Origin of the sequence: Dechloromonas denitrificans (genome assembly GCF_020510685.1) — a bacterium.
Lineage (GTDB): Bacteria > Pseudomonadota > Gammaproteobacteria > Burkholderiales > Rhodocyclaceae > Azonexus > Azonexus denitrificans_A.
Genome location: NZ_CP075185.1, coordinates 964,592 through 1,022,262, shown reverse-complemented (window position 1 = coordinate 1,022,262; position 57,671 = coordinate 964,592). Strand labels below are relative to the sequence as shown.

At 61.0% G+C, this 57,671-nt stretch carries 45 protein-coding genes and 4 tRNA genes (2 of these 49 running past the window's edge); 31 read left to right on the top strand and 18 right to left on the bottom strand.

Going from position 1 to position 57,671, the window contains the following annotated elements; all coding sequences use genetic code 11:
* The 3 genes from KI611_RS05010 to KI611_RS05000 all read left to right on the top strand — a co-directional run.
* A protein-coding gene (locus KI611_RS05010; RefSeq protein ID WP_226418727.1) for a diguanylate cyclase crosses the window boundary here: on the top strand, positions 1 to 1,805 show its 3' portion. Its footprint begins 829 nt before the window's first position; 1,805 of the gene's 2,634 nt are visible here — the last part of the coding sequence; its start codon lies beyond the left edge, outside the window; the stop codon is at positions 1,803 to 1,805.
* Positions 1,806 to 2,069: 264 nt separating this feature from the next.
* Positions 2,070 to 2,864, top strand: coding sequence for a gamma-glutamyl-gamma-aminobutyrate hydrolase family protein (locus tag KI611_RS05005; protein ID WP_226418726.1), 795 nt, complete (start codon positions 2,070 to 2,072; stop codon positions 2,862 to 2,864).
* A gap of 160 nt (positions 2,865 to 3,024) precedes the next feature.
* A complete protein-coding gene (locus tag KI611_RS05000; protein ID WP_226418725.1) occupies positions 3,025 to 3,369 on the top strand; it encodes an amine oxidase in 345 nt (114 codons plus the stop codon).
* Positions 3,370 to 3,473: 104 nt separating this feature from the next.
* Here KI611_RS05000 and KI611_RS04995 read toward each other — a convergent pair whose 3' ends face one another.
* From KI611_RS04995 to KI611_RS04970, 6 genes are all read right to left on the bottom strand, one after another.
* Positions 3,474 to 3,854, bottom strand: coding sequence for a hypothetical protein (locus tag KI611_RS04995; protein WP_226418724.1), 381 nt, complete (start codon positions 3,852 to 3,854; stop codon positions 3,474 to 3,476).
* Between the two features lie 313 nt (positions 3,855 to 4,167).
* Positions 4,168 to 5,433, bottom strand: coding sequence for a serine hydroxymethyltransferase (glyA, locus tag KI611_RS04990; protein WP_226418723.1), 1,266 nt, complete (start codon positions 5,431 to 5,433; stop codon positions 4,168 to 4,170).
* A complete protein-coding gene (locus KI611_RS04985; protein WP_226418722.1) occupies positions 5,415 to 6,635 on the bottom strand; it encodes an aspartate aminotransferase family protein in 1,221 nt (406 codons plus the stop codon). The genes glyA and KI611_RS04985 overlap by 19 nt, the downstream gene beginning before the upstream one ends.
* Positions 6,636 to 6,740: 105 nt before the next feature.
* The gene (locus tag KI611_RS04980) at positions 6,741 to 7,460 is read right to left on the bottom strand and encodes a glutamine amidotransferase (protein ID WP_226418721.1); all 720 of its coding nucleotides are present in this window, start codon (positions 7,458 to 7,460) and stop codon (positions 6,741 to 6,743) included.
* Complete coding sequence (locus KI611_RS04975) at positions 7,460 to 8,305, bottom strand: YggS family pyridoxal phosphate-dependent enzyme (protein WP_226418720.1); 846 nt, start codon at positions 8,303 to 8,305, stop codon at positions 7,460 to 7,462. Before KI611_RS04975 ends, KI611_RS04980 begins: the two co-directional genes overlap by 1 nt.
* A complete protein-coding gene (locus tag KI611_RS04970) occupies positions 8,305 to 9,498 on the bottom strand; it encodes a benzoate/H(+) symporter BenE family transporter (protein ID WP_226418719.1) in 1,194 nt (397 codons plus the stop codon). Before KI611_RS04970 ends, KI611_RS04975 begins: the two co-directional genes overlap by 1 nt.
* Before the next feature lie 273 nt (positions 9,499 to 9,771).
* On the opposite strand from KI611_RS04970, the gene KI611_RS04965 reads away from it, so the two are divergent.
* Positions 9,772 to 11,313, top strand: coding sequence for a PLP-dependent aminotransferase family protein (locus KI611_RS04965; protein WP_226418718.1), 1,542 nt, complete (start codon positions 9,772 to 9,774; stop codon positions 11,311 to 11,313).
* A 55-nt stretch (positions 11,314 to 11,368) separates the two neighbouring features.
* On the opposite strand, the gene KI611_RS04960 is transcribed toward KI611_RS04965, so the two are convergent.
* A tRNA-Met gene (locus KI611_RS04960) sits at positions 11,369 to 11,444 on the bottom strand.
* 64 nt (positions 11,445 to 11,508) lie between these two features.
* The gene (locus KI611_RS04955; protein WP_226418717.1) at positions 11,509 to 12,129 is read right to left on the bottom strand and encodes a ParA family protein; all 621 of its coding nucleotides are present in this window, start codon (positions 12,127 to 12,129) and stop codon (positions 11,509 to 11,511) included.
* Between the two features lie 95 nt (positions 12,130 to 12,224).
* Here KI611_RS04955 and KI611_RS04950 point away from each other — a divergent pair, with 95 nt between their 5' ends.
* On the top strand, positions 12,225 to 13,019 hold the full coding sequence (locus tag KI611_RS04950; protein ID WP_226418716.1) for an IclR family transcriptional regulator: 795 nt from the start codon (positions 12,225 to 12,227) through the stop codon (positions 13,017 to 13,019).
* Between the two features lie 100 nt (positions 13,020 to 13,119).
* Positions 13,120 to 14,754: a phosphoglucomutase (alpha-D-glucose-1,6-bisphosphate-dependent) gene (gene pgm, locus KI611_RS04945; protein WP_226418715.1), complete on the top strand. Its 1,635-nt coding sequence runs from the start codon at positions 13,120 to 13,122 to the stop codon at positions 14,752 to 14,754.
* Between the two features lie 271 nt (positions 14,755 to 15,025).
* Here pgm and KI611_RS04940 read toward each other — a convergent pair whose 3' ends face one another.
* Entirely contained in the window at positions 15,026 to 15,562 is a 537-nt protein-coding gene (locus KI611_RS04940) for a phasin family protein (RefSeq protein ID WP_226418714.1), read from the bottom strand.
* Positions 15,563 to 15,770: 208 nt separating this feature from the next.
* Here KI611_RS04940 and KI611_RS04935 point away from each other — a divergent pair, with 208 nt between their 5' ends.
* Positions 15,771 to 15,983 (top strand): hypothetical protein, encoded by a 213-nt coding sequence (locus KI611_RS04935; RefSeq protein ID WP_226418713.1) that lies wholly within the window; start codon positions 15,771 to 15,773, stop codon positions 15,981 to 15,983.
* A gap of 42 nt (positions 15,984 to 16,025) precedes the next feature.
* Here KI611_RS04935 and KI611_RS04930 read toward each other — a convergent pair.
* From KI611_RS04930 to KI611_RS04895, 8 genes are all read right to left on the bottom strand, one after another.
* Positions 16,026 to 16,101, bottom strand: a tRNA-Gly gene (locus tag KI611_RS04930).
* 20 nt (positions 16,102 to 16,121) lie between these two features.
* Positions 16,122 to 16,197: transfer RNA gene (locus KI611_RS04925), tRNA-Asn, on the bottom strand.
* A 412-nt stretch (positions 16,198 to 16,609) separates the two neighbouring features.
* On the bottom strand, positions 16,610 to 17,020 hold the full coding sequence (locus KI611_RS04920) for a Rieske (2Fe-2S) protein (RefSeq protein WP_226418712.1): 411 nt from the start codon (positions 17,018 to 17,020) through the stop codon (positions 16,610 to 16,612).
* 71 nt (positions 17,021 to 17,091) lie between these two features.
* The gene (locus KI611_RS04915) at positions 17,092 to 18,090 is read right to left on the bottom strand and encodes a patatin-like phospholipase family protein (protein ID WP_226418711.1); all 999 of its coding nucleotides are present in this window, start codon (positions 18,088 to 18,090) and stop codon (positions 17,092 to 17,094) included.
* Between the two features lie 5 nt (positions 18,091 to 18,095).
* A complete protein-coding gene (locus tag KI611_RS04910) occupies positions 18,096 to 19,829 on the bottom strand; it encodes an ABC1 kinase family protein (protein ID WP_226418710.1) in 1,734 nt (577 codons plus the stop codon).
* A complete protein-coding gene (locus tag KI611_RS04905; RefSeq protein ID WP_226418709.1) occupies positions 19,829 to 20,530 on the bottom strand; it encodes a DUF6781 family protein in 702 nt (233 codons plus the stop codon). Before KI611_RS04905 ends, KI611_RS04910 begins: the two co-directional genes overlap by 1 nt.
* Positions 20,531 to 20,683: 153 nt before the next feature.
* Entirely contained in the window at positions 20,684 to 20,884 is a 201-nt protein-coding gene (locus KI611_RS04900; protein ID WP_226418708.1) for a hypothetical protein, read from the bottom strand.
* Positions 20,885 to 21,125: 241 nt separating this feature from the next.
* Positions 21,126 to 21,199 (bottom strand) — tRNA-Thr (locus KI611_RS04895).
* Positions 21,200 to 21,244: 45 nt separating this feature from the next.
* Between KI611_RS04895 and KI611_RS04890 the strand changes: the two genes are divergently transcribed.
* The 24 genes from KI611_RS04890 to KI611_RS04775 all read left to right on the top strand — a co-directional run bounded on the left by KI611_RS04890 (position 21,245) and on the right by KI611_RS04775 (position 53,643).
* Positions 21,245 to 23,002, top strand: coding sequence for a sensor domain-containing diguanylate cyclase (locus KI611_RS04890; RefSeq protein ID WP_226418707.1), 1,758 nt, complete (start codon positions 21,245 to 21,247; stop codon positions 23,000 to 23,002).
* Complete coding sequence (gene rfbF / locus KI611_RS04885) at positions 22,999 to 23,769, top strand: glucose-1-phosphate cytidylyltransferase (protein WP_226418706.1); 771 nt, start codon at positions 22,999 to 23,001, stop codon at positions 23,767 to 23,769. The genes KI611_RS04890 and rfbF overlap by 4 nt, the downstream gene beginning before the upstream one ends.
* Complete coding sequence (rfbG, locus tag KI611_RS04880; protein ID WP_226418705.1) at positions 23,754 to 24,842, top strand: CDP-glucose 4,6-dehydratase; 1,089 nt, start codon at positions 23,754 to 23,756, stop codon at positions 24,840 to 24,842. Before rfbF ends, rfbG begins: the two co-directional genes overlap by 16 nt.
* On the top strand, positions 24,829 to 26,142 hold the full coding sequence (rfbH, locus tag KI611_RS04875; protein WP_226418704.1) for a lipopolysaccharide biosynthesis protein RfbH: 1,314 nt from the start codon (positions 24,829 to 24,831) through the stop codon (positions 26,140 to 26,142). The genes rfbG and rfbH overlap by 14 nt, the downstream gene beginning before the upstream one ends.
* A gap of 10 nt (positions 26,143 to 26,152) precedes the next feature.
* Entirely contained in the window at positions 26,153 to 27,640 is a 1,488-nt protein-coding gene (locus tag KI611_RS04870) for an N-acetylneuraminate synthase family protein (protein WP_226418703.1), read from the top strand.
* Positions 27,641 to 27,642: 2 nt separating this feature from the next.
* On the top strand, positions 27,643 to 29,463 hold the full coding sequence (locus KI611_RS04865) for a thiamine pyrophosphate-binding protein (RefSeq protein ID WP_226418702.1): 1,821 nt from the start codon (positions 27,643 to 27,645) through the stop codon (positions 29,461 to 29,463).
* A gap of 22 nt (positions 29,464 to 29,485) precedes the next feature.
* Positions 29,486 to 30,559, top strand: coding sequence for a glycosyltransferase family 2 protein (locus KI611_RS04860; protein WP_226418701.1), 1,074 nt, complete (start codon positions 29,486 to 29,488; stop codon positions 30,557 to 30,559).
* Positions 30,556 to 31,725: an SDR family NAD(P)-dependent oxidoreductase gene (locus KI611_RS04855; protein ID WP_226418700.1), complete on the top strand. Its 1,170-nt coding sequence runs from the start codon at positions 30,556 to 30,558 to the stop codon at positions 31,723 to 31,725. Before KI611_RS04860 ends, KI611_RS04855 begins: the two co-directional genes overlap by 4 nt.
* Complete coding sequence (locus KI611_RS04850) at positions 31,722 to 33,209, top strand: radical SAM protein (RefSeq protein WP_226418699.1); 1,488 nt, start codon at positions 31,722 to 31,724, stop codon at positions 33,207 to 33,209. The genes KI611_RS04855 and KI611_RS04850 overlap by 4 nt, the downstream gene beginning before the upstream one ends.
* Positions 33,210 to 33,287: 78 nt before the next feature.
* Entirely contained in the window at positions 33,288 to 34,553 is a 1,266-nt protein-coding gene (locus KI611_RS04845; RefSeq protein ID WP_226418698.1) for an FkbM family methyltransferase, read from the top strand.
* A gap of 31 nt (positions 34,554 to 34,584) precedes the next feature.
* A complete protein-coding gene (locus KI611_RS04840) occupies positions 34,585 to 35,868 on the top strand; it encodes a radical SAM protein (RefSeq protein ID WP_226418697.1) in 1,284 nt (427 codons plus the stop codon).
* The gene (locus tag KI611_RS04835) at positions 35,865 to 37,127 is read left to right on the top strand and encodes a radical SAM protein (protein ID WP_226418696.1); all 1,263 of its coding nucleotides are present in this window, start codon (positions 35,865 to 35,867) and stop codon (positions 37,125 to 37,127) included. Before KI611_RS04840 ends, KI611_RS04835 begins: the two co-directional genes overlap by 4 nt.
* Positions 37,128 to 37,210: 83 nt before the next feature.
* A complete protein-coding gene (locus tag KI611_RS04830; protein ID WP_226418695.1) occupies positions 37,211 to 38,449 on the top strand; it encodes a class I SAM-dependent methyltransferase in 1,239 nt (412 codons plus the stop codon).
* Positions 38,450 to 38,530: 81 nt separating this feature from the next.
* Positions 38,531 to 40,210, top strand: coding sequence for a B12-binding domain-containing radical SAM protein (locus KI611_RS04825; protein ID WP_226418694.1), 1,680 nt, complete (start codon positions 38,531 to 38,533; stop codon positions 40,208 to 40,210).
* A 1-nt stretch (position 40,211) separates the two neighbouring features.
* Entirely contained in the window at positions 40,212 to 41,369 is a 1,158-nt protein-coding gene (locus KI611_RS04820; protein WP_226418693.1) for an FkbM family methyltransferase, read from the top strand.
* Positions 41,356 to 42,483, top strand: a complete 1,128-nt coding sequence (locus KI611_RS04815) for a glycosyltransferase family 2 protein (RefSeq protein WP_319002337.1) — start codon at positions 41,356 to 41,358, stop codon at positions 42,481 to 42,483. Before KI611_RS04820 ends, KI611_RS04815 begins: the two co-directional genes overlap by 14 nt.
* The gene (locus KI611_RS04810) at positions 42,480 to 43,703 is read left to right on the top strand and encodes a radical SAM protein (RefSeq protein ID WP_226418692.1); all 1,224 of its coding nucleotides are present in this window, start codon (positions 42,480 to 42,482) and stop codon (positions 43,701 to 43,703) included. The genes KI611_RS04815 and KI611_RS04810 overlap by 4 nt, the downstream gene beginning before the upstream one ends.
* Positions 43,696 to 44,196, top strand: a complete 501-nt coding sequence (locus KI611_RS04805) for an NUDIX hydrolase (RefSeq protein WP_226418691.1) — start codon at positions 43,696 to 43,698, stop codon at positions 44,194 to 44,196. Before KI611_RS04810 ends, KI611_RS04805 begins: the two co-directional genes overlap by 8 nt.
* 13 nt (positions 44,197 to 44,209) lie before the next feature.
* Positions 44,210 to 45,235: a radical SAM protein gene (locus tag KI611_RS04800; RefSeq protein WP_226418690.1), complete on the top strand. Its 1,026-nt coding sequence runs from the start codon at positions 44,210 to 44,212 to the stop codon at positions 45,233 to 45,235.
* A gap of 94 nt (positions 45,236 to 45,329) precedes the next feature.
* Entirely contained in the window at positions 45,330 to 46,451 is a 1,122-nt protein-coding gene (locus KI611_RS04795) for a radical SAM/SPASM domain-containing protein (RefSeq protein ID WP_226418689.1), read from the top strand.
* A 14-nt stretch (positions 46,452 to 46,465) separates the two neighbouring features.
* Positions 46,466 to 47,260, top strand: coding sequence for a hypothetical protein (locus KI611_RS04790; protein ID WP_226418688.1), 795 nt, complete (start codon positions 46,466 to 46,468; stop codon positions 47,258 to 47,260).
* Between the two features lie 189 nt (positions 47,261 to 47,449).
* Positions 47,450 to 48,502: an NAD-dependent epimerase/dehydratase family protein gene (locus KI611_RS04785; RefSeq protein WP_226418687.1), complete on the top strand. Its 1,053-nt coding sequence runs from the start codon at positions 47,450 to 47,452 to the stop codon at positions 48,500 to 48,502.
* Complete coding sequence (locus KI611_RS04780; RefSeq protein ID WP_226418686.1) at positions 48,499 to 52,149, top strand: glycosyltransferase; 3,651 nt, start codon at positions 48,499 to 48,501, stop codon at positions 52,147 to 52,149. Before KI611_RS04785 ends, KI611_RS04780 begins: the two co-directional genes overlap by 4 nt.
* An 81-nt stretch (positions 52,150 to 52,230) precedes the next feature.
* Entirely contained in the window at positions 52,231 to 53,643 is a 1,413-nt protein-coding gene (locus tag KI611_RS04775; protein ID WP_226418685.1) for an FkbM family methyltransferase, read from the top strand.
* A 2-nt stretch (positions 53,644 to 53,645) separates the two neighbouring features.
* Here the strand turns inward: KI611_RS04775 and KI611_RS04770 are convergent, their stop codons facing one another.
* Positions 53,646 to 57,671: the 3' portion of a tetratricopeptide repeat protein gene (locus tag KI611_RS04770; protein ID WP_226419874.1), read on the bottom strand. It continues 648 nt past the right edge of the window; the window shows 4,026 of its 4,674 coding nt (coding positions 649-4,674); the start codon falls outside the window, past its right edge — the gene reads right to left on this strand; its stop codon occupies positions 53,646 to 53,648.

Here is a 57,671-nt window from a genome sequence, read left to right as displayed (position 1 = left end):
AGCAGAACCGTGACCTGCAAACCGCCTGTGCCGAAGCCGAGGCACTGCGCAGCCGATACGCCGACATCTACGACTTCGCCCCGGTCGGCCATTTCACCCTCGATCCGACGGGGGGCATCCGCGAACTGAATCTGGCGGGCGCCATTCTGCTTGGCATCAAGCGCTCCGAGAAAAAACGACAGCACTTCCCGGCCCACGTAAAGCCCGCCTACCAGCCGGCCTTCAGCCAGTTTGTCGAAGAAGTGCTCAGTACGAATCAGAAAAAGACGTGTGAAACGGTTCTTGTCAAAACGGCTCAGCGTCCCGAAACCAAGGTAAGAATAGAAGCCGTGCCGGACGAAAACGGGCGCGAGTGCCGAATCGTGGTTATCGACCAATCGCTTGAAAGCATCGCCGAAAAACATCTGCGCAAGCGCGAACGCTATCAGCGCACCCTGCTCGACAATTCGCCGTTCATGGCCTGGCTGACCGATGAGCAGGGTCGATTCCTGGCGGTTAACACGCCATTCGCCGCCAATTTCGGCTGGCCTTCGACGGAAACCCTGCTCGGCAAGACCATGCTTGAAGTGGCCCCCGGCGAATGGGCCGAGCCGGCGTGGCGGGATGACCGCTTGGCCGGGAAGCGCGGCAAAAGGATAGACGCCGTGGCACCGCTGGAAAGCGGCGGCAAAAAGCTGTGGTTCGACACCAGCAAGTCAGCCATCACCCTCGATGACAAGCGCCGCGCGACCGTCGGTTTTGCCCGGGATATCACCGAACATCAGGATCGCTTGCTGGCCGCGCAGGCATCCGAAATGCGTTGCCGCAGCTTGATCGACAAATTGCCGCTCAGCGTGGTCATTGCCCAGGATGGCGTCGTCCAATACGTCAATGCCCAAGGCGCCGAGCTGCTCGGCTATTCGGCCGAGGCATCGGTTGGCCTGCCCTTCCGGCAATTCGTTCACCAAGCTGATCACGCCAGTCTCAATGCGGCTTTGGTGCCCCAAGATGGCGACAAGAAATCGGCAATGGAATACCCGATACGCGTCGTTACGCGGCAGGGCAAAACGATCGACTGCCAACTCAAGGCCAGCCAAATTGAATGGGAAGGAAGGCTCGCGGTGCTCGGCGTGATCGAGAATGTGACCCAGCGCAAGGCTCTCGAAACGGAACTGCGCAGCCAGGCCACGGCCGACTCACTGACCGAACTGGCCAACCGGCGCTATTTCCTGCTTCGTCAGGAAGAGGCGCTTTCCCGGCTGAAACGCGGCATCGACCACGCGATTGGCGTACTGATGCTGGATCTCGATCATTTCACGGAGATCAACGACAGATTCGGCCAGGAAGCCGGGGCTGCAGTGCTCAGGAGCTTTTCAAAGCTGCTGGGCGGCGAGCTGCGCCAGGTCGATCTCGCTGGGCGGCTGGGCGGCGAGGAGTTCGCCATTTTGCTCCCCGAGGCAGACCTCGCGGCCGCCGCGACCTTCGCCGAGCGGCTGCGCCAAAAAGTGGCCAAGACGTCGATCATGGTCGACCAACGGCGCATTCCGCTCACCGTCAGTATCGGCATTGCCGTGATGCAGGCCGATGACACGCGCCCCAATCAAGTGTTGCAGCGCGCCGACGAAGCCCTCCATCGGGCCAAGACCCTGGGGCGCAACCGGATAGAACTGAGCAAGACGCAGGCTGCGGTGGATGACGAACTGCCGACCGAGCTTTCCGACGACCAATTCCATCAATGGGCCGAAGACCCGGTCCACGGCGCGGCGCGCAAGATCTACCAGGCGCGGCGATATCGGCTCGAGCGCCGTCACTACCCGGCGCCGTGAATACGCCAGGGCCGCCAACCGTCGCCGGCCCAACGCACGGCAACGAACAAACCGATACGCGCTGTTGCAATCCGTTACTTGAGATAGCGGCCGGCTGGCCGTATCTTGGACACATGCGCTGAACCCCAACAGCCTAGGCGGCCACCTCTCCCCCTCCCTGAATCGGCCGTCTTGAAAGCCCCGCTCCCCCCTAGCGGGGCTTTCTCCTGTTCACGCTACCATTCAGGCCTCTGCCACTGAACAGCAGCACACCGTACAGTCACCATGAGTCCTCGCCCCTTGCGCATTGGCCTGTCGGCCAACATTTACCACCCCCTGCCCGGGGCCACCGGGCTGCATTCGAAATCGCTGCAATACCTCGAACAATCCCTGGCCCATTGGGTGATGTCACACCAGGCGACGGTTTTCATCATTCCGTCGGTCGGGGTCGATGGCAGCGATTTCCGCGACCGCATCCGGCTCTCCGATTATTCCGACTACCTGGATGGTCTGGTGTTGCAGGGCGGCGCCGACATCAGCCCGGAATGCTACGGCGAGGAGCCACGATGCCCCGACTGGTCAGGCGATTACCTGCACGACACCTACCAGATGGCACTGCTCAATGCGTTCATGGCGGCCGGCAAGCCGGTCCTCGGCATCTGCCGAGGCGCCCAGCTAATCAACGTGGCGCTTGGCGGCTCCCTGTACCAGGACATCGAAACGCAGTGCGACCATCCCGGCCCGCATGTCCACGCCGCCTTTGACAAGTTCGCCCATGCCGTCGAATGGAACAAGGACAGCCGTTTGGCCAGGCTCTATCCGGAACAGAGCGGTGGCCGGGTGGTTTCCGTCCATCACCAGGCCATCCGGGTTCTCGGCAAAGGCCTGAGCATCGAGGCGCAAAGCGCCGGCGACGGCGTGATCGAGGCCATCCGGCTGGAGGGCAGCTCCTACGTGCTCGGACTGCAATGGCACCCGGAGTTTCACCAAACCCGCTGCCCGCTTCTGCTCGATTGCAATCCAATCCTGCTCGACTTTCTCGACGCGGCCCGCGATTTTGCCGGCGGGCATCAAGCCTGATGTCGAGAATTGGAAACAATTCGGTCACCAAGCGATACACAGCATTACATGTGAACTGACATCCCCTGGGTAAGCCCTTGCGTTATTCGCTACAAGGCGCTGCAAATAGTTGTCAGCACCGAAGACCGAACAAACAACCTACCCATTCAGGAGATTCAAAATGCAAGTTTCCAAAATTATCGTCGCTCTGACCGTTGCCGCCGGTTTCGCTTCTGCCTCCTTCGCCCAGGGCATCGCAGCGCCGGCCCCGCAAGCCGCACCGACCGCCAAGCTGGCTGCACCGGCCCCGGCCGCCAGCGAGAAAAAGGTAGAAGCCGCCAAGGCTGCCGAACCGGCCAAGAGCGAAGTGACCAAGAGCGAAGCCCCGAAGGCCGAGGCCGCCAAGCCGGTCGAGAAGCATGCGAAAGCCAAGGCAAAGAGCCACAAAGCTGAAAAGCACGAGGCCGCCGCTGAAGTGAAGACGGAAGCCAAGCCGGCCGCAACCCCGACGCCGACCACGAAGTAAGCGCCTCGCGCCAGCCGGTCAGGCTGCTCCGGCCAAGATGGTCGGCGGCTTTTCCGGATAGGCAAAAGCAGAGCGGAAAGGGCCAGCGAATGCTGGCCCTTTCTTCATGTCGGTCGGCACTCGTTCACCAGCGGCTTGTTGGTTTTTCCATCGAGCAACAAGCTCTTCCAGGGCAAGTCGATCCACACCAGGCCGCTGGCGGCGTCGGCGAAACGGGGCAGGCCGGAGTACGAGGGGTCGCGCTCGAGGCGGTGGCTGTTGCCGTTCCAGTCGATATCGATCCGGCTATTCACCCCGGCAAGAAGTTCGCGCCGAACCTGGATGCGCACATTCTGCTCGCAGCGGTAGGTGCCGCTGGCCAGCGCCAGTTCGAGCTGGCCAGTGCGGGACGACGACGGTGTTTTGGATTCGCCGTTGGGCACCGTTCCGCAGGCTGACAAGACCAGGGAAGAGGCGACGATCACCGGCCACAAATAATGGGTCATTCGGATAAGCCCTCGGTAAAGGAGTTTTCCGCATTGTAGACCGAGGATGGGCAGTCGACCGAAGGCCACGCTCGTGGACAAAATATGTCGCAGCACATTTCCCGCCCAAAAACAAAAATGGACCAATGCCGCCAAGCAGTTGATCGTTCGTTGATGCTATTGGTTGGAGGGGCAGGACTTGGCATTAAATTTACGTGTCCTATACCGATTTCCATTCAGACGCTCCCGATAGGCCGTATTGAAAAACACTGCCAGCCCACCACGCCGCGTCATATCGGCCTCGGCCTGGCCACGCCTCACCAGATCAACCGGCTTATCGATACACCGGATGGCGGCGGCACAAAGCCACCACCTGTTCCCGAACTCGGCATATCACCCGACTACTGGTTCCGGCCTCCAACGCATCCAGCACATCGCACAAACAAGCCGCCAACTGCTCGCATTCCGCCGCGCCGAAACCACGGGTTGTGACGGCCGGAGTGCCGATGCGCAGCCCAGAGGTCACGAAGGGCGAGCGCCGATCGTTGGGTACCGAATTCTTGTTCGCGGTAATGCAGGCGTCGCTCAGGGCGGCATCCGCGTCCTTGCCGGTGTAAGGCTTGTCGGAGAGGTCGATCAGCATCATGTGGTTGTCGGTCCCCCCGGAGACGATTTTGTAGCCGCGTTGCTGGAGCACGGCGGCCATGGCACGCGCATTGATCACCACCTGCCGCTGGTAGCTCTTGAATTCGGGCACCAGCGCCTCCTTGAAGGCAAGCGCCTTGGCAGCGATGACGTGCATCAGCGGACCGCCCTGGACACCGGGGAAGACCGCTGAGTTGAGCTGCTTGTGGAATTCTTCGCCTTGGCCCTTGGACAGAATGATGCCGCCACGTGGCCCACGCAGCGTCTTGTGAGTAGTGCTGGTCACCACATGGGCATGCGGCAACGGATTCGGATACTCGCCGGCGGCCACCAGGCCAGCGACGTGGGCCATGTCCACCCAAAAGATGGCCCCCACCTTGTCAGCGATGGCACGCATGCGTGCCCAGTCTTTGCGCCGGGAGTAGGCGGAGAAACCGCCGATGAGCATTTTGGGCCGGGTCTCCAGCGCGATGCGCTCCATCTCGTCGTAGTCTATCAAGCCGGTCTCGGGGTCGAGGCCATAGGGAACAATCCGGTAGTGCCGGCCGGAGAAGTTGGACGGATTGCCATGAGTCAGATGGCCTCCCTGAGCCAAGTTCATTCCCATCACGGTGTCGCCGGGCTTGACCAGCGCCAGAAAGACGGCGGCATTGGCCTGAGCTCCGGCATGGGGCTGGACATTGGCGTAGTCGCAGTCGAACAGCCTCTTGACACGCTCGATCGCCAGGCGCTCGGCAACATCAACATACTCGCAGCCGCTGTAGTAGCGTTTGCCCGGATAGCCCTCGGCATACTTGTTGGTAAAGACCGAGTTCTGGATCGACATGACCAGCGGGCTGACATAATTCTCGGAGGCGATCAGCTCGGCGTGGTCTTCTTGGCGGCGCTCTTCATTCTGGACAGCCTCGGACAGCTCGGCGTCGAATTCGGCAAGGTTCACTGAAGTGGCGTACATGATGATGTGGTCCTGTGGTTTAACTGTGTTGGAGACAAAAGACGCGCCACCCGCGCCACGATGTCGTCGATCTGCGCTTCGCTGCACACCAGCGGCGGCAGTAGTCGGATGGTGGTCTCGCGGGTCACGGTGATTAACAGCTGCTGTTCGTTCAAGGCGCGCCCAACCAACTCCCCGCAGCCCCGATCCAGCTCGATTCCGGCCATCAGGCCCAGACCGCGGACGGCAATCACGTTGGGATGGCCGCTCAGCGCATCCTGAAGACCGGCCAGCAGTCGGCGGCCCAATGTGGCAGCACGGGCCGGGATAGCGTCGCTCTCCATGATGTCGAGCACGGTGCAGCCAACCCGGCAGGCCAGCGGATTACCGCCAAAGGTTGACCCGTGGCGGCCGGGCGAAAACAGTTCTGCCGCCGGTCCGCGTGCCAGACAGGCACCGATGGGAAAGCCATTGCCCAGCCCCTTTGCCAGCGTGATGACGTCCGGCATCACGCCGGCATGCTGGTAGCCGAACCAGGTGCCGGTACGCCCCATGCCGGTCTGCACTTCGTCGATCATCAACAGCCAGTCGAACTGGTCGCACAGCGTCCGCAGCTCGCGCAAATAGTCGGTGGAGGCGACCCGCACGCCGCCTTCGCCCTGCACCGGCTCGACCAACACGGCGACGATGCCGGGCGTCTGCTCGGCAGCCTGGCGGACCGCCGCCATGTTGTCGTAAGGCACCCGCAGGAAACCCGGCATCAGCGGCTCAAAACCGCGCTGCACGGCCGGATTGCCGGTGGCGGCGAGTGTCGCCAGAGTGCGTCCGTGGAAGCTGTTTTCCATCACCAGCACCTGGGGCTGCGCCACCTGTTTGCGGTTGCCGTGCAGGCGTGCCAGTTTGAGCGCGGTTTCGTTGGCCTCCGCGCCTGAATTGCAGAAGAAAGCTCTTTGCATACCGGACAGCGAACACAGCCGCTCGCCCAAGCGTTCCTGCCAGGCGATGCCGAACATATTGGAGGTGTGCAGGAGCAGCCCGGCCTGTTCGGCGATGGCGGCGGCAATCTCGGGATGGGCATGGCCAAGATTGGTCACCGCCACGCCGGCGATGGCATCGAGGTACTCGATACCTTGGGCGTCCCACAGACGTGCGCCACGTCCGCGAACAAAAGAAACCGGCTGGCGGGCATAGGCCTGCATCAGGTGGGATGGGGGATGGGGCATGGGTGTGTGTATCCTCAAGTGGGGTTGATACCGGGGGCGATGGCTAGCCGCAGCTCAGGGCGTTTAGCCAGAGTCATATCGGTCCAGCGAGCGAGAACGGCGCTGTCACGACCGACTCCCTGGCAATATCGTGTCGAGTCCATCGAGCCAACGGCTGAACACTGCACGGGCCGCTGAGGACAAGCTGGTGCCCAGGTGCCGCGCCTCGGCCCGCAAGGTGCGCGGATCGATACCCACTTGGGCCAGTTCGCTGGCATGGCCGACCAGCCAGCGCTCGATTTGCCGCGTGTCCGCCTCGAGATGAAATTGCAGACCGAGCACCTGGCTGCCTCGCGCAAATGCCTGATTGACGCCGATCGCCGTACCGGCCAGCCGGACGGCGCCAGGCGGGATATCGAACTGATCGCCGTGCCAGTGCATAACCGGGGTGTCGCCCAGCGCGACCAGCGGGGAGCTCTCGCCTTCCGGGGTCAGCGCCAGTCGGCCAAAACCGATTTCCTTGACGCCCAAGGCATAAACCCTGGCCCCCAGCGCCCGGGCGATCAGTTGTGCCCCCAAGCAGATACCCAGCAGGGGGCGCCGACTCTCCAGGCGACGGCAGACCAGTGCCAGTTCGTCGATGAGAAAGGGATAGACATCGTCATCGAAGGCTCCGATGGGTCCGCCCAGCACTACCAACAGGTCGGCGGCCTGCACGTCGAGGGCGGTCAGATCGTCCTGCGTGGCATCGACATACTGCACATCGTAGCCACGCGCTTTGAGTAGCGGCTCGAGCGTGCCGAGGTCTTCAAAATGCAGGTGGCGGATGGCAATGGCGGTTTTCATCAAGGGGACTCCCGGGTATTGGTTTCGCTGGGCCAGAAATGGCTGTTCGGTAAAGCGCGGGCGCCGTATATGGCCTGGCCGACGCGCACCACGGTGGCTCCTTCCTCGATGGCAATCTCGAAATCGCCAGACATGCCCATGGACAGTTCGTCCAGGCAGGTACCGACGGGGGCGCTTTGGCGCAGCTGATCACGCAGGGTGCGCAGCCGGATGAAGCACTGGCGTACCCGCTCGGCCTCGCCGGAGAGCAACGCCAGCGTCATCAGCCCGCGCACACGCAGCGCCGGAAAACCCGGTAGCGCCTGCAGGAAAGCTTGTACGTCAGCAGGCGGCAGACCGTATTTGCTGGCCTCACCGGAGGTATTGACTTGCACGAACACATCCAGCGAGCGCCCCTCGATCTGCAGGCGGCGCTCCAGCGCCTCGGCGACGCGCAAGCTGTCGAGTGCCTGGAACTCAGCGGCAAAGCGTGCGACCCACTTGGCCTTGTTGGTTTGCAGGTGCCCGATCACCGACCAGCGGAGGTCAATCAAGTCGGCCATCGCTTGCCACTTGCGATGGGCTTCCTGGACCTTATTTTCTCCGAGCAACCGACATCCGGCGGCATAAGAGAGGCGGATTTGCCCTTCGTCCACGGTCTTGCTTACCGGCAACAAACGCACGCTGGCCGGGTCGCGCCCGACGCGCCGGCAAGCGGCGTCGATGCGGGCCCGGACGGCGGCCAGGTTGCGCCGGAAGTCTTCGAGCGAGGAAGGCCTGGGATAGCGGCCAAGCTCATCTTGGCGGGGCGGCGTGCCGGATGATGAAACCGGCCGTGTTTCGCCATCGTCGGATCCTTTTCGCATCAGTTGGCCGCCCCCTTGTTGATCGCCGGTGCACAGAGGGTATTGATGGCCTCCTTGGGAGCGCGCGGCAGACGGCCATTGAGCACGGCGTAAGCGACGAGGCCGATCAACAGCCCCCAGAAGGCTCCGCCAATACCGAACAGCTTGATGTTGGCAGCGGCCGCCAGGAAAGTGATCAGGGCTGCTTCGCGGGATTTCGGGTCAGCCATGGCGCTGGCCAGGCTGCCGCCGATCGTGCCCAAGAGGGCGAGGCCGGCCAGCGTGCTGATGAAGGTCGCCGGGAAGGCCATGAAGACCGCGACGAGCGTCACGCCAAAGACGCCGACGAGGATGTAGAAGATGCCTGCCGCGATGCCGGCGACCCAGCGCTTGGCCGGGTCTTCGTGCGCCTCCTTGCCGGTGCAGATAGCCGCCGTGATCGCGGCGATGTTGAAGGCGTGAGAGCCGAACGGCGCCATCAGCAGCGAGCCCAGCCCGGTGACGGTGACGATCGGATTGGCGCTGGTCCTGAACCCGTCGTTGCGCAGCACCAGCATGCCGGGCATGTATTGCCCGCTCAGGGTTATCAGGAACAGCGGCAACGCCACGCTGAGCAAGGCGTTGAGCGAAAACACCGGCATCGTGAAGAGCGGAGCGGCAAGCTGCAATCGCAGGCCCGACAGATCGATGCGTCCCTGGGAGAGGAGAAACGCCAGGCCCAGTAAAAGAATGCCCACCACGGCATAGCGTGCGCTGAACCGCTTGAGCACGACATAGGCGACGATGAGCAAACCCGCCAGTAGCGGCTCGATGTTCACCCCGCCGAAAGCGCCGATACCAAACTGCAACAGAATCCCCGCCAGCAGCCCGGCGGCCACACCAGGGGGAATCAGTCGGATGAGCTTCTCGAAGTAGCCCGACGCCCCCAAGACCACGAAGGCGGCGGCCGAGATCAGGTAGGCGCCCACCGCCTCGGCATAGGGCGTGGCGGCCAGCGCCGTGACCAGGAAGGCCGCCGCCGGCGTGGACCAGGCCGTGATGATCGGCTCGCGCGTAATCCAGCTGAGAAAAAGTCCCGTCACCCCGACGCCAATCGAAATCGACCAGATCCATGAAGCCGTCAGCTCCGGGCCAAGGCCTGCCACTTTGGCGGCTTGAAAAACCAGGATGAAGGTACCGCCGTAGTTGACGATGACCGAGATGAGGCCGGCCATGATCGGATGGGTGAGATCGCGAAGGTGAATGGATGGCGGAGAGATTGAAGTAGACATGACTTGATGATTCCCTCTGAAGGACGAACTGCCGAGCAGCGAAAGTCGTTTTATACCGCCGCAATGGACTGCCTTGCTATGACACTTTGTTTGCATTTGGCAGACCACTTTTGATTGATGCCCTGACCATGCATTGCTCTGAGCCGGCTGACACGAAAAGCAACACCCGGTTTCGTCAGCCACGAATGCTGCAAACGGGTGGAGCCCGGAGTTAAAATGGTCTGCAATTTGATTCAAATATCAACAACAAAAACAGACCACATGAAGAGCGCACTTGAGCTTGAAACGCTGAAAATCCGGTTGAATGACGCCGACCTTCAGCGTTTGGATCTGCACCAACGTATCCAGCGTGCCTTGCGCGCCCTGATACTCGATGGCACACTGGGACCGGGCGTCAAGCTACCTGCCACACGTGCGCTCGCCAAATCGCTGGGTGTTGCCCGCGACACCGTCGAAAACGCCTATGTGCAATTGCAGCGCGACGGCTTCGTCATCCGACGGAAAGGTTCTGGTAGCTATGTACCTGAGACGATGGGCACCGAGTTGCGCGGTATCGAGCGTCGGCGCCTGAGGCTTCGAGAGCCAAACCACAAAGTGACAGAGCCGGGAGCCGGCCTGAGCCGGCGCGGCCGGATGATCCTCGAAAGCGGCGGAGTGTTCGATCAGAAGGTCAGCCGAGCCTTTGCCACGGGCTTGCCGGAAACCCGCACCTTTCCCACCGATGTCTGGGAGCGCCTGCAGCGCCAGGCATTGAAAGACTTTCGCGGCCAGGTGCTTCTGCACGGAGACCCTCAAGGAGCCGAGCCACTGCGCGAGGAGATTGCCGCCTACTTGAATCTCGAACGTGGCGCCAAGGTTTCCGCCGAACAGATATTGGTGCTGAGCAGCACCAGGCAAGCGTTGTTCCTGTGCGCCCAGTTGCTCGTCGATGCCGGCAAGCCGATCATGCTGGAGAACCCCGGCTACTTTGGGGCAAAGAAGGCATTTGAATCCGCCGAAGCCAAGGTCGTCCCCATCGACGTCGATGGGCAAGGCATACGCACGGATCTGCTACGGGCGGATCGCAGCGGCGCCAATTGCGTCTACGTGACGCCTTCGCACCAATATCCCACCGGAGCCACCCTGTCGCTGGAACGCAGACTTGACTTGATCAACTGGGCGGCTGAAACCGGCAAGTGGATTCTCGAAGACGACTACGACAGCGAATTCCATTACGACGGCCCGCCAACGGCATGCGTTCAAGGCTTGGACAAATACCAAAGAACGCTCTATGTCGGCACCTTCGGCAAGACCCTCTATCCAGGCCTGCGTATGGGATACATGGCGCTACCCCATCAGCTCGTAAGCGCATTTACCTGCGCACGAAGCATCCTCGATGGGCACACACCGCAGATTCTCCAATTGACGTTGGCGCGCTTCATGGATGATGGGCACTACAGCTCTCATGTTCGCGCCATGCGCAAGCTATACGCCAGTCGCCGGGAGGTAATGCTGAAAGCCATCGACCGCTATCTTGGCGGGATAGTCACTCCGCTGCGCCCAGCCGGCGGCATGCAGATACCGTGTTTTTTGAAGCAGGGATGGTCAGAAGCGAAAACCATTCGGCAAGCAGCCGACGTAGGTGTGCAATTTGCCGGATTGAGTCGGTTATATCTGGGGCCGGAAAAACAGTTCGGCTGGTTGCTGGGCTACGCATCCTTAACGGATCATGAAATTGAAACCGCCATGCAACGCCTCGCGAGTGCCATAACGAAATAGCTGCGCAGCCTGAAAAGCAAAAGGGCCTAGCAATTTGCTAAGCCCTTAATATGCTTGGTTGCGGGGGCAGGACTTGAACCTGCGACCTTCGGGTTATGAGCCCGACGAGCTGCCAACTGCTCCACCCCGCGTCCGTCAGAGGGGCGGATTATCCGGACCTGGCCCTGGCCTGTCAAGAACAATCGGCGAAAACAGCTATTCAGTTTCCAGCCACTCGGTCAGCGATGCCCATTGCTCGACATCGCGCCGGTGTTTGGCGCGCGGCGGATCGAACACGGTTGCCCCGGCGGCGGCGACATTGACGTAGTTCTGGGTGTTGCGAAGGTAGGCAACAATCGGAATATCGAAGTGCGTCAGGAACTCCTCGAGCATGCCGGCCGCCTTGGTCCGCGGATCGACGCGCATGGCGACGATGCCCACCTTGGTGCGTTGGCCGCGAATTTCATTGCGGATCGAGTTGAGAAAATCCTCGGTGGCCGCCATGTCGAACACCGAGGGCACCAGGGGAATCACGACCTTGTCGACGCTGCGCAAATAATCGCTCAGCTTGTAACCTTGCAGCCCGGCCGGCGCATCGACGACCACCCAGTCGGCCTCCCTGGGCAAATTCAGGCCAAGCTGGTTGCCGGCAAAGTAGCCGGTGACCGGCGGCAGAGCCTGATCGCGAAAGGCCATCCAGCGAATTGCCGACTGCTGGCGATCGAGATCGCACAAGGTGGTTTTCTTGCCCTGATTGGCAAAATAACCGGACAAATTTGTTGCCAGCGTCGTCTTGCCCGCCCCGCCTTTTGGATTCGCCACTAGGACTGCACGCATACCACCTCCCTATATATTTGCTGCCGCATTATATTCGGCGCGCTCAACCGCGTCATAGATGCATAGAATGTCGGCTTTCATTCGCACTGTTCATCATGGTTACCAAAGTCGCAAGTGATCGGCAAGGCATTCAGTCCATCGAAGTCGGTTTTCGTCTGTTGCATGTCCTGGCCACAACCAACCGCCCGATGATGTTGCGCGACATCGCCAAAGGCGCCGCCATGCCGGCCGCCAAGGCGCATCGCTACATGGTCAGCTTCATGCGGATCGGCATCGTCGAACAGGATGCCGGCAGCGGCCGCTATGATCTTGGCGCCTACGCGCTGGAACTCGGGCTGTCCGGATTGGGGCGACTCGATCCGGTACGCCTGTCCGGTCCGATCCTCGAAGCGCTGTGCGAAGAAATTCAGGAAACGGTTGCCTTGGCTGTCTGGGGAACGCACGGTGCAACCATCGTGCGGATCGTCGACTCCGGATCCCCGGTAACCATCACGCTGCGCCCGGGAACTGTACTATCCCTGAGCAACTCCGCCACCGGACGGGCCTTCTCGGCCTTTTTCCGCTCGCCGTTCCTGAAGAAGATGCTTGACGAAGAGCTGCGCCAAACGGCCGAGTCCAGCCAGACAGCGGTAACGACGGTGCGCCGCCAACTGGAAAAAACCCTGACCGAAATCCGCGAACAGGGCATTTCACGCGCCACCGGCAGCCTCACCCCGGGCATCAACGGCTTCAGCGCCCCCGTCTATGACCATACCGGAAGCATGGTGGCGGCGATAACCGCGCTCGGCTCGATGGGCGAGTTCGATGCGGAATGGGATGGCCCGCTTGCCAAAGCAATGCGATCCGCCGCCCTGGACTTGTCGCACCGCCTGGGCTTCAACAAGGTTTGACGGCCGGCGAACAGCCCTCATCCATTGTTTGAACCCTGACGCCGCGAGGGTTGCGCAGTAACATTGCAGCTGCAATTTTCGCGACTCAGGGAGCATAACAATGACGCATCCTCTGGCCGGCCAGCGGCCCCCCGCCGATTTTCTGATCGACGTCCCGGCGCTGCTGGCCGCTTACCACCAGGCTCCGGACCTTGCCGACGCCGGTCAACGGGTGGCTTTCGGCACCAGCGGGCACCGCGGCAGCGCGCTGAATGGCAGCTTCAACGAGGCACACATCCTGGCGATTACCCAGGCGGTATGCGACTACCGCGCCCGGCATGGTATCCGCGGCCCGCTGTTCCTCGGCAAGGATACCCATGCCCTGTCGGCCCCCGCCCAGCGCAATGCACTTGAGGTACTGGCCGCCAATGGCGTGCAGACCCGCTGGCAGGCCGACGATGGCTTTACGCCGACCCCGGTGATCTCCCGGGCGATTCTCGTCCACAACGCCAGCCAGCCCGGCGACATTGCCGACGGGATCGTCATCACGCCGTCCCACAACCCGCCGCGCGATGGCGGCATCAAGTACAACCCGCCGAATGGCGGCCCGGCCGACACCGACGTCACCGGCTGGATCGAGCACCGAGCCAATGCCTTGATGGCCGACGGCAACCGCGACGTAAAGCGGCTGCCCCATGCCGAAGCGGCGGCCGCCGGCCACAGCATCCGCGAAGATTTCGTGACGCCCTATGTCGAAGACCTGGGCAAGGTCATCGACATGGAAGCGATCCGCCGGGCCGGCCTGAAAATCGGCGTCGATCCGCTGGGCGGCGCAGCCGTCGCCTACTGGCAACCGATTGCCGAGCGCTACGGGCTGGATATCGAAATCGTCAATCCGCAGGTCGACCCGACCTTTGCCTTCATGACGCTCGACCACGACGGCAAGATCCGCATGGACTGCTCCAGCCCCTACGCCATGGCCGGCCTGGTCAGTCTCAAGGATCGGTTCGATATCGCCTGGGGCAACGATGCGGACGTTGATCGGCACGGTATCGTCACGCCATCGACCGGCTTGCTCAACCCCAATCATTACCTCGCCGTGGCCATTCATTATTTGCTCGGCCACCGCCCCGAATGGTCGGCCCGCGCGGCGGTCGGCAAGACGCTGGTGTCGAGCGGCCTGATCGACCGGGTGGTGGCGAGCCTCGGCCGCCGCATGCTGGAAGTGCCGGTCGGTTTCAAATGGTTTGCCGGCGGCCTGCTCGATGGCAGTCTTTGTTTTGGCGGCGAGGAAAGCGCCGGCGCCAGCTTCCTGCGGCGCGACGGCACGACCTGGACGACCGACAAGGATGGCATCATCCTCGGCCTGCTCGCGGCGGAAATCACCGCCGTCTGCGGCAAGGATCCCGGACGCTACTACCAGGATCTGGCTGCCCGACACGGTACACCGTACTACGTGCGGATCGATGCGCCGGCCAGCAGCGCGCAGAAAGCAGCCTTCAAGCGACTGACCGGCGAGCGCATCACCACGCCAACCCTTGCCGGCGATCCCATCGTCGCAAAACTGACCCGCGCCCCGGGCAACGATGCCCCGATCGGCGGCCTCAAAGTCAGCACGGCCAACGGCTGGTTCGCCGCACGCCCTTCCGGCACCGAGGATATCTACAAGCTCTACGCCGAAAGCTTCGTCAGCACCGAGCACCTGCAAACGATCGTCAGCGAAGCGCAGCACATGCTGGATAGCGCCCTGTCTTGAAGCCAGCGGACTGCGGCGCAAAAAAAAGCCCGCACTAGGCGGGCTTAAATCCATTTCTTGGAGGAGATGGAGGAGACAGATTCAGTATGCCCGAAACGATTGTGCACCGCAACAATTATTCTGTTTCAGATACACGATCTTTGCCAAATGTTGGTTTTGCACCACGCGTCAGTCGATCCGCTTGATGCTTAGCCTCAAATCAGCGGCCCCGGAAAGCAAAAAGCCCCGCGCAACAGGCGGGGCCTCGCTTCGGCCTGCGGCCGAAAAATACTTACTTGCTCTTCTTGGTCGCGGCAGTCGCGGCCTTGGTCGCCGCAGCAACATTGGCCTGGGCGGCGTCAGAGAATTGCTTGGCGGTGCTGCTCATGTTGCCGAAAGCCGAATTGGCCGCAGCAATTGCGCTACGAATGGCCGTCACAGCACCTTCGGAACCGGCCGGGGCGGACTTGGCAGCTTGCTCGAACAGGCCGGCAACGGTCTTCTGAAAACCGCCGAACTGGGCTTCGACCATCTTGGCCAGTTCCTGTTGGGTCTGCGCCGAAATTTCATAGACGGAACGCGTGTAATCGACAGCTTTTTCAACTGCCGGCTTGGCCAGGGCTGACTGGGCGGCCAGCGCTTCCTTCGGATCCTTGGCGCTCATCACGGCCTTGACGCCGGAAACGGAATCTTCCAGGGCAGCGCGAGCGGTATTCAGGCTCAGAGCGGCGATACGCTCGGCCGATGCCAGTGCGGTATTGGCAACAGACAACAGTGAATCAACGGTAGCTTTGTTGGCAGCGGCGAATTGTTCGGTATTGATGGACATGTCAGTCTCCGGAAAGGTGTATCGGCAAGTTGTGTGCGGAGCCGAGTATAACCGAACCATTTACAAAATGGTGCACCGCAACAATTTTGTTTTGACGCGATTGCCGACGCGGTTTTCCGGTCGATCTGCGTATTTTTCTGCCGAAAGAAAGTTGGATGGTCGGGGCGTGCTTTAAACTACCAACTCGTATCGATGGCAAAGGCTGAAGATGTATCGGGTAGTAATAAAGCGCTTTGATCGTCGCGACACCCGGATTGTCGAAAAAGGCCCGTGGCATGTTTCGCGCGATGATGCGGAAAACTGGGCTGAAATACTCCGCGACTGCGGTTATCACACCGAGGTGGAAAGCCAGCACATGAAGGGGTCGGCCGGCGAAGACGATGGCAGCGAACTGCGCAATGCGCTGGCGGGAATGGCGTAGTAACGCGAAGGATTCGTGCCGGGCGGCACGTCATCTGAAAACTGGAGCGGCAGAAGAGTCTCGAACTCTCGACCTCAACCTTGGCAAGGTTGCGCTCTACCAACTGAGCTACTGCCGCCCTTTCAGAACATCTATATCTGGCTCCCCGACCTGGGCTCGAACCAGGGACCTACGGATTAACAGTCCGGCGCTCTACCAACTGAGCTATCGAGGAACAGGGCGCGCATTATAAATGCCAGAACGGCCTTGGCAATAGCCCCAGGCACCAAAACATGAATTATTTTTGCTCTGACTATCGAGAGGCCATACACGAACAGATCTTGGCTCCCGAGTAGCTGGCTTTTTTACTTCGGACGACCCGCTTCGATACGTCGATCGTCATTTCCGGCATTCAAGGCTTTCCCGAAGTCCGAAAAGGAGAAAGCCTCGTACCGGGGGGATACGAGGCTTTCAAGACGGCCCATTCAGGGAGGGGGAGAGGTGGCCGCCTAGGCTGTTGGGGTTCAGCGCATGGGCTAAAGATACCGGTACGCTCCCAAGCGCTCAAGTAACGGATTGCAACAGTGTGTACCGCTATGTAGATCGGCCGCAGCGAAGGCGGCATATGCCGCCCTGGCGATAAAAGCTCATGCTGCCACGATGATCTGACCTGCGGCATCGATCGCGACCGGAACGGCAATCAGCGCTTCCCCCTTGCATTCGCCATCCAGACAATGGCCATCGCTCCAGCGATAGCGGGCGTAATGGACGTTGCAACTGATGCTAACCTCGGGGGTGAAGATCAGGTGCTCAGTCTTTTCCGAGAGCGGGACACCAAAGTGCGCGCATCGATTGACGTAGGCCTTGATGCCGCTGGCGCTTCGGAGAATGACCAGGCGAAAAGGGGCTTGGCAGGCATCTCCTTCTTTATCGGATTCCGCTTCGATGACAAGCATCTTGGCGCCCACCTCGGGGACATCATCGAGCGCGCACAAGCGCGTCCCCGTCGCCGGGGCGTTGGGTAATTCAAACCACGGCACGCGAAGCGAGTCGTTCATTGGCGAAATCCATTTTCGATATCAACGGGCTGCTTGGCGGAAATATTACAAGGACCGAAACCATTCGACCATCAGGCCATCTCGCCGATGGCCTTCCGAAGTGACGCCAGGGCCAGTTTTTCCTGCGCCTTGCGGTAGCCAAGTCCGATGATTTCCTCGGCACGGCCGAATTCGAGAAAACGGATATGGCCGAGCGGCGGCTGGATCAGGATATCCGGCCGATCGAGTTCAAGACGGGTTTGCGTGATGCGGGTTTCCATGATGTTGATCGAGGCCAGCAGCACTTCGAAGATGCTCGGCAGCGTTTCCTCGTTCGATGCCCAGCGCGCGAACTGCGCAGCACCCGGCGCATCCAGCGCCAGCAGCCGGCCCTTGAGATCCTGCATCGACTGGCGATAGCCGTCCACCCAGCGCGAGAACATGCCGACCGCACCTTGATCGGAGCCATTCGGCACGTTGAGTAGCGGCTTCAGGTTTTTGCCGGCAACGATCTCGTGGTTCAGATCGACCGCGATCACGATATCGGCGCCCATGGCCCGGGCAACACTGACCGGCACCGGGTTGGTCAGGCCACCGTCGACCAGCACCCGGCCGTTGCTACGCACCGGCGTGAAGATGCCGGGCACCGAAATACTGGCGCGCACCGCTTCGATGACGTCACCACTGCGGATGACGATCTCCTCGCCACTGACGATATCGGTCGCCACCGCGGCAAAGGACTTGCCCAGCGCTTCGATGGTGTCGGCGTGGATATGGGCACGCACCAGTTCGCTGACCTTGGCGCCGTCGAGCAGGCCAGACTTGGGCAGGATGACGTCAAAGAAGGAAAGCGTCTTTTTCCAGTCGAAAGTCTTGAAGGTGGCCTCCAGCTCATCCAACTTGCCCGCCGCGTAGATCGCGCCGATCAGCGCCCCCATGCTGCTGCCGACAACGAAGTCCACTTCAATGCCGGCCGCTTCGACAGCCCGGATGACGCCGAGATGCGCGAGTCCGCGGGCCGAGCCGCTGCCGAGCACGAGACCGACTTTTGGCCGACGATCCGGATTGCTGTCGCCTACCTTCCGTTTCATTTCACTCACTCCCGGTCCGCCCTGTTAGTTTTCCAGATCGACAGCAGCAGCCAGATGCCGCCGACCACTGCGCCGCAAAAACCGAGCAGGCCAAATACCGGCAGTCCGAGCAGGGTCGGCCCACCGGGCACGGTCATGACAATCGAGGAACCGATGATCAATGCGGCGACGACGATGCCGATCACCAGGCGGTTGGCGGCGCTATCGAGTTGGTTGCCGACGCGCTTCAGGTGCGTAACGTCGATGTGAATTTCCAGCCGCCCCCGCCGGGCGGCGCGCAGCAGGCGGGAAACATCCTGCGGCAGGCCGGCAACCAGGGCGAGCGCTTCGCTCGCCGCCTGCCAACCGCGCTTGGCGATGGCGGCCGGCGTGTAACGGGCACGCATCGCCTGTTCCAGCAAGAAAAGTGCTTCGCCGGCCATGTCGAACTCCGGGTCGAGTTCGCGCCCCATCCCTTCGAGGGTGATGAAGGCCTTGACCAGCAGCGAGAGATCGGCCGGCAGGGCCAAGCGGTGCTGGCGCAGGATATCCACCAGATCGGACAGCATGGCGCCCAGCCTCAATTGGCTCAGCGCCACGCCATGGTACTGATCGACGAAAGTCTGGATTTCCAGCGTCAGCCCGGCCTCGTCGAGAGCGACGTCGTCGGTCCATTCGAACATCACGTCGGCGACGCGCTGCGGCTGATGCTTGACCAGCCCGAGCAACAGGTTGATCAACTGGCCGCGGCGCGCCTCGGTGAGACGGCCGACCATGCCGAAATCGATGAATGCGATGCGATTGCCGGCCAGGTAGAACACATTGCCGGGATGCGGGTCGGCGTGAAAGAAACCGTCCTCGAGGATCATCTTCAACACGGCATGCGCCCCGCGGCGCGCCAGTATCTTGCGGTCCAGTCCGGCCCGTTCGACGGCCGGCAGGTTGCGACCGGAGATGCCGTCGATGAATTCCTGAACGCAGACCCGTTCCCCGGTCCATTGCCAATGAACGCGCGGAATGACGATGATCGCCGGCGCTTCGCCGTTTTGCCCGGTCTCTGGTGAATCTGCGTCGATATAGCCGGCGAAATTCCCGGCGATCCGTTCGGCATTGCGGCACTCGCCGGCGAAATCGAGTTCGCGCCGCAACGACTGACCAAAATGGCGCGCTACCTCTTGCGGGTGGAAGGCACGCAACTCAGTGCTTTCGGCCTCGGCGAGTTCGGCCAGTCGCATCAACCACCGCAGGTCAGCTTCGATGATCGGCCGAATGCCCGGCCGGCGCACCTTGACCACGACGCTGCTGCCATCTTCCAAGCGGGCACGGTGCACCTGGGCAATCGAGGCCGCCGCCAATGGCTCCGGCTCGAAAGCGGCGAAGATCGTCTCGGGCGGCGCGCCGAGATCCTCGGTGAGTTGCTGGCGGATGTCGGCCCAGGGCGCAGCGGGAGCGCTGTCCTGCAGTTTGCCGAATTCGGCGATCCACTCCGGCTCGAACAGGTCGATCCGGGTAGCCAGAACCTGGCCGAGCTTGACGAAGGTCGGCCCCATCTCTTCCAGGGCCCGCCGTACCCGCTCCGGCGGCGGCATGTGGGCGAACTCTTCGGCATTGTTCCAGTGCAGCATGCGCCCGGCGCGCTCCAGGGCGTTAGCCAGCCCCATGCGCCGCACCATGTCGCCGAAACCGTAGCGGACCAGGATTGCGGCAATGTCGTGCAGGCGCCCGAGGTCACGCACCGCCGTCAATGCCTGCCAGAACATCAGCTGTCCTTGTCCTGGGGAGGCTCGGGCTTGACGCGATCGGCCAGGCCGCCGAGCGCACCGGCGGCGATTTGCCGGAACAGGTCGGTGCCGGCCTGCGCCAGATGCAGGCCGGCCTCAAGCTGCGAGCGCCCGACCTGGCCAATTTGCTGCGTCAGATCGCCGAGGGTTTCCTGCAACTGCCGGCCGACCGCGGAACCATGGATGCGGCTGTGTTCGGCCAGATCGGCGAGGATTTTTCCTGCCGCATCCTTGGCGCCCGCGGCCGAGTTCTGCAGCGTTTCCACGAACATCGCCTCGAGGCTTTCGAGGTCGGCACGCGCCCTTGTCAGATCCTCGCGGGAAAAGGTCTGCGCCCGCCCGACCACTTCCTGCAACGCCAGTTTGGACGCTTCCGCCACTTGCGCCAGCGCAGCATCCAACCCGGCGACGGCCTGCCCGAGACGGGCCCGAGTTGCGTCGAGCTGGGCCGCCGACTGGCTGAACGCCTTTTCGGTCCCTTCCCGCGCGCCGTGCAGTGCGGCACTCGCAATCTGCCGCACCGACTCGATATCAAGCGAGTGCTTGCTGATCATTTGCACGGTGAGCTGGCGCACCATTTCCTGCACATCATGACCCGACTCGACGGCACGGCGCACGTCAGCCTCAAATGCCGCGGTATCGCTGGTGCGGCCAGTAGCGTTGCCCGATTTGCTTTGCATAATGGAATCCTCCTGCAGTGGTGACAAGACGGTTGGGTGAAGCGCAGGTGAATAATATGACGGCACGCCGGCGATTCCATATTTTTGGAATACGAATACCTATTGCGTCATTTGGGGCTGCCCCGGCATCCGGAGCGAGCGGCCCGGCGAATATCAGGCAAACAGGTCCGGCTGCGGCTCTTTCAGGCTATCGCGCTTGACGGTAAGGCGAACAACGATGCCCTTGCGGCCAATCGCCTCGACCACGAAGCGACCGCCGACCGCTTCGGCGACCACCAGCATGTTGCGCCGCGAGCTGCCGGTCCTGCCGATATAGGCCGCGATGTTGCCGGGGGTTGGGATCCAGGTAGGCATGGTGAGCGGAATAATAAAGGGCCAGCGATCAGGCTTCAATAGAAAGCGTTACCCGGAACCCGGGGCAAAAAACCGGGCGCCTGTGTAAATAGCATTTTCTGCCACCTCGCCCCCGGTTATCATCACGGACCGACTCGGATTCACGCATTGGAGCATTGATGGCGACGGGAGCAACAGCGCAGCAACGAAACCCGGAAAACAAAAAAGCCACTCCGGAGAATGGCCTGACTCATTGTTTTACTGGTGCCCCCGAACGGAATCGAACCGCTACCTGATGATTACAAATCAACTGCACGACCTTCATGCTACGGGGGCCCGTAACGCGGCGGCAGATTATAGCCTGATCGGCTGACTTACAACATGACCACACTGACCAATCCATTCGAAATTGCCCGCGAGGCGCTACGCCTGCTTGCGGCCCGCCGCATCCCACCAACACCGGACAATTATCAGACGCTCTACCAGGAAATCGCCGGCACCAAGCCGGCCGCCGAAGCTTTCCCGGAGAAGCAGCTCCGCTCTCTCGCCGCCGCCCTGCCCAAAGCCACACCGGAGCAGCTGCGCCTGGCCAGGCAGCTTGACGAAGCGGTCAAGGCCGCCAATTGGGATGACTACAAAAGCCATTTGGCCGAATTTGTCACGGCGCTCGCCGAAACGCAGAAACTCGCCTGGTCGGAACTGATTTCCGACCTCCTGCGGCAATGGGACGCAAAGCATTTCGGCCTCACCGTGGCGCGCAAACGCGAGTCGCTTGAGCATGTGCTGACCAGCAGCGGGGCGAATCCGGAAACCCTGTTCAATCGTCTGCAAAACCTGCTCCGCTCATGGGGACAAGGCCGCGAGCAAGAGGCCGGGAGCGGCAGCGAAGTCGCACCGACGCGACCGCCCGAGGCCGCGGCAACCAGCGCCGCAGCGGAAGACTTGCTGCCGGAGTTCCGCCAGCTATTCGCCTTCACGCTGGAAACCGCCATCGCCAGCCAGCTGATTGAAAGCCCGCAGCTATCGAGCGATGCCAAAACGCTGGCCAATGACATTCGCACCGCCTCCAGCGTCGCGCAGATGCGGGAGTTTCTCACCCGCCTGAAACGCTTCGCCTTCAAGCTCGAATTGCTCGCCGAAGACCAGGCCGAACTTCGCCACAGCCTGCTCAACCTGCTGCGCCTGCTCGTCGAAAACATCACCGAACTGGTCCTCGACGACCGCTGGATTCATGGTCAGGTCGATGTCGTCCGCGGCATTATCGACAAGCCGCTCTCCCAACGCGCCCTCGACGATGCGGAGCGGCGCCTGAAAGAGGTTCTGTACAAGCAGAGTCTGTTGAAGGCCAGCCTCTTCGAAGCCCGGGAGGCCATCAAGCACATGCTGGCCGGCTTTGTCGACCATCTCGCCGACTTTGCCGAAGCGACTTCCGACTACCACGACAAAATCGAAGCCTGTGTCGAGAAGATCAGCGCCGCCAACGACATCTCCGAGTTGGGGACGGTTCTTGGCGAAGTGATCAAGGAAACGCGCACCATCCAGATCAACGCCCAGCGGTCGCGCGATGAGCTGCGCTTGACCCAGCAGAAAGTCCGCGAGTCGGAGACGCGGATTCGCGAACTGGAAGGCGAACTCGAAGCGACCAGCGACCTCGTTCGGCACGACCAGCTCACCGGCGTTCTCAACCGGCGCGGCCTGGAAGAGATTTTCACCAAGGAAATCGGCCGCTCAATACGACACGACACCCTGCTCTGTGTCGGCCTGCTCGACATCGACAATTTCAAGAAACTGAACGACTCGCTGGGCCACGACGTCGGCGACCAGGCGCTCATCCACCTCGCCACCGTCTGCCGCGAAACCCTGCGGCCGCAGGATACGGTGGCACGCTACGGCGGCGAGGAGTTCATCATCCTGCTGCCGGAAACCGCCCTCGACGACGCGACGGTTGTGCTGACCCGCCTGCAGCGCGAGCTGACCAGGAAATTCTTCCTCAACGGCAACGACAAAGTGCTGATCACCTTCAGCGCGGGGGTTACGCAAATGCAGGCGGAGGACACGCAGGCCACGGTGATCAAAAGAGCCGACGACGCGATGTACGAAGCAAAAGGGGCAGGAAAAAACAGGGTGGTCACAGCATGAAGGCAGTCATTCTGGCCGGGGGATTGGGCACCCGCATCAGCGAAGAATCGCATCTGAAACCGAAGCCGATGATCGAGATCGGCGGCAAGCCGATCATCTGGCACATCCTGAAGATCTACTCGGCGCACGGCATCAACGATTTCATCATCTGCCTCGGCTACAAGGGGTACGTCGTCAAAGAGTATTTCGCCAACTATTTCCTGCACACTTCCGATGTGACCTTCGACATGGTCAACAACCGGATGGAGGTGCACGAACGGCACGCGGAATCCTGGCGGGTCACCCTCGTCGACACCGGCGAACAGACGATGACCGGCGGCCGCCTGAGGCGCGTCCGCCAATTCATCGATGCCGACGAGCCGTTCTGCTTCACCTACGGCGATGGCGTGGCGGACATCGACATCACCCGGCAAATCGAGTTTCATCGCCAGCAAGGCCTCGCCGCGACGGTCTGCGCGGTAACCCCGCCCGGACGGTTCGGGGCACTGGATATTGCCGACAATCGCGTCTCGCGTTTTCAGGAAAAGCCGCATGGCGAGGGCGGCACGATCAACGGTGGATTTTTTGTCCTGCAACCCGAGGTCCTCGACCTGATCGACAACGACCAGCAATCCTGGGAGGGCAAGCCGCTGCACGAACTGGCCAGCCGTGGGCAACTGGGAGCCTGGAAGCACGAAGGATTCTGGCAGCCGATGGATACGCTGCGCGACAAAATGCTGCTCGAAGATCTATGGCAGTCCGGAAATGCCCCATGGAAAATATGGTGAATCCCGAATATTGGCGTGGCCGCAGGGTTTTCCTGACCGGACATACGGGCTTCAAGGGAAGCTGGCTGGCCCTCTGGCTGAGCGAACTCGGCGCCCAGGTCACCGGCTACGCGCTGGCGCCGCCGGCCGGGCCCAACCTGTTCACGGCGGCGCGGGTCGGTGAAACGCTGGACTCGATCATCGGCGACATTCGCGACGCGGAACGTCTCAGTCGGGCCATCCATGAATCGTCCCCGCAAACCATGCTGCACCTGGCCGCCCAGCCGCTGGTCAGCGAAGGCTACAGCGACCCGGTCGGCACCTACACGACCAACGTCATCGGCACGGTCAACGTACTCGAAGCCGCCCGTCGCGCGCCTGGCCTCGAGTCCATAGTGGTCGTCACGACCGACAAGTGCTATGACAACCGGGAAACCCTGCATGACTATCGTGAATCGGACCCGATGGGCGGCAGCGATCCGTACAGCAGCAGCAAGGCCTGCGCCGAACTGGTTGTCGCCGCCTATCGCCGTTCGTTTTTTGACGGTCCGGATGCTGCCCGCCTGGCGACAGCCCGCGCCGGGAATGTCATCGGCGGCGGTGACTGGGCAGCCAATCGCCTGGTTCCCGACCTGCTCTGCGCCTTTGCCGAAGGGCGCCGGGCAAAACTCCGCTTCCCGGACGCCATTCGCCCCTGGCAGCATGCGCTGGAGCCCTTGGCCGGCTACCTGATGCTGGCCGAGCGATTGACCGAGGATGTGATTTTTGCCGGTGCCTGGAATTTCGGCCCCGCGCTGTCCGATTGCGTCACCACCGCCGCCCTTGCCGATCTTGTCAGCCGCCACTGGACGGAAGCGGCAGGCTGGGAAAGTGAGGCGACGTCGTTCCCGCACGAGGCAAAGTTGTTGCGCCTGAATACGGACGCCGCCAGACAAATGCTAAAGTGGCGCCCCAAATGGCCGTTGAACGAGGCAGTCCGACACACCGTAGCCTGGCATCGCGCCTGGCTGAGCGGACATGACATGCAGTCTTTCAGTCGTGACCAGATCAATCAGTACGTGCGGACACCCAATTCACCCGATGAGCCCAGATAAGCAACGCCAAGACATTCTCGACCAGGTACGCGCCTACGCGACCCAAACCCAACGGCAGCCGGAATTCGTTCCCGGCCAGCAGGCGATTCCGCCGTCCGGGAAGGTATTGGGGCCGGAGGAATTCGTTCATCTGGTCGACGCCGCGCTGGACGGATGGCTGACCACCGGCCGCTTCAACGCCGAGTTCGAACTTAAACTCGCCAGCTATCTCGGCGTCGCGCACGTCCTCACCTGCAACTCGGGCTCCAGTGCCAACCTGCTCGCCCTGTCGGCCCTCACCTCGCCACAGCTCGGCGCCCGGGCACTCCAGCCGGGTGACGAGGTGATCACGGCGGCGGCCGGCTTTCCGACCACCGTCAATCCGATCCTGCAAAACGGCTTGGTGCCGGTCTTTGTCGACTCGCACATCCCGAGCTACAACCCCTTGCCGGAAACCATAGCCGCCGCCGTCACGCCGCGCACCAAGGCGATCATGCTCGCCCACACCCTGGGCAATCCACTGGAGATAGCCGCACTGAAGGCCATCGCCGACCGGCACGGACTGTGGCTGATCGAAGACTGCTGCGACGCGCTGGGTTCGGAACATGGCGGCCGCAAGGTCGGCACCTGGGGCGACATCGCCACCCTGTCGTTCTATCCGGCCCACCATATCACCATGGGCGAAGGCGGCGCCGTCTTCACGTCCGACCCGCAGCTCAAGCGCATCCTCGAATCGTTCCGCGACTGGGGCCGCGACTGCTGGTGCAATCCGGGTTGCGACAATACCTGCGGCAAACGCTTCGACTGGCAGCTCGGCGAATTGCCGGCCGGCTACGACCACAAGTACGTGTACTCCCACGCCGGCTACAACCTCAAGATCACCGACATGCAGGCCGCCATCGGGCTGGCGCAACTAGCCCGGATCGACGGCTTCGTGGCCGCCAGGCGACAAAACTTTGCGCTGTTGAGCGAGCTGCTACAACCCCTCGCCGAGTTTTTCATTCTGCCCGAGGCGAGTCCCGACAGCGCCCCATCATGGTTCGGCTTTCCGCTGACCCTGCGCGAAGCTGCCCCGTTCGCCCGGGTAGACCTGCTGCGCTTTCTCGACCAGCGCAAAATCGGCTCGCGCCTGCTTTTTGCCGGCAACCTGACGCGCCAACCGTATTTCCTCGACCGCCCTTACCGCATCAGCGGTCACCTCGACAACGCCGATACCATCATGCAACGCACCTTCTGGCTTGGCCTCTGGCCGGGCCTGGGCGAAGCGCAATTGCGCTACATGGCGCAGTCGCTCGGCGACTTCTGTGGAACGAATTTCTGAGCGTATATCGATGACCAAACCACTATTCATTTTCGAGATGGCCAACAACCACATGGGCGATACCGCCCATGGCGTGGCCATCATCCGGGCGATTCACGAAGCCTGCCAGGATTTCGATTTCGACTTTGCCTTCAAGCTGCAATATCGCGATCTCGACAGTTTTATCCATCCCAGTTTCAAAGGCCGCGACGATGTCAAATACGTCAAGCGCTTCGAGGAAACCCGGCTGGCCAGCGAGCAATTCGCCACCCTGCTCGCCGCCATGCGCGACTGCGGTTTCAAGACGGTGTGCACGCCCTTCGATGAAGCCTCGGTGGACCTCATCGAGGCGCAGGGCATCGAAGTCATCAAGATTGCCAGCTGCTCGCTGACCGACTGGCCGCTGCTCGAACGCATCGCCCGTACCGACAAGCCGATCGTCGCCTCGACGGCCGGCGCCACGCCGGAAGACGTCGACAACGTCGTCAGTTTCTTTCTGCATCGCAGCAAGCAACTGACCCTGATGCACTGCGTCGCCGAGTACCCGACGCCTGACGAAAACCTGCACATCGCCCGCATTGAAGCGCTGCGCACCCGCTATCCCGAGGTTCGCATCGGCTATTCGACGCATGAGTCACCGGAAAAGACCGAACCGGTGATGCTGGCGCTGGCCAAGGGTGCCCGGGTGTTTGAAAAACATGTCGGCCTGCCCACCGAGCGCTATGCGCTCAATGCTTATTCGGCCAACCCGGCGCAGGTTCGGCAATGGCTGGCCGCTGCCCAGCGCGCCCAAGTTCTTTGCGGCAGTGAGGCTTGGCCCGCCGCCACCAAGGCCGAGGCGGAAAGCCTGCACAGCCTGCGCCGCGGCGTTTACCTGACGCGCCAGGTTGCGACCGGCGAAGCGGTCGACGGCAGTGCGGTCTGTTTTGCCTTCCCGGCTATCCCGGGTCAGATCACCGCCAATCAATGGTCGAAATACAGCCACCATATCGCTGCCCAGCCGCTGACCACCGGCCGTCCGTTGCTCGGCTGCGAGGTCGAAATACATCACGAACGCGAACAGATTCATGCCGCCGTGACCGCCGTCCGCAAACTGCTGAAAGACGGCAACATCGTCGTGCCCGGCAAGTCCGACCTGGAAATATCCCACCACTACGGCATGGAGCGTTTCGGCGAATTCGGGCTGATCATGGTCACGGTGGTCAATCGCGAATACTGCAAGAAGCTGATCGCCATGCTCCCCGGCCAGACGCACCCGGAGCAGTTGCACCATAAAAAAGAGGAAACCTTCGTGGTCCTGCACGGCAAGCTGACGCTGTGGCTCGACGGCGTCGAGCACGCGGCCGAACCGGGCGATGTGATCACCGTCCATCGCGGTGTCAAACACAAATTCTTCTCGGCTGGCGGCGTGGTTTTCGAGGAAATATCCTCGACCCACTTTAGCGACGACTCGATCTATACCGATCCGGCAATCACCGCCAACACCCATCGCAAAACCCTGCTTACCCACTGGCTCTGACCATGCGCGTTGCTGACTACCTGATGAGCCGGCTGGCCGATGCCGGCGCCGAACACGTTTTCTTGCTGCCCGGCGGCGGCGCGATGTATCTCAACGATGCCCTGGTTTGCGAAAAGCGGCTGATCCCGGTGCCCTGCCATCACGAACAGGCCTGCGGCATCGCCGCCGAAGCCTGGGGCCGGGTACGCGAAAGCTTCGGCGTGTGCATGGTCACCACCGGTCCCGGGGCGACCAATGCCATCACGCCGGTGGCCGGCGCCTGGATCGAATCGACGCCGCTGCTCGTCATTTCCGGCCAGGTCAAACGCCCCGACCTGCTGGCCGGCCGGCCGCTGCGCCAGGGCGGCGTGCAGGAAGTCGATATCGTGCCGATGGTCAAATCGGTCACCAAATACGCCGTCACCATCGACGACCCGAAGCAGATTCGCTACCACCTCGAGCGTGCCCTGTTCGAGATGAAGGACGGCCGCAACGGGCCGGTCTGGCTGGACATTCCACTCGATGTCCAGGCCGCCACGATCGACCCGGCCGAGCTGCCGGGTTTCACACCGGAACCCTTACCGGCTGCTGATTTCGACGCGGCCTGCCGTCAGTTGCTGGCACTCATCGCCCAGGCCGAACGTCCGCTGCTGCTGGCCGGCCACGGCGTTCGCCTGGCCGGCGCGGCGCAGGACTTCGCCGGACTGGCGGAGCGCCTGCAGATTCCCGTCGCAACAACCTGGAATGCGCTTGACCTGCTGCCTTGGGATCACCCGCTGTGCGTTGGCCGCCCCGGCGTGGTGGCGTTGCGCGGCGCCAACTTCGCGGTACAGAACTGCGACCTGCTGATCAGCATCGGCTGCCGCCTCGACAACATCATTACCGCCTACAATCCGCGCGGCTTTGCCCGCGCGGCGAAGAAAGTGGTCTGCGACGTCGACGCCAACGAAATCGCCAAGCTGGACATGGACATCAGCCTGTCCATCGTCGCCGACGCCAAGATCCTGATCGAGACCCTGGCCGGTCAGCCGCTGCCGGCCAATACCCCGGACACCAAGCCGTGGATCGCCCGGTGCGTCGACTGGAAGCGGCGCTACCCGGTGAACGATGGCGCCGCCTTTCCAGGCAACGGACCGATCAATCATTACCATTTCGTTTCCGCATTGTCGGACGCCATTCCGCCCGATACGCTGGTCAGCACCGGCAGCTCCGGGCTGGCGGTGGAAGTGTTCTACACGGTATTCCGGAACAAGCCTGGACAGCGCGTCTTCCTGACCTCCGGACTCGGCTCGATGGGCTATGGTCTGCCCGCCGCCATCGGCGCCTGCCTGGCCAACGGCGGCAAGCCGATGGTCGCGGTCGAGAGCGACGGCAGCCTGCAACTCAACCTGCAGGAACTGGCGACGCTGGTCGCCCAAAACCTGCCGATCACCTTGATCATCATGAACAACGGCGGCTATGCATCGATCCGCAACACACAGCGCAACTATTTTTCTGAGCGTTACATCGGGACCGGGCCGGAAGCCGGACTGATGCTGCCGGATCTGGAGAAAGTGGCGCACACCTACGGCCTGCCCTTCAAGCGCATCGCGGATGCCGCCGACCTGGATGAAGGCCTTCGCATCGGGCTGGCAACGCCGGGGCCGAAGCTGATCGAAGTGTGCCTGATCCCGAACGAAATCCTGGCGCCCAAGGTCGCGGCGCTGCCGCAGCCGGATGGATCGATGCTGTCGATGCCGCAGGAAGACATGTCGCCGCTGCTGACGCTGGAAAATCTGCAGAACGAAATGCTCATCCCGCTTTCCGATGCATCGATGCGGGCTCGTCGCAGCGACCGCTCCTGAATCACCCAACCTCCGAAAACCAATGGCCCTGAATCCGCGACTCAACGATCCCAAGACACCGCTCGTCAGCATCACGGTGTTCAACTACAACTATGGTCGATATTTACGGGAGTGTTTCGACAGCATCCTGGCGCAAACTTACGACAACATCGAAATCTGCTTCTCCGACAACGCCTCGACCGACGATTCCTGGGCAATCGCGCTTGAATACCAGCAGCGGTTCCCGGATATCTTTTTCGTCGCCAGGAACCGCCAGAACTTCGGGACCGATGCCAACTTCCGAAACTGCTGGGTCAACGCCCGCGGTAAATACTTTGTCGAACTCTGCTCCGACGACGCATTACTGCCCGACTTCACACGGCGCTGCGTCGAGGCAATGGAAAATGATCTGGCGGTTGGCTTCACCATCGTTCACCGCGCCATCCTCGATGAATACGGCGAACGCGTGGCGGAAGCTCCTTTTTACAATCAGACATGCAAAATCCCCGGCCCCAGCCAGGCCGCCGTTTACATGATGGCGGCAGTCAACCCGGCGGTGTCGCAAATCATGTATCGCAAGACCTTCACGACCGGGAAAACGGTGATCGGCGGACTGGCCGCACGCTGGTACGGTACGCGCATGATGGACTTCAACATGTGCTGCGAGTATCCGATTGTCTACATCAAGGATCCACTGCTGCTGCACCGCCTGCATCTGGCTAACGACTCGTTCAAGGCTGCGGATAACATGATGGAAGTGATCGGGCCTTACGTGCTCAATCACCAGTTTGCCGAGTTGGCATCGTTTTACAACCATCATAACGTTACCGAGCGGCTTCCCGCGTCAATCGAAAAAGTCGCCAATCTTGCCTTGCGCTACAGCGTTCGCGCCTTGATCAACGGCGACGAGCGCAGCGCCCGGAGGTATCACGACCTCTCGATGGCCCTGCTTCCGGAGATCAGGAATAACGAGGTCTGCGTCCAACTGAACGCCTATTGGTCGATCGGCGATCCGGCCGAAAGACGACAAGCCGTTGCCGCGCTGGAGACCCGGGACAATCTGGTGACCCGCTCGGTCTCATACGATCCGCCACCGGGAAGCACGCCGCTGCAATGAGCGACAAGCGCTGCGCGGCGGGAGCGGAAGCCCTGGACGAATACTGGCGAATGCCGAAAACAGCGGAGCCGCTCTGCTTTTTTGGTGTCGGAGTACTGTTCGACGCCTGTTACGACCAGCTCGTCCTCGCTGCCGGGCAGCGACCCGATGTGCTGTCGGACAATGCCGCAACGAAATGGGGAAAATCCTTCCACAGCGTTCGGTGCCTTCCCCCGGAACAGATACCGGGCAACGCCACGATTGTCCTGTGCATCCGCAACTACGAAGCGGTAAGCGCCCAGTTGCGGGCGCTCGGGCACCAGCGCATTTATTTGGCGAATTTCGACCGGGGATACCATCGGGTTTCCAGGCTACGGCGCCTGGACCCCGACGATGCCGCCAAACCGGCACCGCCACCGCTTGACCTGCGCGGACAATGGGCATTGGTCACCGGCGCCAGTCGCGGCATCGGCCAGCAGATCGCCCTGGCCCTCGCCCAGCGCGGCCTGAATCTGATCTGCCACGGAAAAACCGAGGAAAGCGCCCGGCGGGCATGCGAAAGCGTCGGCGCAATGGGAGTTGAAACCCGCCCCATCGCCGCCGACCTGGCCGACCCGCAGGCGCTTGATCACCTATGCGACTGGCTGGCCAGTTCCGCCCCACCGCTTGCCCTGCTCTACAACAATGCCGGGATCTCGCCAGCTTGCCCGGACGGTTTCTGGAAAATGGGCAGCACGGATTTCGCCGACTGCTATGCGATCAATGCCATCGCCCCGATCCGGATCAGCCAGGCGATCATTCCCAAAATGAAAAGCCAGGGTTTCGGCCGCGTCATCAATCTATCGAGCAGCATCCAGCACCGCCCGGATGAAATGGCCTACGCCTGCAGCAAGGCGGCGCTCGACAAATTCGTGTACGACATCGCCCCGCACCTGGTGGGAAGCGGCGTGATGATCAGTCTGCTCGACCCCGGCTGGCTACGCACCGACATGGGCGGTAGCGCGGCGCCGCATGCAGTCGGCAGCGTGCTGCCGGGGGCGCTTCTCGGCGCACTTATCGATGCCGACGTCAATGGCCGCTGGTTTTCAGCACAGGACTATTGCGGACTCTCGATGGAAGCGGCAATCCGCAAGGCCTTCTTCATTGACGCCTGCTCACAACCAATTCGCATAGGGCCCACGCCATGACCATCCAGCAACCAAAGCTCGTCAAATCCTGCCCCAAGCTGGAAAGCGGACTGCGCCTGGGCCAGGAAGGCATTCACGCCTGCCAGCTTGGCCCCTTTTCCTCACCGATCTACTGGACGGCGGCGGAAGCGGCCAAGACGACAATTACCAAGGAAATGATCAGCGAAAAGCGGCAGTGGATTTTCGATCTGCTGAACGACGACCACAGCGAAACGCCCTGCAAGCACTGCCACATGGTCGTCCTGAAAAAGCCGGAAGAGGTGCGTTTCGACCAATTGGGCCATATCGACCTGGCGGCGACCACGACCTGCAACCTGCGCTGCAATTTCTGCGGCTACACCCAGTTCGACTCGTTCGCCGAAGCGAAATACGATGCATTGACCGTCCTCCGGCTGTTCGCCCCCGAGGATGTCGTCTGGGATGCCGCGGTCGATTTCAACGGCGGCGAACCGACGCTGCTCAAGGATTTCGACGACTACATCGATTATTTCGCCTCGCGGCGGATCCGTGTCTTTCTCTATACCAACGCCGTGATCTATCGGCAATCCGTCTATGACGGACTGGCCAAGGGAACGATCCGCTGGGTATGCGCCTCTCTCGACGCCGGCACACCGTCCTCATACGACAAGATCAAGAAGAGCAAACGCTACGCCGATGTGCTCGAAACGATCACCCGTTATGCCCATGCCGGCAACCTCGGCGGCGGGCAGCTATCGGTCAAGTACATCTTCTGCCAGGACAACTGTAGCGACGACGATGTTGTCGGCTTCACCTACGCCATGCTGGCAATCAGGCCGCAGGAGGTCTGGCTGACCTTCGATTTCGACCCCCTGTGCAACCTGCCGGGTGACTGTGCCGATTTTGGCGGACACGATTACTCGCGGCATATCGCGGCCTACGCCAAAACCTACCTGATGCTTGAAAAGCATGGGCTGCAAGCCATCCACTTCCCGGAAAAACATCTGGCCGTGGTCAGTCTGCAAGGCAAACTGCTTCTCGAGGCGGCCAAGGCGGAAATTGCCCGCTTGCGGAAGACAACAAATCTCGCCGCCCCCCATCTTCAACTGGGCGATTTCCGCGATACCGCTGGCGCGCCGAGTTCCGGCGAAATCGCCAGGTTGTCGGTGGCGCCGTTGCGCGGCCGTTCCCCGGGCCAAGACTGGCAGCCCCTGTCGCTGGCCGGAAAACGTCTGGCGCTGGCGCCGGCCTGCACCTTGGCGCGCCGACTGCGCGCCGCCCCGGAACTGGCGGAGGCCGAGATCGTCGGGTTCTTCGACCGCGACAGCGTCCTGCATGGCAAGCAAATCGATGGCGTGACAGTCTTCCCCTACGCCGACCTGGCCAGCCTGGCCCCGGATCTGATCGTCGTCGCCGCCCCGGAGCATCATCGCTACGACATCGCCCGCACCGTCTCGGACAATCTTGGCACGACCAGCAATCTGGCCATTTTCGAAGAAAATCCCGACGCCCCTCCGCCGGCCTAACCTGCCGTCCGAATGGCGGACAGCACGTCAAGCATGCCGGATGCGGCAAATCGTTCTCAATACTTCAAGGGTCACCCCATGCCACGCGTAATCGACGAAATACTGGCTATTGCCAATGCCGCGCCCAAGGACCAGGAGTTCCTCCCGGTACTCTTTGCCCGGCTGCACGATCAATCAGCGATTCCGACCACAGTGATCCTGTTCGGCGCCGGCGGACTGGGGGCCGAACTGCTGCACACGATGCAGAACCAGGGGATTTCCGTACGCTTCGTCTGCGACAACGGATTGGCGAAAGCGGGCAGCAGCATCGGCGGGATACCGGTCATCGCCGGAGAGACGCTGAAGGATCACTGGCACGGCGAGCCGATCCTGATCGCCTCGAGAAAATTCGCGGCCGACATCCACCGCCAGCTTTCCGCCATGGGCATACCGGAGCACCTGATCCTCTGCCGCCCGGATGACCCGAACACCAACTTTCTCTATTCCTGCGCGATGGTCGGCAGCCAGACGCTGATTTCGGGATTCGCCAAGTACTACCAACCGTTATCGATGCAGGACATCCTGATCAGGGATGGCGACAAGGTCGAAAAAACCTACGAACTCCTGTCCGATCAGAAATCGAAGGATCTGTTCGTCACCAAGCTGGCCCTGCTCGCTTCCGGAGGAAATCTCGCGCTGCTGAAAAAATTCATCACCGAATTCAGCGAGCCATACCGCGAGTTCGGCATGTTCGGTTGCGACGGCACGACCGAAGACCGCTATTACTTCAACAACGATGTCCTGCGCCTGCGGGACGGTGAGATCTATATCGACGTCGGCGCCTTCGATGGCGACACCATCCTGACTTTCGTTGATGCCTGCCGGAAACAGGGCGTCACTTACGATTCGATCATTGCCTTTGAGCCGGACCCGCCGTGTTTCGCGGCTCTGCACAAGGTATGCGAGAACATACCGAACACCGAATGCCACGCCATGGGCCTCGGCGACGAAGACGGAACGGTTCGCTTCCTGACCTCTGACCAGGAGGACCGCTTCCATGTCGGCATCGAGCACGCCGCCGGAGAGCATGAAGTCAGGATCGTCACCCTGGATAATTTCCTGAACGAAAAGCCGGCGACGCTGATCAAAATGGACCCGGGTGCCAACATCATTCCCAAACTGCTCAAAGGTGCCAGGAAAACCATAGCCAGACACCGACCCAAACTCGCGCTCGGCGTCTATCACTCGCTGGAAGCCATTTACGAAATCCCCCTGCTCGTACACTCCTACAACCCCGGCTATGACCTGTATCTGCGGCACGGCACCTACCATCTGTCCGACACCGACCTGTTCGCCATACCTTGAACCGTTACGTTAACTGAGGCACGAGAGATTCATGGTCACCCAGACAGCATCCCGGGAATATCGAGAGATGATCGACCGCTGCGCGCGAGCGGCAGCAGATAACGGCAAGGGCGTTGCTGTTTTTGGCGCGGCCAAGGCCGGCTGGTACATCATGAAGGCGCTGGAAGCGCGGGGCGTCCGGATCGACTGCTTCTGCGACAACGATGCGCGGAAGGCCAGTGACGGATTCCACGGCTATCGCGTCCTCTCCGCCACCGATCTGGAAAAGGAATACCCCGGGGCCGTCGTGCTCTTCGGCCTATTTCGCCGCAACAGCGCACAGGCGGTCAAGAGCGGGTTCGGCGACCGGGGGTTCGCGATCCCCGAGCACGACGCCTACGGTTTTCTTTATGGCTACCTCACCGAAGTCGCCGGAAGAAAGTGCGATCATCAACTGCTCGCCGCGAGCCTGAACAAGCTGTCGGACTACTATTCGCTCGACGGCTACCGCTATGGCGATGTTGGTCATGGCGAATTCGTTTCCCCTTTCGTTACCGGGGTCGTCACCCAGAAATGCAACCTCCGCTGCTACGATTGCGGCCAGCGCATCCCCTACTACAACGCGCCGCTCGATTTCTCGGTGGCCGAAATCGTCAGGGACATCAAGCACTACTGCAGCGCTTTCACGCTGGTCCCGGAAATCAGCCTGCACGGAGGGGAGCCCTTCCTGCATCCGGAAATCGGTGCAATCTGCCGGGAAATCTCGAGCATCCCGAACCTGATCTTCATCAACCTGATCACCAACGGGAATATCTCGCCCACCGATCAGATATTGCGTGACCTGGCGAGCGCCGGGGCCGACCTGCACCAAAGCGATTACGGCAAGCTCTCCAAACAGCAGGCGGAAATATTTTCGGCATGCGCGAAACACGACATCTTCTGCGACATTCATTTCGTCGACCCGAGCGAAAAATGGCTACGCTCCGCGCCGATCAAGCTGCACGAGCGGCCAGGCACGGCAACCGAGCAAATCTACAGTGAGTGCATGGCGACAAAAGTATGCTGCCAGATCATGGACGGACGGCTGTACCGCTGCCCGGTATCGGCCCACGGCATGGCCCAAGGATTGATCCCGCCGAGCGAAGGCGATTTCGTCAGGCTCGGCGACGACATCGATGCCGATACGCTCGGGCGCTCGGTCAGAAACTTCCTGACCCGGGAAGCTGCGTTCGCCTCCTGCTCGTATTGCGATCCGAACACGGTCACGCTCGTCGAACCGGCGATACAACTCTCCGCGAAAATCAAGCGGCTGCTCAAGGAAGGAACCCAGCCATGAACCACGCCGACGTCTATCGTGACGAATTGGCGCGCTTTGTCGCCGAGATGCGGGCCAGCCAGCGGCGGGTCGTCGTCGTCGGGGCCGGCCGGGGCGGCTGGTATACCGCCAAAGTTCTGGCTCATTTCCAGGTGCCGGTGGACGCCTGGACGGACAGCAACCCGAAGAAGCACGGCATGCTGTTCGATATTCCGGTCATGCCGATGGCACAGGCGGTCGAGCGCTTTCCCGATGCCTGTTTCCTGCCCAGCGTTCTCGATGCGGCGAACTATCCGCCCGTCGCCGGCACCTTGGACGCGGCCGGGGCCAGGGATATTCGTTATTTGATGCCGGATATCCTGTTCAGTTATTTTTCCGATGTCACGCGGCGCGCATGCGGCCCGGAGGCACTGGCCAAGACCATCGCCCGGCTCTACCCGGAGCCCGGATCGCCGGCGCCCTGCCGCTCACCATCGGTGTCCTACGTCATCACGCAGAAATGCACGCTCAATTGCCAGGACTGCGGCGCCTTCGTTCCGGACAACGCCAAGCCGGTAACCTACCCGGCATCGCGTATCGTCGATGACATCGCCAAGTACTGCAGCGCCTTCGACGTCGTGCATCACATTGCACTGCAGGGTGGCGAGCCCTTCATGCACAAGGAAATCGAGGAAATCGTCGAGGGCGTTTCAAAAATCCCCAATCTGCTTTTTATCGACTTTGTCACCAACGGCACCCTCGTCCCGAAGGCGTCGGTGCTCGACGCGATGCAGCGGCACGGGGCATGCGTCATTGTTTCCGACTACGGCCCCTACTCCAGCAAGATCGCCCAACTCGCCGAAGCCTGCGCTGGTCGGCAGATATTCGTGGACTACTACCGCTACCAGGGGAATGACTGGGGAATGCAGACTCCGATCTATCCAAGAAAGCGCAGTCCGGAAAAGAACGCGGAAGTTTTCACCAACTGCATCGCGAACACCATGATCTGCTGCCAGATCATGAATGGCAAAGTCCATCGCTGCACATTTTCAAATTTCACGCAGGAACTGAAACTGATTCCGGAACTGCCTGGGGATTTCGTCGATGTCGGAAAATACCAGACCGGCTGTGCGGAACTAACCGCGGAAATCCGCGCCCTGGCCAACCGGAAAAGCGCGCTGAGCGCCTGCGATTTTTGCCCGGCCGACAACAGGAATTTCGTTCCCGCCGGAATTCAGCTGCCGAAATCAAAACGCAAGCAACCGCGCCCAATCCAGCCGGTGAATGATGGCTGCTCTTAAGCCACGCCGTACGCCACCGTAAAGACATGTCTTTATTAGTAGAACAACCAGCGCTGACTGCATTAAATCTTGAGGATCGGTTGATGAATTTCCCTGACAATAAAAAAATTGTCGCTGTGCGCCCGATCGTTGACGCCGAGCCACTTCTTGCCGATGTCACCGCCATCCTCTGGAATGCACCGCGGGAAGCCGTTCAGGCAAAACTCCCGCCGCCTGCGCAGGACGATCCGTTTGATTACACCATCGGGATGGCCTCCGAAGAGAGCGCCTTTGTCTGCGGCCTGATTCGCGAGCGCAGCCCGAGGAAAGTTCTGGAGGTTGGCGTAAACAAAGGGGGGAGCACGGCTGTTCTGTTAAAAACCCTTGATTTGTTGGAGTCCACCGCACTGCTTCATGCGGTTGACATAAACGCCGACTTGCCGGCCAAGCAAACCTTGAAACTATTTCCCGAGTTGCTCGACCGGCTGAGCTTGCATTGCGGACGCGACATTTCTGCGTACCTCGAAGATATCGGTGGCGATATCGATTTCTGCATCCTTGATACCGCGCACTACCTTCCCGGAGAAGTTCTCAACTTTCTCTGCATTCTGCCGTACCTGAAAGACGGCGCAACGGTCGTCATTCACGACCAGGTTCATCATTTTGACGTGGACAGCCCGGACACCCGCCTGTTCGGCTCATCTGCAATGATTGCCTGCCGGGTTCTGCACGATACGGTCGTCGCGGACAAGCTGGTTCCGGACTTCGCAGAATTCAACAAGTTTCACACACCGAACATTGCATCATTTACCGTCACCGAAGATACCCGGCGCTATGTTCGGGATTTGTTTTCGGCACTCATGCTGCCGTGGCGATTGTTGCCCAGCAAAGAGCACCTGAACGACGCAGCGAAATCCATAAAAATGAACTACCCGCCGCATTACTTCGATTACTTTATTGAAACCATCAGGCGACAAGCAACCTATCACATGAATCGCGTCGATTCTGCCAGCGCTTACTGGCAATCAATCATGCAGGAAGCGCAAATCAAGCATGGATCGGCGCATGTTGCATTTTATGGCGCCGGCGGATACTGCAAAAACCTGCTCGAATCCATTCTGCCGCGAGACCTTTGGCCGGCCATGGTTTTCGACAAGAAGCCAAGTGCTGATTCGGGTCTGCCGATTCCGATCCACGGCAAAACCAAGCTTGAGGATTTGAATCAGGCCATATCCGTCCTGATCATCACCAGCGTTGCCCATAATGAAGAAATCTACGCGGAGCTATCGGCGGAACCGGGGCTTGGTTTCGAGATCGTGAATCCGTTCAATCCAATTCAATAAATGCATTTCTGCATATCTTTTCAAAGATTGCCGAAACGCTAAAAAAATATCAGCCACCTTGCCCCAATAACAGAAAAGCCAATGGAAAGAATCCTCTTCGTCGTTCCGCCGAACATCACCTTTGACGATTTCGTCAGGCCGCCGGGCAACGTGGGTACGGTCAGGCTGGGACAATCCGACAAGAATTTTGGCTCGGTGATCACCGACATCCCGCTCGGCATCATCTCGCTGAGCACCTATCTGAAGAAACACCTGGAACTGACGTCGATGGCCATCGACTTCAACGTCCAGTTGCTGAAGGAATCCGATTTCGAGTTCGGCGATTTCAGAAGCTATTTCCGCCAGCATTTTCTCGCCGGGAAATACGACGAATTCAACCCCACGGTCGTCGCCATTTCCGCCCAATTCACGTCCTCCTACCACAGCGTCGTCGATATCGCCGCGGTGTGCCGGGAGCGCTTCCCCGAGGCGACGATCCTGGCCGGCGGAAACCTGGTGACCGCAATGTATCGGGATTTCTTTGCCGATTCGGCGTGCATCGACGCCATCTGCTTTGGCGAAGGAGAACTGCCGCTGCGCGATCTGCTGCTGGCGACGGACAGGCCGGCGCTGATCGCCAGCCACAATTCGTGGATCTCGCGCGAGAAGGTCCCGGTCGTGGGCAACCCTTTCCAGCACACCTTCATCGAGGATCTCGACGACATCCCTTTCCTCGACTACGACATCCTCGATCTCGATGGCTACCGCCTGAACCCGACGCTGTCGCGTTATGCGGTCGGCGCCGAGAGCGCTGGCGCGCTGGCCATCATGACCTCACGCGGCTGTCCCTTCAAATGCACCTTCTGCGCTTCCTATCAGGCCCACGGCCGGAAAATGCGTTACTACAGCGAACAGCGGGTGGCCGAAGACATAGACCAGATCATTGCCCGCTACGGCATGAAGAGTTTCATCATCCAGGACGATCACTTCATGGGCGGCCGCGAGCGCCCTTACAACATCGTTGCCGCGATCAAGGAACGCGGCGGCGCGATCTTCTTCCAGAACGCACTGGCGCTGTACGCGCTCGACCGGCGCTTTCTCCAGCTGTTGAAGGACACCGGGATCGACGAGCTGGTCCTGCCGGTCGAATCGGGCAGCGCGCGGGTCCTCAAGGACGTGATGCACAAGCCGCTCAAGCTGGACATCGTCAAGCGCGTCATCGACGACTGCCGGGAGATCGGCATATTCACCGACTGCAATATCATCGTCGGCATGCCGGGCGAAACGAAGGCCGACATCGACGAAAGCCGCGAGTTTCTGAAAGGGGTTTACGGCGACTGGTTCCGCGTTTTCGTCGCCACCCCGATCCCCGGCAGCGAAATGTACGACGAAGCGATCGACAAGAAATATTTCGTGAACAGTCCGGTGAACGCGAACTACAAGCGAGCCGTAATCGAAACGCCAGACTGGTCGGCCGAGTTCATCCAGCACATCAGTTACGCGATGAACATCGAACTCAATTTCGTGCACAACTCGAACGTCCGCCTGGGCGACGATCGGAAAGCACTCGACTGCTTCGAGAAAGTCCTGCGGGTCAAGCCTGACCATGCAATCGCCTGCTTCTATGCCGGGTCTTGCCTGCAACGCATGGGCGAGCCGGAAAAGGCGGCGCAATACCTGGAAAAGGCGCGAAATTTCGCAGCTACCAGCACGTTCTGGACACCCTACATCGAGATGTTCGGGATTCCCGTTTTCCCCGATGCCCAGCCGGAAGCAGCCTGACATGGGGGCAGCCGCGTCCGCACTGCGCACTGCCCTGGAAGCCGAATTCGCCGCTCCCGCCGCCACGTCGGAAAACTCGATCGGGGCGGGGATCCTCGCTGGCCGGCCAATCGTCGTCTACGGCGCCGGAGAGTGTAGCCACTGGTTCTTCGAGATCGCCATGAAGATGCACGGTTGCCAGCCGCGCGCCGTGCTCGACCGCTCCTTCGCAAATGGTGGACTGTGGCAGGGCATCCCCGCCTTCGCGCCGGACGATTACCGGCCGAGCATCGAAGAGCAGCGGGATGGGCTGGTCGTGATCTGCGTCGGCAACCGCGCCCTGCATGGCGAAATCCAGGCCTGTCTTGCCCGGCTCGGCTTCGCCCATGTCGTCTTCCTGCACGATATCTACGAAATCCATAACCCGTTCAATCAGCCCCCGGAAGCTGCCCTCCGGGGCCTCGACTATTTCCGCGAGAATCGTCAGCGCATCCTCAGCGCCTTCGATCTGCTGGCCGACGACGAAAGCCGGATGGTCTATCTGCGCTTCCTGCAAACCCACATGCAGCGCAAACCCGCAGCGATGCCGCAGCGGCCCCGCGACGAGCAATATTTCCCGCGCGACATCCCCCTGTCCCGCGGCCACGGCAGCTACGTCTGCTGCGGTGCCTACGACGGCGACACCGTGCGCCTGCTGCAGCAGACTTGCGGCAAGGTCGACACCATTGCCTGCTTCGAGCCGGAGCCGCATATCTACGCACGCCTGACCGAGTATCTGCAGCACCATGCCGCGGCGCTGGCCGAGAGAATTCTGACCTGGCCCTGCGCCGTCTATGGCCACAGCGGGCAGATGCCTTTCCGCCGCGGCGACGGATTGGGTTCGCGGATCAGCGACCAGGGCAGCTCTGTGGTTCAGTGCGTGACCCTCGACCAGGCGCTGCCCGGCCTGCACCCGACCTTTATTTCGATGGATGTGGAGGGCGCCGAACCGGAGGTGCTCAGGGGAGCCGAGCGGTTAATCCGGGAATCGGCGCCCGATCTCGGCATTTGCGTCTATCACTCAGCCGACCACGTCTGGGAAATACCGCTCCAGCTTGCCGCCCTGGATATCGGATACAAGTTCTACCTCCGGAATTACACCGGTTTTGCCATCGAAACGGTGCTCTATGCCAGCCGTTGACACCAACATGACCAGCCTCCGGAAGCCGCCACGGGTCAGCATCGTCATGCCGGTCTTCAATGCGGCACGCTTTCTTGCCCTCTCGATCGGCAGCGTCATCGACCAAACGATGGGTGACTGGGAGTTGATTCTGGTCGACGACGGATCGTCCGACGAGAGCGCCCGGCTGTGCGCGGACCATGCCCGGGACTCCGCAAGGGTCCGTCTTATTGCCCAGCAGAATGCCGGCCCGGCCGCGGCACGCAATGCCGGTGTTCGTATCGCGGCCGGCGATTTCATTTTCTTTCTCGATGCCGACGATCGCCTGCCGCCGGACGCCTTGCTGCAGCTATTGTCGGCGGCCGACACCGAGCACGCCGACATGGTGCTCGGAAATTTCTACAAACAGGAAAACGATGCCTCCCCGGTACGCCAGCCGGTGGTATTCCGTCCCGGCGGGGAGCCTTTTGCCGGCCAGATGACGGTTCTCGCCGACGCAGCGCTGCTCGACTATATCCGCCATTTTTTGAACCATCCGAGCAACCACCTTGTCAGCTACTGCTGGGCTCGTCTGTACCGGCGCTCGGTCATTGTTGAACAGGCGCTTCAGGCGGACGAAAACATGCGTCTTTTTGAAGATTTTGCTTTCAATCTGGCGTTTCTCGGCAAGACGCGACGGCTGGTATTTGTTAACCAGCCGGTTTACGTGTATATCCTTCGCACCCGTCACATTTCGGCCAGCATGTCGATCCTCAACGCAGCCAGCCTTGCTTCGGACATGCAATCATTCAGGAAGACTATTGACCGCTTCATGACGGAAATTGGCGTCCGGCAAGATCTGGCACAGCGCGTGCGGCATGAAGTTGGCCATACGCTCGTCCATTACGCGCTAATTTTCATCATCAGAACCTGCCGTCAACTCAACTCGGCGAGCCGGCCCGCGATAATCCGGGAACTGCGCACATTCATCTCCGCACCCATTCTGCGCGAATCGCTGCCCTGCTACACGCCGCGCCCGGGCAACAGCCGACTGCTGCCGGCGCTGATCAAACTCAAGCTGGTCCGCCTGCTGGCCGTTATGGCCAAGATCAAGGGCAAGCAGCGCTATGGAAAACTGGAAAACGCCAACACATGAAACAGCAACTTATTGATCGCCTGGCCCAATCCTCAAAGCCACTGGTGCTCAGTGGCGCCGGCATCGTTGGCGAAACCGTGCTGGCCTTTTGCCGGCAACGGGGTTGGCCGGTGGCTGCCGTCTGCGATGGCAGCATCAAGGTCGCCGGAACCGATTTCCATGGTTATACGGTCATCCATACGGCGGACCTCGGGCAACATTTCGACGACGCCCTGGTCCTGATTTCGGTGGCCGCGATCAAAGATGTCGTCGACCTGCTGCATAGCCAGGGCCTGGATGACTGGATCGCTGCCGGGCCGCTTCTCGAAGACATCGACACCCGGCAAGACGCGGCGGAAGTCGATTTCAGGAAATTCTCGATCGAAAGCTGCATCCTCTGCCACCAAGGCTTTCTGGAACCTGAAAAGGTGTTCCTGCGCAGTGTCGACATCATCATCACCGAGCGCTGTTCGCTGAAATGCAAGGATTGCTCGAACCTGATGCAGTACTACGAGGAGCCGCGCAACGTTCCGCTCGATCTGATCTACCAGTCGATCGATGCCCTGTGCTCGCTGACCGATGAAATCATGGAACTGCGGGTCATCGGCGGTGACGCCTTCATGAACAAGGAATGGCCCAAGGTTGTCGACCGGCTGATCGGCGAACCCAAGGTCAAGCGGGTCGTCATTTACACCAACGGCGCCATCGTTCCCAAGGAAGAGCAGGCCACCCTGCTCGGCCACCCGAAGGTCATGACCGTCGTGACCGACTACGGGGTGCTATCGCGCAACATGGCTCCGCTGAAAACCTATTTCGACCGCCACGCCATTCCGCACAGAATCCTGACGATGGACTCCTGGCTCGATTGCGCCAGCATCGAAAAGCATAACCGTACACCGGAAGAGAACCTGAATGTGTACCAGGAATGCTGTGCGAAAAACATGTTGAGCCTCTCCGACGGCAAGCTCTTCCGCTGTCCATTTGCCGCCAACGCCGACCGGCTGGCCGCCGTTCCCGACATTCCCGGGGATTACGTCAATATCCTGGCCGTTAGCTCGGCATCCGGCGAAATGGCGCTGCGGCGCGAGATCAAGGACTATGTATTGAACAAGGATTACCTGGACATCTGCGATTACTGCAAGGGACGCCCATTGTCCGGCGACGAAGTCACGCCCGCCGTCCAGACCGCCAAACCCTTGCCGTATGTCAAATATCACCGCAGCGAAAACAGCCATGAATGACGCTTTGGCCAATGCCGTTCAAACGCTCGTCGATGCGGTGCCAGACCCGACGACCGGGCTTCCCGACGAGATTTTCTATTACATCAGCCGCACGACACCGCTGATCAACGTCGACCTGCTGATCAAGGACGCCGCCGGACGAACCCTGCTGGCCTGGCGCGACGACGTCCTTGCCGGTACCGGCTGGCATATTCCCGGCGGCATCGTCCGGTTCAAGGAAAGCATCGACGAGCGCATTCGGCAGGTCGCGCTCCGCGAAGTGGGGATCATGGTCGACTTCGACCATGATCCTTTAGCCATCAACGAGATGATTCACCGGGATCGGGAGCTGCGCGGCCATTTCATTTCCCTGCTCTACAACTGTCGGCTGGAAGCTACGTTCGTTCCCGAAAACCGCGGCTTGACGCCTGGCGACGCCGGCTACCTGGCCTGGCATGACGCCTACCCGGAAAACATGATCGCGTACCATCACGTGTACCGGAAATATATTTGATCGCCCGACGACCATGACGACATCTATCAAAGCCAAGGATATCAGCGGCCAGGCCCCGGGCGGCACCCGACAACGCCTGGCCCAGGCGCTGCCCCTCGATACGCCCTATGTGGTGCAGATATTCCCGGTCTATGCCTGCAATTTCAAATGCGGGTACTGCCTGTTTTCTGTGGACAAAGCGGAGCGCGGTTTCATCTCCGACACCAATCTGATCGACTTCGAGCTGTACCGGAAATGCGTCGATGACATGACGCATTTCCCCAACAAGCTCAAGGTTCTGCGCTTCGTGGGTATCGGCGAACCGCTGCTGCACAAGAAGATCATCGAGATGGTGGCGTATACGGTCGACCGGCAGATTGCCCAGACCGTCGAAATTGTCACCAACGGCGTCCTGCTCGACAAGCGAATCGTCGATGGCCTGGTCGGCGCCGGGTTGACGCGCCTGGTGATCTCGATCCAGGGCACAGGGCAGGAGAAGTACTTCGAAGTGGCCGGCGCCCGAATCGATTTCGACAAGTTTATCGATAACCTGGCCTATCTGTGGGCCAACAAGGGCGATACGCACGTTTATATCAAGATCATCGACACCGCCCTGAAGGACGAGGCAGATCGCGCCTTCTTTTTTGAGAAATTCGGCGGATTATGCGACTCGATCGCCGTTGAAAACACCGTACCGATCCACAAGGCGATCGATTTCAGCCAGATTCTCGGCAAGAAGGGCAATCAGCTTACCCAGTTCGGCTTGCCGATGCATAACGTCGCGATCTGCCCGCAACCTTTCTTTCACTTGCAGATCAATCCTGATGGGAAAGTGGTGCCGTGCTATTCCTGGGACTACCCGGCCATTCTTGGCGACTGCAATCACGAAAGCGTGACCGACATATGGAATGGCCCGGCATTTGCAGCCTTCCGCCGCGCGATGCTGGAAGGGGTAGGCAAAGCCTCGCCGGTCTGCGTCGATTGCAACATAATCAAATACCGCTGGTTTCCGGAAGATGACCTGAGTGCCGATGCCGAGCGGCTCAAGGCGGTTTATTGAGGCCGCCGGCAGGATTCAGGCAAGCACGGCGAAGCGCAAGGCGTATCGTCACCGGCCGCAGAAAGCAGTTTGAAGAATTAAAGAGGAGCAGGACATGAATAAATTGGAGGATCCGGCGGATCAATTGCTGACCCCGGCAGAAAAGGAACGGAGAAATGGTCTTCGGGCACGGAAACCTTATGTCGCCAATAAACTGGCGGCGATTTCCGAGATGGAAGCCCGCGGCGAGATAAGTCCGATTATCCGGCTGGAAAAAAGCTATCTGTGCAATTTCGAGTGCACCCATTGTTCGGCCGAGTATTACATGGACCGCCACTTGAAAAAGGTATTCAAGATCAAGGATACCCGCCAGAAAATGGATCTCGACGATGTGCGCGCGCTCTCCCGGCAAGCCGACGAACTCGGTCTGGGGCGATTCGTCATTACCGGTGGCGAGCCTCTGGTGATGAAGGATTTTGATGCGGTGGTCGAGGCGATCGATCCGGAAAAACACTATGTCATTACCGATACCAACGGCTGGTTCCTGGATCTGAAAAAAGCGCGGCACCTGAAGGAAATCGGTGTCGAAAAGGTACAACTGTCGATCGATAGCTTCATTGCCGAGGAACATGACGCTTTCCGGAACAAACCGGGCTCCTACAAACGCGCCATGCGGGCCATCGACGCCACCCAGGAAGTCGGACTGAACCTGATCATTCAGACGGTAATGGTCAAGGGACGGGCCAGGATGAAGGAATTCCGGGACTTCTGCGAATTCACGACGCAACGCGGTATCGGGCTGTATGTTTCCTATGCCAAGCCGACCGGATCGTGCACCGTGCACCCCGAGTTCGTCATCGACAAGGAAGAGGCGGACATCATCAGGGAACTGGAGAAGGAGTTCAACGTCTTCACCCACATGACGCCATCGTATGGTTCGTACAAGGGCTGCATTACGGTCAAAGGGATCATTACCGTGACCTCGACCAGCGAGGTCACGCCCTGCCCTTACATCGATTTCTCGCTGGGCAATCTCCGGGAAACCCCGTTGAAGGAGATCCTGGCACGCGGCATGCGCAATCCCTGGCTCGGGCCTTATCGTCCGGACTGCCTAATCGGCGAAGATCTGAAATTCATGCAGATACACGCCGCGAAGACCGAGGGCGCGGTTTTGTTGCCCGTGCCATGGGGACAGGGATTCTCCGACCAGGACAGCCTGGCCGGACCAGTAAAATGAAGGAGAGCTCGCATTTGACCGATACACACAGCAATCTGCCCGAAAGTCTTTTTGACGAGTACGGCAGAAAAATCCCCGGGCCGCTAACCCAGCCCGTCAATCAAGTTTCCCGGCGCTACTTCCGGATCGAGCAGCCGGAGATCGATTACGGCGCAATCTTTACGCGCATTTCCCTCCATCTCGGCAGCCCCTTGTCGCTGACCGGCGATCAGTTCGCCGCACGGGCCAAAGCGATCCTGGCCGGTCTGGCGCAAACGCTGGCGCTGGCGAACATGGCGCAGGGCGTTCATGTGCCATTTTTCTTGCCGAGATACAGTCATCCGGACCTCGGCGAGGCAATCGAACAATGCCACGTCCCTGCCGTCGGCTCCGCTTTCGCGGAAGCCTTCCCGCAATATCGTTTCGACAATCACGACAAGCTGGGGGCGGCAGGCAAGCTCAAGATTCGGCCCGGCTCGCGCCATCAACGGTTGATCGAGAAAATGGCCGAGACGGACGTGGTCGGCTATTACTTTCCCTGCCTGACCGAGTTTTCGCTACCTGCCGTGCAGGAGCAGATGGCCACCTTGCCGGAAAACCTGCTGCTGGCTGGCGGCTACGACACCTGCGCGGCATTGGTTGGCTCGCCTGGCCTGTTGCAACGGCGTGACGGCTATCCGAACCTGCTGTGGCTTGCTGCAACGCAAACCGAGAAAGAAGGTGTCGATTATTATTTCGAGGCATACGGCCAGAATCTGACCTTCAATCGGCGCGCCCATTTCGGGCAGGTATCCGAATACTGGGCAAGCGGACTGGTCGTTCTCGGATAGCCGGAACGGGGGCACAGGAGCCAGATCCCGCGTTCGCTCCCGGCTCGACAAGAGCCGGGCGCCACTGCCCCCTGGACAGACCGTTGCACCAGTCAAAACACTGCGCGTCCATCCTCATTTCTCTTTGAGGCGATCGCGCATTAACCTTGGAAATCGCGTTCCTTGTTACCTGAAAGACCACCGCCAAGCATGGCTCATCCCCTTGCCGACGACCTTGACGAGATACTCCGGCGGGCCGCCGACCAGTGGGAGGAGTTGCGCGGACAAAGCATCTTCGTTACCGGCGGCACCGGCTTCTTCGGCAAGTGGCTGCTTGAAAGTGTGCTCTGGGCCAACCATCGTCTGGCCCTTGGCGTGCGGGTCGTGGTGCTGACGCGCGACAAGTCCCATCTCCTGAAGCACCTTCCGCACCTCGCCGAAACAGAAGCCGTCCGTTTCATGCAGGGAGATATTCGTACGTTCCCCTTCCCCGAGGAAAAGTTTTCGCATGTCATCCACATGGCAACGACTTCGGCGGAAGCGACGTTCAGCGGCGAAAAGCCCCTCGAGAAATTCACGACATCCTGTTTGGGTACCCAGCGCGTTCTCGAATTCGCCGCCCGGTGCGGCGCACAGAAATTCCTGCTGACCAGTTCAGGCAATGCCTACGGGCCGACGACCGGTGAAACCACGGCAATAACCGAAGACAATCCGGGCGCACCCGATCTCGACAACCCGGTGTCCTCAGCCCTCGGGGAGGGGAAAAGGGCTGCCGAGTTGCTGACGCGCATCTACGCCAACGACTATGGCTTCGAAGCGAAGATTTGTCGTTGCTTCAGCTTTATTGGCCCGTATTTGCAGACCGACCTTCATTATGCGGCGGGCAATTTCATCAGGGATGCCGTCGCCGGAAGACCAATACGTGTCCGCGGAGATGGGACACCGCTCCGCTCCTTTCTTTACCCCAGCGATTTGATGGTCTGGTTGCTAAACCTGCTGGCCCGAGCCCCTTCCGGACGTTTATATAACGTCGGTTCGGACGAGATAGTATCGATCGGCGAACTGGCCCGAAAAATAGCCGCCCGAACCGGGACGAGCGTTATCATCGAAAACCAGAATCGGCCACTGGAAACCTCCAGCCCGAATATCTACGTTCCGTCGATATCCCGGATCAAGCGTGAACTAGGCCTCACCGTCGAGGTCGATCTGGATACAGCGATCGACCGATCAATTGCCTTCTACAAATCGGTTTATCCAAATTGACCAGCCAGCCAGAAAACAGGGATTTAAGTCTTTTCGACTCGGAACGGGCGCCCTATTACATTTACGCCTACGATTATCGACATTCTTCGGCCGGCATCCGGAACCTGCATTATCTCTGTCATGCGCTCAACGAACTTGGCCACGAAGCCTACATCGCCAACGCGACGGTCACCTCGGAGTATCTGAGAACCCCCCTGCTCGACGAATCGATCGTCCGACGCCATTTCCTGGCCGGCCGAACGCCAATCGCCCTGTACCCCGAAGTCGTTGCCGGCAACCCGCTGAATGCGCCGGTGGTCGCGCGGTGGTTGCTCAATGTGCCAGGCAACCTGGGGAATGAAAACACCCTGAACGCAGACAACCCGATCTTCTACCATCTGCCCTGGTGCCTGCCCGCCGGCGTGGTCGGCCATCAGCTCTACATTCCAAGTACCGATACCCGGATCTTTCACAACAATGACAACCCCGACGATGCCAAGCGTTCCGGCTTCTGCCGATATGCCAACAAATACCTCGCCTCGGGCAGGAAAATCCGGCCGGAACATCTGGCGTACAAAAGCCTTGGTCATGAAGTCTCGCTAACGCCGGAAGAGATCGCCGCCATTTTTCGCCAATCGGAAGCGCTCTACTGCTACGAGCGCTCGGCAATTATCGAAGAGGCGATGGCCTGCGGCTGCCCGGTCCTGCTGATCGACTCCGACTATTGGCGAGTCTTGCCGATCGAGGTCACCGAACCTGGCGTGACGGTCGATAGTGGTCCGGAGTCGCTGGCGCGAGTAAAAGCCGAGATTGGCGATCAGCCGGCGCGCCTGGTGAACCGCCAACAAATGGCCTGGGACGAAATACGCAATTTCGTCAGGCAGACACAATCTCGCGCGCCGGAACTGCTACACAAAAACCACGAATCGCTGTGGCAGATCGCCAAGGAACAGCGGCCACTGCACATCAACCATTTGATGCGCGAACTGGCCAATGCTCCGGGATATTCGCTGGCCAGGAAGGGAATGGCAGAGCGGGAAACAGCCCGGGATCCCGATGATTTTGCCTTGAGCGCGGCCGAACTGCAGATTTTGAACCGTCGCTCACTCGAGAGAAATGACAACCCGGCCTTTCATCTGATTGTCCTTGACGTCTCGGGAACTCCCGCCCTGATCGCCAGCACGCTGCGCGCACTCGGCAATCTTGTTTACGAGAAGTTGCTGATTACCGTTGTCTCGCCCCTTGGCCAATCGGAAATTGCTTGCCCGGTCAGCAGCGCAACCCAATGGCTCCAGTCAGTCCAGCATCCGGCGCTGGCCATCAACGGGGTAATCGGGGAATCACCGGCCGACTGGTGCGGCGTGATCCAGAGTGGCAACGAAATCGTGCCGCACGCCTTGCTTGCCGTTTGCGAATATCTGCATACCCGCCAGACCATCTCGGCGCTGTGCACCGACGAAGACCTGATCACCAAGCGCGGGACATTGGCCGGCCCGCAGTACACACCGGCCGACGATCTCGACACCGCCCTGGCAACCGGAAAAACCCGCGGCCTCTTGCTGGCCAGGCAAACGGTGTGGATGGCGGCCGGCGGCTGGCGGCGAACTGGCTACCAGCTGGAGGAGCTGGATGCGCGCCTGCGCCTCCATGAAACAGCCGGAGAAAATGCCTTCGGACATGTGCCGGGAATACTGCTCCATCGTCACCAGAACAATTGCCCACCGCTCGACCGGGATCCTCATCACGTCACAGAGACCCACAAACTGATCGTCAAGGGCCACCTGCTTCGTTCCAACATAGCGGCGGAGATTGAACCGGGGCAGATGCCGCATCTGTGCAACATCCGTCACGCACTGCCCAACCCGCCCAAAATCACCGCGATCATTCTCACCAAAGACAATGGGGCCGGACTGTCGGCCTGTCTTCGCTCGCTACACGACAAAACGGACTACCCCAATCTGGGGATTCTGGTCATCGACAACGGCACGACCGAGAAAAGTGCGCGCGCCGTTATTGACAATCTCGTCGCGTCGGCACCAGCCTCGATTCAGGTCGCCTCGTTCAACCAACCCTTCAACCTCGCCACCATGTGCAATGCCGCGGCCCAGGTTGCGACGGGCGAATTACTGCTCTTCCTGCACGACGACGTCGAAGCCCTGCACCCTGACTGGCTGAAGACTCTTGCCGCCCAGTGTCGCCGCCCGGGCGTGGCAATGGCCGGCGGGTGCCTGCTGACGGCCGACGGAAAAATACAGGAGGCCGGAATCGTTCCGCTACAGGTCGGTATCGTTGGCAATTCGTTCGCCGGCCTGGCCCAGAACAGCCAAGACCCGCTCGGACTGCTGCACACCGCCCACCCGGTTGCAGCCATCAGCGCGGCGTGCATGCTGGTCCGCCGCGACGTTTTCGAGGCGCTCGGCGGGATGGATGCGGCGAATTTCCCCAGCCGGGTGGCCGATATCGATTTCTGCCTGAAAGTCAGAGCGGCGGGGTACCAGATCATGTGGACCCCCTACGCCACGCTGCAACATGACAGCGATGGCACGACACAAGGGAACCGGCACGACAACGATGCGCTGCTGGCCAAATGGGGATCGCGATTGACCGACGATCCATGCTTCAACCCGCACCTGACGATCAACAGCAACCAGTTCGAACCGGAAACCGATCCGACCTTCCTGCCCGACCCGGTGACCTGGCACCCGCTGCCGAATATTTTCGCAGTCTTGACCGACGGCAACTGGACGGCAAAGGGGCGCCTCGAACAAACAATCGAAAGCGCCACGGAGCTTGGGCACATCCGCGGGCGGGTGGCAAAGTCCTTTCCGGCGCCGGTGCAAATCAAACGCTTGGCCATTGATACCGTCCTTTGCGCCGCGCCACTGACGCCACGGCAGCTGCGCGAGGTAGCGCGGTATCGGCAACTGCTCGGCTGCCGCATCGTGATGGATATCGATCAATTGTTCTTGCTCGAATTCGAGCCAGCCGATCCGTTGCGCCATATTCGCACCTGCCTCCACCATTTCGACCGCGATGTCGATCAATTCACTTGCTCAAGCGCCTGGCTCGTCAATCAGCTACCCAAATGGCGCGAACGCATACAGCTAGTCCCCGAGACGCTTGACGGAAGACGGTGGAGTTCCTTGTCCGGGAAGCCAATCCGGCGCAGCGAAAAAATGCGTATCGGCTGGCATGTCACGCCAGCCGATCGACAAGTCATTGCCCCCACGATCATCGAGCTGGCCGAAGAGGTCGACTGGATCCTTCTCGGCGAAGTCCCCGCCGAGCTGATTCCCTACGCAACGGAGCGGCATCAGGCGGTCGCCTACGACGACTTCCCCGCCAAGCTCGCCGGGCTCGATCTCGACCTGGCGGTACTACCGCTGGCCGTAACGGCCAAAAACCAATGTCGCAGCCATCTGGCCATTCTTGAATACGGCCACCTCGGCATCCCGGTTATTGCCAGCGATACTGCCGGCCACCAGACCGGACTGCCGATCGCTCTGGTGGCAAACACCGATCAGAACTGGTGCGCCGCGATCAGAAATCACTTGTCCGACCGCGATGCAAGCAAGCAGCAGGGTCAAGTCTTGAAACAACACGTCCACAGCCACTGGATGTTCGAACAACATCTCGATGGCTGGCTGCACACATGGACGAAAGCATGATGACCGGATTCTGAGATACTCCGGGGAATCAGCTTTGCCACATTTCCATCTCCCTCACCAAAACAAAAGGGCCGAAGAATAATGATCCCAACCATCACTTTACCGATGACCGATGGCGTAAACGTCGTGGTTCCGGACTCGCTGGACCTGATTACCCCTTATGTCCTGCAAGAACAGCTCGATTGGTTTGAGGATGAGATCAAATTTCTTCGCCGTTTGCTGAAGCCTGGCGAGAAGATCATTGATATCGGTGCCAACTACGGCGTATACACGCTGTCGATGGCACGCACCGTCCAGGAAAATGGGCATATCTGGGCATTCGAGCCGGCCTCGAGTACCGCCGCTTTCCTCGAGCAGTCGATCTCGGCCAATGCCTTCAACAACGTGACGCTGGAGAAAAGCGCCTTGTCGAACGTGAGCGGCCTCGCCCAGTTCTCGATCAATGAGCACTCGGAACTCAATGCCGTAGTCCATGGCGCCAACCCGGATGCCCTGTCGGAAACGGTGCCGCTGAAGACTCTCGACCAGTGCATGGCAAGCTACGGCTGGTCGGATATCGCCTTCGTGAAGATTGATGCCGAGGGCGAAGAGGAAAACATCATCAAGGGCGGCCCGCGCTTCTTTGCCGAACTCTCGCCGCTGATTCAGTACGAGATAAAGGCCGGCACGGAAATCCACCTTGATCTGGTCAATGCATTTGCCGCCCGCGGCTACGACTCTTACCGCCTGGTGCCCGGCCTCGACCTGCTGGTCCCCTTCGATCCGCTGTCGCCAGATCCTTACCTGCTCAACCTTTTCTGTTGCAAGCCGGACCGGGCCGCCCGCCTGGCCGCCGATGGCTGGCTGGTGCTCTCGCTCCCGGCAGCCCCGGCGAACGATGTCGCGCTGCCGACAAGCCCTGCTTCGGAAGAATACGACTGGCGCCACAGCCTGGCCACCCTGCCCTATGGCCAGCATCTCGCCGAACGCTGGGAAGCCACGATGGCGGCGGCCGATGCCAGCGACGATCTGGCCGAAGCACTCGCGCTGCATGCCCGCAGTCACGACGCTCGGCTGCCGGCGGCAGAGCGTTTCGCGGCGCTACAGACCTGTTTCAACAAACTCCGCGATCTGTGCCTCCGGCACCCGCTGCACCTGAGGCGGATCAGTTTTGCCCGGGTTGCCCAGGAGTTCGGCGCACGCCAACTTGCGGTGGAGGCGCTCGGGCAGCAACTGAAGGTGATTTTCAAGGAACTCGACGTAGACATCTCGGAGCCGTTTCTTGCCCCGGGGAAGGATTTCGACACCTTGCCCCCGGGCGAACACTACGGAAACTGGCTGGTTGGCGGGGCTCTGGAGGAACTTGAACGGCTAGAGTTCTATTCGTCGTTTTACAAAAACGATCCGGTCACCGAACGACTGACGCTGATCATGACGCTCGGCTTCGGCAGTGAGGAAATGGAGCGCCGGCAGAGCCTGACGCAACGACGTTTCCACACCGCCGAACAAAAATAGACTCAATCCGCTTTCGACTGGTACCTCGACCACATAGCCCAGCAGGCGGCCTCGAGGTTCCGGGCGAAGCGGGGCGCATCGATCAGCGGCGAGCCGCCGACCCGCCCCCGCAGTTCGGCCCGCAAGGCCGCCAGGCCGGCCAGATCGTCGGCCTGGGCGATAGCCTTGGCGACATACGCGTCGGCCGTGGCCGCCACCCAGCCCGGCAGCCCGGCAGCCGTCAGCAGACTGGCCCCTTGCCGGGCCAATAGCCCGTCACCGGCCAGCGTCAGCGTCGGCACCCCCATCCACAAGGCTTCGCAGGTCGTCGTCCCACCCGGGTAGGGGAAGGTGTCGAGCAGGCAATCGACGTCGCCGTGCGCCGCCAGGTATTCGGCCCGCGATACCGGCTCGAGCAGTGCCACCCGGCTTGGCTCGATGCCTTGCTGGCGCAGCCGTTGCTGCAGTTGCTCGCGTACCACGGCATCGCCGAGTTGCCGGTTCTGCAGGCGCAGTCGCGCCGTCGGCAGGGCCGACAGGATGCGGCTCCAGACGGCGAGTACCGGATCGGTGATCTTGGTCAGGTTCTGGAAACAGCCGAAGGTGACGTAGCCATTGGCCAGACCGGGCGATGGGGCGACGGCCGGGGCCCGGTCGGGCGGCGTGAAGCACAGCCGGGTGTCGGGCAGATAGACGATTTCTTCGGTGAATTGGCCACGTTGGTCGGCCGGCACCCCGACCGCATCGGCCAGCAGATAGTCGATGGCGGCAACGCCGGTCGTGGCGAAGTAGCCGAGCCAACTGGCCTGGACCGGCGCCGGCTTCCAGGCGAAGACCGGCAGCCGGTTGTGTGCCGTGTGGCCGGCCAGATCGATCAGGAGATGGAGTCCGTCGTCATGGATCAGCCGGGCGGCGGCTTCGTCGCTCAGGCCGTGCAGCGGTTTCCAGGCGGCAAAGCAGGGCTGGATGCGGCGGGTCAGAGGGCTGACTTCGTGATGCGTCGGGTAGGCGATCAACTCGATACGCTCGCTATCCAGGGCCTTGACCACGCTTTCGAGAAAATGCCCGACCGGGTGGTCGCGCAGATCTCCGGAGACCAGGCCGACCCGCAAACGGGTCGGCGTCGACGGGCACGACCAGGCGACATACGGCCGGGCCTTGCCGGCGACCAGCGCGCCGTAACGCTGCGCTTCTGCCAGGCACCGCTCCGGGCCGTACAGGTGACTGTAGTTGTAGGCAAACAGCAGATTGCTGAACGCGTCCGAGAATCCCGGCTCAAGTTCCAGCGCACGCAGGTAACTGACCTCGGCCTGCTCCAGCCGCCCGAAATCCTTTTCGACAACACCGAGGTTGCAGTAGGCGCCGGCGTAGTTCGGATTGATCGCCAATGATTGCCGCAACTTATCCTCGGCTTCCACCAGCCGGCCTTGCTCCCGGTAAAGCGCACCGAGATTGCACAGCGCCTCGGCATACTGCGGCCGGCACTGCAGCGCCTTGTGATAACCGGCTTCCGCTTCGCTCAAGCGCCCCTGCTCTTGTCCGGCAACCGCCAGGTTGTAGTGCGCTTCGGCGTAGTCCGGGCGTAGTTGCAGGGCCAGGCGATAGCTGCTCTCGGCCTCGCCTAGCCGCCCCAGCGACTTGAGGATGACCCCGCGATTGCAGAGTCCTTCCGCGTAATCCGGCATCAGTTCAATGGCACGAAAAGAGGCACGCTCGGCCTCATCGAGTCGTCCCTGCGCCGACAAGCACATCGCCAAATTGTTGCAGGCAAAGGCGAAGGCCGGCTGCAGCGCGATGGCCTGGCGAAAGGCGCGCTCGGCCTGATCAAGACAGCCGAGCCTGTTGAGGGCCAGGCCGAGGTTGTTATGCGCTTCCGCATCATCGGGCAGGAGTTCCACCGCCCGGCGCATCGCACTCAGGCTATCCTGGCCTTGCGCATCGAGCGCCAGACCGAGTGCTTTCCAGACCGGGCCGGCCGTCGGGTTCTGCCGCAGCAACAGCCGCGCCCGGTTTTCCAGCGGGCGATAGCGGCCGGCAGCGAACAGGCTGGACAGGGCACTGAGTTCGGCCGGATAGAGCGGCGATGCGTCGGCCAGTGGCAGCGCGTCGGGGCGACCGACCGGGGTTGCGTCCTGGCGTTTCTGCCACATGCCCCACAGGGCGTTCTCGAAATCCCGGGCGAAGCCTTGGGTGTCGAGCAGCGGCGAGGCCAGCAGCCGCTCGCGCAGGCCGGTGCGCAGCACTGCCAGGGCCGGCAGATTGCGGCTTTGCGCCCGCGCCTTGGCGACCAGTTCGGCGCCGTCGGCGGCAATCCACTCGGGCAGGCCGGCATGCGTCAGGATACCGACGCCCTGCCGGGCGAGAAAGCGTTCGCCGCTCAGCGTCAGGACCGGCACGCCCATCCACAGCGCTTCCATCGTCGTCGTGACGCCGTTGTACGGGAAGGGGTCGAGTCCGATGTCTACCTGCTGGTAGGCGGCGAGATGCCCGCTACGCCCTTGAATCGGGCCTTCCAGCAGCAGTCGTTCGGGGCCGATGCCATGCGCCGCATACTGGGCGAGCACTTGGTCGCGCGTCGAGGCTTCGCCGAGTTGCTTGGCTTTGAGCAGCAGCCGGCTGTCCGGCAGGGCGTGCAGGAGCTGCGCCCAGAGCGCGACGACTTCGCTCGTCATCTTGCTCAGGTTGTTGAACGAGCCGAAGGTGAGGTGGCCGTTGGCCAGCGCCGGCAGGGTATTGACTTCGACCGGCTCGGCCGGCTGCGAGAAGCACAGGTAGCTGGCCGGTAGCCGCCAGATTTGTTCGGTGAAGGCGGCTTCTTGCGCAACCGGCAGGGTTTCGCCGTCGGCGATGTAATAGTCGATTTCGGCGACGCCGGTGCTGGCGCAGTAGCCGAGCCAGCTGGCCTGGACCGGTGCCGGTTTCCAGGCGAAGACCGGCAGCCGGTTGTGCCCGGTGTGGCCGGACAGGTCGACCAGGACGTGCACGCCGTCGGCGTGGATGCGCCGGGCGGCGGCTTCGTCGGAGAGCCCGACCAGCGAATACCAGCCGGCGAAATAGGGTTTGATGCGCACGCTCAGGTCGCTGAATTCCCGGTGCGTCGGGTAGGCCAGCAGTTCGATCCGGGCTGGATCGATTTGCTGCAGGAAGCCTTCGAGGAAATGCCCAACCGAGTGGTCGCGCAGATCCCCCGACACCAGCCCGACCCGCAGCCGCTGCGGCGCTGCCGCGCACTGCCATGCCGTGTAACCACCCGCGGCTTTCGCCGATACCAGCCGACCGTAACTACGGACGTCCTCCAGACGCTCCGCGGCGCTGCGCCGCCCGTCAAAGGTATGCGAATAGAGAATATTGCTCAGGGCATAGTGGAACTCCGGATCGAGTTCAAGCGCCCGGCGGAAAGCGGCTTCCGACTCGGCGTGGCGCCCTTGTCCGGTTCGGATGCCACCCAGATTGGCGTAGAACTTGGCGCTGTCCGGATCCTGCTCGAGCGCCTGCAGGCAGTTGGCCTCGGCTTCGGCCGAAAACCCGAGCAAGCCGAGAACCAAGCCGAGATTGTTGAGGGCAACGGGAAAGTCCGGCTTGATCGTCAGCGCTTGCCGGTAAATCGCCTCCGCCTCGCCGTAGCGTGACTGTTCCTGCAAGGCATAGCCGAGGTTGTAGAGATAGTCCGCATTGCCGGGCTGCAGTTGCAAGGCGATCCGGTAGCTTTTCTCGGCCGCCTCGGGCCGACTCAGGGCGACCAGCGTCGCTCCAAGATTGGTATGCATCTCGGCTGAATCGGGCTTGAGTTCGAGCGCCTGCCGCAGACAGTTTTCCGCCTCGGCGAAGCGCTCCTGGTCGTGCAGGACTTTGCCAAGATTGCCGTAAGCATCGGCAAAACCGGGATCCAGCGCGACCGCAGTGCGCAATGCTTGCTCGGCCTCGGCCAGCCGATCCTCGGCATGCAACACCAGCCCCAGGCTGTTCAGGACCGCCGCGCTCCCCGGCTCGAGTTCCAGAGCGCCCCGGCAATGCGCCTCGGCCTCGGCCAATGCGCCCAGCTCCTTGAG

Excerpts from the sequence above, each read along its gene's own strand:
- KI611_RS04890 (WP_226418707.1), top strand. The coding sequence starts at position 21,245 with ATGACCACACTGACCAATCCATTCGAAATTGCCCGCGAGGCGCTACGC.
- KI611_RS04970 (WP_226418719.1), bottom strand. The coding sequence starts at position 9,498 with ATGGCCGGCCTCATCTCGGTCATCGTCAACTACGGCGGTACCTTCATC.
- KI611_RS04995 (WP_226418724.1), bottom strand. The coding sequence starts at position 3,854 with ATGACCCATTATTTGTGGCCGGTGATCGTCGCCTCTTCCCTGGTCTTG.
- KI611_RS04865 (WP_226418702.1), top strand. The coding sequence starts at position 27,643 with ATGCGCGTTGCTGACTACCTGATGAGCCGGCTGGCCGATGCCGGCGCC.
- rfbH (WP_226418704.1), top strand. The coding sequence starts at position 24,829 with ATGAGCCCAGATAAGCAACGCCAAGACATTCTCGACCAGGTACGCGCC.
- KI611_RS04955 (WP_226418717.1), bottom strand. The coding sequence starts at position 12,129 with ATGCGTGCAGTCCTAGTGGCGAATCCAAAAGGCGGGGCGGGCAAGACG.
- KI611_RS04980 (WP_226418721.1), bottom strand. The coding sequence starts at position 7,460 with ATGAAAACCGCCATTGCCATCCGCCACCTGCATTTTGAAGACCTCGGC.
- KI611_RS04835 (WP_226418696.1), top strand. The coding sequence starts at position 35,865 with ATGAACCACGCCGACGTCTATCGTGACGAATTGGCGCGCTTTGTCGCC.
- KI611_RS04910 (WP_226418710.1), bottom strand. The coding sequence starts at position 19,829 with ATGTTCTGGCAGGCATTGACGGCGGTGCGTGACCTCGGGCGCCTGCAC.
- KI611_RS04965 (WP_226418718.1), top strand. The coding sequence starts at position 9,772 with ATGGTCTGCAATTTGATTCAAATATCAACAACAAAAACAGACCACATG.
- KI611_RS04900 (WP_226418708.1), bottom strand. The coding sequence starts at position 20,884 with ATGCCTACCTGGATCCCAACCCCCGGCAACATCGCGGCCTATATCGGC.
- KI611_RS04870 (WP_226418703.1), top strand. The coding sequence starts at position 26,153 with ATGACCAAACCACTATTCATTTTCGAGATGGCCAACAACCACATGGGC.
- pgm (WP_226418715.1), top strand. The coding sequence starts at position 13,120 with ATGACGCATCCTCTGGCCGGCCAGCGGCCCCCCGCCGATTTTCTGATC.
- KI611_RS04950 (WP_226418716.1), top strand. The coding sequence starts at position 12,225 with ATGGTTACCAAAGTCGCAAGTGATCGGCAAGGCATTCAGTCCATCGAA.
- rfbG (WP_226418705.1), top strand. The coding sequence starts at position 23,754 with ATGGAAAATATGGTGAATCCCGAATATTGGCGTGGCCGCAGGGTTTTC.
- KI611_RS04805 (WP_226418691.1), top strand. The coding sequence starts at position 43,696 with ATGAATGACGCTTTGGCCAATGCCGTTCAAACGCTCGTCGATGCGGTG.
- glyA (WP_226418723.1), bottom strand. The coding sequence starts at position 5,433 with ATGTACGCCACTTCAGTGAACCTTGCCGAATTCGACGCCGAGCTGTCC.
- KI611_RS04785 (WP_226418687.1), top strand. The coding sequence starts at position 47,450 with ATGGCTCATCCCCTTGCCGACGACCTTGACGAGATACTCCGGCGGGCC.
- KI611_RS04775 (WP_226418685.1), top strand. The coding sequence starts at position 52,231 with ATGATCCCAACCATCACTTTACCGATGACCGATGGCGTAAACGTCGTG.
- KI611_RS04830 (WP_226418695.1), top strand. The coding sequence starts at position 37,211 with ATGAATTTCCCTGACAATAAAAAAATTGTCGCTGTGCGCCCGATCGTT.
- KI611_RS04920 (WP_226418712.1), bottom strand. The coding sequence starts at position 17,020 with ATGAACGACTCGCTTCGCGTGCCGTGGTTTGAATTACCCAACGCCCCG.
- KI611_RS05000 (WP_226418725.1), top strand. The coding sequence starts at position 3,025 with ATGCAAGTTTCCAAAATTATCGTCGCTCTGACCGTTGCCGCCGGTTTC.
- KI611_RS04905 (WP_226418709.1), bottom strand. The coding sequence starts at position 20,530 with ATGCAAAGCAAATCGGGCAACGCTACTGGCCGCACCAGCGATACCGCG.
- KI611_RS04845 (WP_226418698.1), top strand. The coding sequence starts at position 33,288 with ATGCCACGCGTAATCGACGAAATACTGGCTATTGCCAATGCCGCGCCC.
- KI611_RS04915 (WP_226418711.1), bottom strand. The coding sequence starts at position 18,090 with ATGAAACGGAAGGTAGGCGACAGCAATCCGGATCGTCGGCCAAAAGTC.
- rfbF (WP_226418706.1), top strand. The coding sequence starts at position 22,999 with ATGAAGGCAGTCATTCTGGCCGGGGGATTGGGCACCCGCATCAGCGAA.
- KI611_RS04855 (WP_226418700.1), top strand. The coding sequence starts at position 30,556 with ATGAGCGACAAGCGCTGCGCGGCGGGAGCGGAAGCCCTGGACGAATAC.
- KI611_RS05005 (WP_226418726.1), top strand. The coding sequence starts at position 2,070 with ATGAGTCCTCGCCCCTTGCGCATTGGCCTGTCGGCCAACATTTACCAC.
- KI611_RS04935 (WP_226418713.1), top strand. The coding sequence starts at position 15,771 with ATGTATCGGGTAGTAATAAAGCGCTTTGATCGTCGCGACACCCGGATT.
- KI611_RS04810 (WP_226418692.1), top strand. The coding sequence starts at position 42,480 with ATGAAACAGCAACTTATTGATCGCCTGGCCCAATCCTCAAAGCCACTG.
- KI611_RS04985 (WP_226418722.1), bottom strand. The coding sequence starts at position 6,635 with ATGCCCCATCCCCCATCCCACCTGATGCAGGCCTATGCCCGCCAGCCG.
- KI611_RS04815 (WP_319002337.1), top strand. The coding sequence starts at position 41,356 with ATGCCAGCCGTTGACACCAACATGACCAGCCTCCGGAAGCCGCCACGG.
- KI611_RS04940 (WP_226418714.1), bottom strand. The coding sequence starts at position 15,562 with ATGTCCATCAATACCGAACAATTCGCCGCTGCCAACAAAGCTACCGTT.
- KI611_RS04795 (WP_226418689.1), top strand. The coding sequence starts at position 45,330 with ATGAATAAATTGGAGGATCCGGCGGATCAATTGCTGACCCCGGCAGAA.
- KI611_RS04820 (WP_226418693.1), top strand. The coding sequence starts at position 40,212 with ATGGGGGCAGCCGCGTCCGCACTGCGCACTGCCCTGGAAGCCGAATTC.
- KI611_RS04850 (WP_226418699.1), top strand. The coding sequence starts at position 31,722 with ATGACCATCCAGCAACCAAAGCTCGTCAAATCCTGCCCCAAGCTGGAA.
- KI611_RS04800 (WP_226418690.1), top strand. The coding sequence starts at position 44,210 with ATGACGACATCTATCAAAGCCAAGGATATCAGCGGCCAGGCCCCGGGC.
- KI611_RS04840 (WP_226418697.1), top strand. The coding sequence starts at position 34,585 with ATGGTCACCCAGACAGCATCCCGGGAATATCGAGAGATGATCGACCGC.
- KI611_RS04860 (WP_226418701.1), top strand. The coding sequence starts at position 29,486 with ATGGCCCTGAATCCGCGACTCAACGATCCCAAGACACCGCTCGTCAGC.
- KI611_RS04975 (WP_226418720.1), bottom strand. The coding sequence starts at position 8,305 with ATGCGAAAAGGATCCGACGATGGCGAAACACGGCCGGTTTCATCATCC.
- KI611_RS04825 (WP_226418694.1), top strand. The coding sequence starts at position 38,531 with ATGGAAAGAATCCTCTTCGTCGTTCCGCCGAACATCACCTTTGACGAT.